This is a genomic window from Kocuria kalidii (assembly GCF_044462225.1).
GTDB classification, from domain to species: Bacteria; Actinomycetota; Actinomycetes; order Actinomycetales; family Micrococcaceae; genus Kocuria; species Kocuria kalidii.
Genome location: NZ_JBISWJ010000025.1, coordinates 1 through 56,278, shown reverse-complemented (window position 1 = coordinate 56,278; position 56,278 = coordinate 1). Strand labels below are relative to the sequence as shown.

Genomic DNA, 56,278 nt, shown 5'->3' with positions numbered 1-56,278 from the left:
GACCGAGGGCGCCACCGAGGACGAGGTGGAGCTGGTCCGGTACCTGGAGCGCGCCCGCGCGGCAGGGACCCTGGACGTGGACCCGCACTACCTGGCGTCGGTGGCCTGGAACGTGGCCGCGTCCACCGCCGCGGGGGAGGGGCCGGCGGCCGCGTTCGAGCGGATGCGGCCCCTGCTGGACCTCGCGCCACTGATCATCTCGGGGGTGGACGAGGACGCGGTCGAGGACCTGTTCGCCGCCGTCCCGGAGCTGCGGGAGGCCGCCGCCACGGCCCGGATCATCGTGATCCTGGGGCGCCCGCGAGCGGCCGGGGCCTGACGCCCGAGTGGTAGGGTGACTGCCTGTGCACTGCGTGCACCACTGCCGTTCCACGGCGGTGCTCCGCCTTGGTGTAATCGGCAGCACCCCGGCCTTTGGAGCCGTGGAGTCTAGGTTCGAGTCCTAGAGGCGGAACGTCCGCATCCCGCCAGGGCGCTGGAAAGCCACAGGGCTGAAGGACCCGGGAGCGGGTGAGCCGGAACAGAGCCGGAGCCGGTGAACCCATCTGCTCCTCTCGCAGATCGACGACCGAGGAGCTGCATCCCGCCGTGAGCACCCCCCAGACCCCTGTCACTCGTCCGGGGGCGCCCGCCGGGCCCGCCGCCGTCATCGTCCTGGCCGCCGGCAAGGGCACGCGCATGAAGTCCAAGACCCCCAAGATCCTGCACGGGATCGGGGGTCGTTCCATGGTGGGGCACTGCCTCGTGGCCGCCCGGAGCCTGCACCCGCGGCGGCTGGCCGCCGTGGTGCGCTTCGAGCGGGACCTGGTGGCCCCGCACGTCCTCGAGCAGGACCCGGAGACCCTGATCGTGGACCAGGACGAGGTCCCCGGCACGGGCCGCGCGGTCCAGTCGGCGGTCGAGGCCCTCGACGCCGAGGAGCGGCTGGCCGGCACCGTGGTGGTCACCTACGGCGACGTCCCCCTGCTGACCCCCGAGGTCCTGGCCAGGCTCGTCCGCCACCACGAGGAGCGCGGCAACGCGGTGACGGTGCTGACCGCCGAGCACGAGCAGCCGGGCGGCTACGGCCGCATCCTGCGGGACGCCGACGGCTCGTTCCGCGAGATCAAGGAGGCCAAGGACGCCACCGAGGCCGAGCTCGCGGTCGCCGAGATCAACTCCGGCATCTTCGCCTTCGACGCCGACGTCCTGCGGGACAGCCTCGCGAAGGTCACCTCGGACAACGCGCAGGGCGAGATGTACCTGACCGACGTCCCGCTGCTGGCCCGGGAGGCCGGCCACGCCGTGGACGCACTGAAGATCGAGGACCGCTGGGAGGTCGAGGGCGCCAACGACCGCGTCCAGCTCGCCCAGCTCGGCGCCCACCTCAACCGCCGGATCCTCGAGGCGCACATGCGCAACGGCGTGACGATCGTGGACCCCGCCAGCACCTGGATCGACGTGCAGGTGCGCATCGCCGCGGACGCCACCGTCCTGCCGGGCACGCAGCTGCACGGGGGCACCCGGGTGGGCGAGGACGCCGTCGTCGGCCCGGACACCACCCTCACGGACGTGGAGGTCGGCCCCGGCGCCCACGTGGTGCGCACGCACGGCACCGGCTCCGTGATCGGCCCGCGCGCGAGCGTGGGACCCTTCGCCTACCTGCGGCCCGGCACGGTGCTCGGGGACGACGGCAAGATCGGCACCTTCGTGGAGACCAAGAACTCCCGGATCGGCACCGGCTCGAAGGTCCCGCACCTGTCCTACGTGGGGGACGCGACCATCGGCGAGCAGTCCAACATCGGGGCGGCCTCCGTGTTCGTCAACTACGACGGCGTGCGCAAGCACCGCACCGTGATCGGCGACCACGTCCGGATGGGCTCCGACAACATGTACGTGGCGCCCGTGCGCGTCGGCGACGGCGCCTACTCGGGGGCGGGCACCACGATCCGCAAGGACGTGCCGCCGGGGGCCCTGGCCCTGACCGAGGGTGCGCAGCGGGTCGTCGAGAACTGGGTCGTGGAGCACCGTCCCGGCACCGCGGCGGCCGAGGCCGCCGCGCGCGCCCTGGGCAACGGCGCCGCGACGGACGCGTCCCGGACCCGCGAGCACTCCGGCGCAGGCACCGGCACGGACACCGCGGCGCACGCCACCGGGCACACCACTGGGGACACCACTGAGGAAAGCGAGTAAGAATGACCGCCATCACCAACGCAGGTGCCAAGCAGCTGGTCCTGGTCTCGGGACGGGCCCACCCGGAGCTCGCCCAGCGCATCGCCTCGGAGCTCGGCACGGAGCTGATCCCCACGGACGCGTACGACTTCGCCAACGGTGAGACCTACGTGCGGTTCGGGGAGTCGGTGCGCGGCACGGACGCCTTCCTCATCCAGTCCCACCCGGCCCCGATCAACCAGTGGATCATGGAGCAGCTGCTGATGATCGACTCCCTCAAGCGGGCCTCCGCGAAGTCGATCACGGTGGTCTCCCCGTTCTACCCCTACGCCCGGCAGGACAAGAAGCACCGCGGCCGCGAGCCCATCTCGGCCCGCCTCATCGCGGACCTCTACAAGACCGCCGGCGCGGACCGGCTCATGTCCGTGGACCTGCACACAGCGCAGATCCAGGGCTTCTTCGACGGCCCGGTGGACCACCTGATGGCCATCCCGCTGCTGGCCAACCACGTGCGCTCCGTCGTCGACGTCGAGAACGTGACCGTGGTCTCCCCGGACACCGGGCGCGTGCGCGTGGCGGAGCAGTGGACCGAGCTGCTGGGCGGCTGCCCGCTCGCGTTCGTGCACAAGACCCGGGACATCACCCGGCCCAACCAGGCCACCTCCAAGGAGGTCGTGGGACAGATCGAGGGCCGCACCTGCGTGCTGATCGACGACATGATCGACACGGGCGGGACGATCTCCGGCGCCGTGCAGGTGCTGCGGGAGAAGGGCGCCAAGGACGTCATCATCGCCGCCACCCACGCGGTGTTCTCCGACCCCGCGGTGCACCGGCTGTCCACGTGCGGCGCCCTCGAGGTGGTCGTCACGGACACCCTGCCCGTGCCCCCGGAGCACCAGTTCGAGAACCTCACGGTCCTCTCGATCGCCCCGCTCATCGCCCGCGCCATCCAGGAGGTCTTCGAGGACGGCTCCGTGACCAGCCTGTTCGACGGCAGGTCCTGACACCCCGCCCGCACCGGCCCGGGCAACGACGGACCCCCTCACCGTGCGGTGAGGGGGTCCGTCGTCCATGGCGGGCTGCCGGTCAGAACTTCTGGTCGAAGCGCTGCAGGAACGCGGCCATGACGTCGCGGCTGACCGCGGCGCCGGGCCGGTAGGTGCCGTCGTCCCAGCCCTTGGAGATGCCGGTCCCGTGCATCCAGGCCATCTCCTTGTAGAAGCCCTGGCGGGTGGAGACGTCGGCGAACGGCGAGGTGCTCGGAGCGCTGTAGGCGGGCTTGCCGGCCATGCGGTAGAGGAACGCCGCCATCTGGTCACGGCTGATGGCCTGTCCCGGCTTGTACAGGCGGGTCCGGCCGTCGACCCAGCCGGTGGAGATGCCCTTGGCGTGCATCCAGGCCATCTCCTTGTAGAAGCCCTGCCCGGTGGCGACGTCGGCGAAGGGGGAGACCTTCGGCGGGGTGTAGGCGGGGGAGCCGGCCATGCGGTAGAGGAACGCCGCCATCTGGTCCCGGGTGATCGACTGCACGGGCTTGTAGACCCGGGTGTTGCCGCTGGCCCAGCCCTTGGAGATGCCGGAGCTGTGCATCCAGGCGATCTCGTTGTAGAACGTGCGGCCCCAGTAGACGTCCTTGAACGCCGAGGTGATGTAGAGGGCGTCGTGGGTGTTGAGGGTCTTGCCGGAGGCGAAGGGGTCGCCGGACGTGAGCAGGAGGTCCTTGAGCTGGTTCGAGCTGAACGACGGGTTCTTCTGCTTCATCAGCGCCAGGGTGCCGGCCACGTGGGGGGAGGCCATCGAGGTGCCGTAGTCGTAGCGGCTGTTGGGGGCCACGGGCCCCTTGGTCCCGGTGTTGCCGGCGGAGAGGATGTGGTGGCCCGGGGCGTAGATGTCCACGGCCGCGCCGTGGTTGGAGTAGCTGGCCCGGGTGCGGTCCGAGGTCACGGCGCCCACGGTGACCACGTTGTAGCAGTTGCCGGGCGCGTAGTTGATGGCCGGCTGACCGTTGTTGCCGGCGGCCACGGCCACCGGGATGCCGCGGTTCCAGGCCGTGTTGATCGCGTTCTGCAGCGTGACGGGGCAGGAGCCGTACATGCTCAGGGACATGTTGATCACGTCCGCGCGCTTGCGGGCCGCCGGTACTCCGGCCACGGGGGCCCCGGCGAGCCAGGTCACCGAGTCGGCCATGTCGGAGACGTAGCCGGTGCCGCAGGCGCCCAGGGCACGGGCGTTGAGCAGGGTCGCGTCGGGGGCGATGCCGACCACGCCGTAGGCGTCCCGGCGCGCGGCGGCGGTGCCGGCCACGTGGGTGCCGTGCCAGATGGACTTCGAGGCGGGGGAGCCGGCCCAGCACTGCCCGTACACGGAGTGGGTGCCCGGGTCCCGGGCGTCGGAGTCGCGGCCGTTGCCGTCGTTGGAGAGGCTGGGGGAGGAGACGAAGTCCCAGCCGCCGATGACGTTGAGGTCCAGGTCGGGGTGGTTGGCGAAGCCGGTGTCGACCACGCCGATGGTCATGCCCCGGCCGGTCGCGGTGTCCCACGCCCGGGGGGCGCCGAGGCTGTTGAGCGCCCACATGTAGGGGGCGTCGGCGTCGTAGGCGGCCGCGGCGGCGGAGCCCAGCTGCTCCTGCGCCTGGTCGTCCATCCCGGGGATCTGGGCCGTGAACACGAGCTGGTCCGGCTCGGCGTAGGCCACCGCCGGGTCCTGCTCGAGCTCCTGGGCCAGGTCCGCCGCGTCGTCGGGGGAGACCGCGTCGGTCAGCTCGACGACGTCCGCGCCGTCGGCGGTGGTCTTGAGCTCGGTGGTGTCCTCGGCCTCCGGCACGTCGGCCTGCTCCGCCGCGGTGCCGAGGATCTCCTGCTTCTGGGCGTCGCCGAGCGGAGCGGCGTACTTGACGATCATCCGGTCGGTGGGGAGGTTCTCGGGCGCGGTCTGGACCGCGTCGGGAGGAGCGGGGGCCTCCTCGGCGAACGCGCCGTTGGTCGGCAGGGCGACGAGCAGTGCGGCGCCCACGATTGCGAACGGGGGGATGCGGTGCTTCTTCATGGTGTCCTCGGGCGAGTAGGGAAGGGGGGGATCAGGAGGTGTGGGCGAAGCGGTGGAGGAACGCCGCCATGACGTCGCGGTCGGTGGCGGCATAGGGCCGGTAGGTGCCGTCGTCCCAGCCGTTGGAGATGCCCCGGGCCTTCAGCCAGGCCATCTCCTTGTAGAAGCCCTGGCGGGTGGAGACGTCGTTGAAGGGGGAGTACGGCGGCGGGGTGAAGGCGGGCTTGCCGGCCAGCCGGTAGAGGAACGCGGCCATCTGGTCGCGGGTGATGGCCTGTCCGGGCTTGTACAGGCGGGTCCGGCCGTCGACCCACCCGGTGGAGATGCCCTTCGAGTGCAGCCAGGCCATCTCCTTGTAGAAGCCCTGCCCGGTGGAGACGTCGGCGAACGGGGAGACCCGCGGCGGGGTGAAGTCCGGGGAGCCGGCCATGCGGTAGAGGAACGCCGCCATCTGGTCGCGGGTGACCGCCTGCGCGGGCTTGTACACCCGCGTGTTGCCGCTGGCCCAGCCCGTGGAGATGTTCCGCTCGTGCATCCAGGCGATCTCGGCGGCGAACGGGTGGCTCGCGGGCACGTCCTGGAAGGGCCCGGCGGCGACCTGGACGTCGGGGGCGCCCAGGGGAACGGTGGTGCGGGTGTCCGAGGGGGCCCGGCCGTCCGGGTAGCCGTAGGAGGTGACGGTCCCGACCAGCCGCCACCCCTGCTTGTTGCCCGCCAGGGAGCCGTCCACGTAGGTCAGGCCGATGCCGATGACCTCCATCCGGGGGTCCGTGAGCACCTTGTTGTGGGCGCTGGAGCCCTTCCACCAGTCCACGAGGTCGTTGACCGAGTGGCGCCAGGAGATCGCGTGGATCTCCCCGGCCGCGTCCCAGGACCCGGCGCGCTTGTCGTTCAGGAAGTTGTTCGTGTGGTTGATGACCTCCTGCCGGACGAGGCGGTCGGACTCGCCCTGGGCGACCTGGGCCACGGTGGCCGAGTACCGCACGGGCTTGAGGCCCTTCGACTTCCGGTGCGCGTTGATCAGGTCGAGCATCTTCTGCGCGTCCGAGGTCCACGTCCGGGCGTCCATCGAGACGATGTCCTGCGGCGCCGCGGTGGCGGGTGCGGCGAGGGAGAGGGAGAGGGAGGAGACGGTCAGGGCGGCCGTGGCCGCGACGACGACGAGGTGCTTCTTCATGGGGATGTCACCCGCATTTCTGTTCGGAAGGCATGGTGGTGCCGTGGCGGTGGGGATCACGAGGGGGTGCTGCGTCAGGAGCGGGTGGCGTACCGGTACAGGAACGCGGCCATCACGTCCCGGCTGGTGCCGGCGGCGGGACGGTAGGTGCCGTCGTCCCAGCCGTTGGAGATGCCCTCGGCCTGCAGCCAGGCCATCTCCTTGTAGAAGCCCTGCCGGGTCGAGACGTCCGTGAAGGGGGACGAGGCCGGGGCGGTGTAGGCGGGTCTGCCGGACAGGCGGTAGAAGAACGCGGCCATCTGGTCCCGGCTGACCTTCTGGGCCGGCTTGTAGGATCGCTCCCCGGTGGCGGAGACCCAGCCGGTGGAGATGCCCCGGGCGTGCAGCCAGGCCATCTCCTTGTAGAAGACGTGGCTGGTGGGGACGTCCGTGAACGGGGAGACCCGCGGCGGGGTGAAGCCGGGGGAGCCGGACAGGCGGTACAGGGCGGCCGCCACCTGCGAGCGGGTCATCTCCTGGGCGGGCCGGTAGGTGCCGTCCGACCAGCCGCGCAGCACGCCCTGGTTCTTCACCCAGGCGATCTGGGGTGCGAAGGGGTGGGTCGCGGCGACGTCCTTGAACGGACCGGGCACCGCGGGGACGGCGGGGACCGTGGTGGTCGGACGGGCCGGGGCCCGGCCGCCGATCGGCTGGTAGTAGGCGTTGCGCACGAGGTCCTGGAGCTGGGCCGCGCTGCCGCGGTAGACGTTGGCGTCGATCCGCTCGGTGAAGCCGGCGTCCGTGTACTGCCAGAAGTCGTAGGTGGTCCAGCCGGCCGGGTACAGCCGCGGGGAGCTCACGCCGTAGGAGGCGATGTGCAGGGGGTGGTCGTTGAACGCGGTGGAGCTGCCGGTGCAGTCGTTCCACCAGTAGGCGTTGGTGTAGATGGCCGGCAGGCGCCCGGTGCGGGCCTTGTACCGGTTCGAGAAGTCCCGGATCCAGCTGACCATCTCCGCCTGGCTGAAGTTGTAGCACTGGTTGCCGTACAGGGACGGGTACGGGTTGTTCTCCATGTCCAGCAGGCCGGGCAGGGTCTTGCCGTCCGCGGACCAGCCGCCGCCGTTGTTGATGAAGTAGTCCGCCTGCTTGGCGCCCGAGGAGCCGCGGGTGGGGATGGCGAAGTGGTAGGCGCCGCGGTACATGCCCACGGTCCCGGCGCCGGTGTACTGCTGGCCGAAGAGCTGGTTGCGGATGCTGTCGCCCTCGGAGGCCTTGACGTAGGCGAAGCGCGAGCCCTGGTTCCACAGGCTCGACCAGTTCAGGGACGGCTGCCAGTTGGAGACGTCCGTGCCCTTGATGCCGTTGGGGGCCCAGGCGGCGGCGGCACCCAGGGGGTCGGCCGACGCAGCCCCTGCGGCGGCCCCCTCCTCGGTGCCGGTGCCGTCGGGGTCCGTGCCGTCCAGCTCCGCGGCGGTGCGGGCGGAGGTCGCGGCCAGCTGCTCGAAGTGGTTCTCGGACTTGGCCCACTGGCCCAGCACGGCGCCGCCGTGCGGACCGCCGCCGGTGGGCTGCGTGCCGGCGCGGGACGGGTCCGGCAGGACGGCCTCGCCGGTGGTCCCGTCCACCAGGGTGGAGACGATCTCGCCGTCGGACTCCACGACCCGGGAGACCAGGTCGCCCTGCCGCTCCTCGGAGAGGACGGTGGACCGGGTGCTTCCGGCCTCCTCCAGGGCCGCGACCGGGGTCAGGGTGGTGATGGCCAGCACCGCCGCCGTCAGGGCGGCGGGCAGCGTCAGTCGGGGGGGTGCTTTCACGCTGGAACGCCTATCTCGCATGGATCGTCGGGGGGAACGACTCGTGCAAGGCCATCGGGATGGGGGGAAGATCCTCTGGAGCCACGTCGAGTATAAAGGCGCGTTTGCATAAATAATCAATAACGATGCGCTGTGTTACGTATGCAAACATCTTCGTGCGCAGTGGTTCTCCGGAGGGTTGACGACGACGGGGTCGCCGCCTCGCTGCTGCCGGCGGCACGCCGCCCCCGGGCGGCCCAAGGCCCGGTGCGGGGCCCGGCGCCGGATACGATGATCCGGACCCCACTCCCGGAGGAGAACCATGGCACCCACGCGCATCCTGACGGTCTGCACGGGCAACGTGTGCCGCTCTCCGATGGCCGCGGTCGAGCTCGACCACGGCCTCGACGAGATCTCTCCCGGCGGCTTCGAGGTGACGAGCGCCGGGATGCACGCGCTGGTGGACGAGGGCTTCGAGCAGCGGGTGGGCCGGCTGGCCCAGGACCGCGGCCTGGCGGCCGCCGCCGCGCACCGGGCCCGGCAGGTCACCCCGGAGGTGCTGCGGGACGTCGACCTGGTGCTCGTGATGGCCCGGGAGCACACCCAGCCGGTGCTCCAGCAGGCGCCGCGCCTGCTCAAGAAGGTCTTCACCCTCCGGGAGTTCGCCCGGATCCTGCAGTACCTCTCCACGGACCCGGAGCTGGACCGGGCGGTGCCGGCCGACCGAACCGAGCGCTGGGCCTGGCTCGTCCAGCAGGCGCCGCGGCTGCGCCAGCGGGTGCCCGTGCGCCACCCCGAGCGCAACGACGTGATCGACCCCTACCGCCAGGAGGACGCGGTGCTCCGGCAGATGGCGGACGAGCTGTTCGAGGCCACGGACGCGATCCTCGCCTGGGAGCGCCGCTACGCGCAGCGGGAGCCGGCGGTCTAGCCGAGGTCCCTCCCGGGGTGCCGCGGCCGGACGAGCGCTCCGCTCAGGCGCCCACGTAGGCCGCGAGGTGCTCGCCGGTGAGGGTCGAGCGGGCGGCGACGAGCTCGGCGGGGGTGCCCTCGAAGACGATCCGGCCGCCGTCGTGGCCGGCGCCGGGCCCGAGGTCGATGATCCGGTCGGCGTGGGCCATGACCGCCTGGTGGTGCTCGATCACGATCACCGACTTGCCGGAGTCGACCAGCCGGTCGAGCAGCCCGAGCAGCTGCTGGACGTCGGCGAGGTGCAGGCCCGTGGTCGGCTCGTCGAGGACGTAGACGCCGCCCTTCCGGCCCAGGTGCGTGGCCAGCTTGAGCCGCTGCCGCTCGCCGCCGGAGAGCGTGGTGAGCGGCTGGCCGAGGCTCAGGTAGCCCAGCCCCACGTCGGCGAGCCGGTCCAGCACGGCGTGCGCGGCCGGTGTGCGGGCCTCGCCGGTGCCGAAGAACGGCTCGGCCTCCTCGACCGGCATGGCCAGCACCTCGGCGATGTTGCGGCCACCCAGGGTGTACTCGAGCACCGAGGCCTGGAACCGCCGGCCGCCGCACTCCTCGCACGTGGTGGCCACGCCGGCCATCATGGCCAGGTCGGTGTAGACGACCCCGGCGCCGTTGCACGCCGGGCAGGCGCCCTCGGAGTTGGCGCTGAACAGCGCCGGCTTCACGCCGTTGGCCTTGGCGAAGGCCTTGCGGATCGGGTCCAGCAGCCCCGTGTACGTCGCCGGGTTGCTGCGGCGGGAGCCGCGGATCGCGCCCTGGTCGATCGAGACCACGTCCTCCCGGCCCACCACCGAGCCGGAGACCAGCGAGCTCTTGCCCGAGCCGGCCACCCCGGTCAGCACCGTCAGCACCCCGAGCGGGATGTCGACGTCCACGGAGCGCAGGTTGTGGGTGTCGGCGCCGCGCACCTCGAGCACCCCGGACGGCGTGCGCACCGAGGGCTTGAGGGTCGCCCGGTCGTCCAGGTGCCGCCCGGTGAGGGTGCCGGCGGTGCGCAGGCCTTCGACGGTGCCCTCGTAGCAGACGGTGCCGCCGGCCGCACCGGCACCGGGGCCGAGGTCGACCACGTGGTCGGCGATCGCGATCGTCTCGGGCTTGTGCTCCACGACCAGCACCGTGTTGCCCTTGTCCCGCAGCCGCAGGAGCAGGGTGTTCATCCGCTGGATGTCGTGCGGGTGCAGCCCGATCGTGGGCTCGTCGAAGACGTAGGTGACGTCGGTGAGGGAGGACCCGAGGTGGCGGATCATCTTGGTGCGCTGGGCCTCGCCGCCCGAGAGCGTGCCCGAGGGCCGGTTCAGCGAGAGGTAGCCCAGCCCGATCTCCACAAACGAGTCGAGGGTCTCGCCCAGCGCCGTGAGCAGCGGCGCCACGGACGGCTCGTCCAGCTCGCGCACCCACGCGGCGAGGTCGCTGATCTGCATCGCGCCGGCCTCGGCGATGTTGATCCCGCCGATCCTCGAGGAGCGGGCCGCCTCGCTGAGCCGGGTGCCGCCGCACTCGGGGCAGGCGGTGAAGGTCACCGCGCGCTCCACGAAGGCCCGGATGTGCGGCTGCAGCGCGTTCACGTCCTTGGACAGGAAGGACTTCTGCAGCCGGGGGATCAGCCCCTCGTAGGTCAGGTTGACGTTGTCGACCTTGATCTTGGTCGGCTCCTTGTGGAGCAGGTCGTGCAGCTCTCGCTCGGTGAAGTCACGGATGGGCTTGTCCGGGTCGAAGAAGCCGGAGCCGCCGAAGATGCGGCCGTACCAGCCGTCCACGCTGTAGCCGGGGATCGTCAGCGCGCCCTCGTTGAGGGACTTGGCGGAGTCGTAGAGCTGGCTGAGGTCGACGTCGTTGACCGTGCCCATGCCCTCGCAGCGCGGGCACATGCCGCCGGTGACCGTGAAGCTGCGCCGCTCCTTGACGGTCCTCCCGCCGCGCTCCATGGTGACCGCCCCCGCGCCGCTGATGGAGGCCACGTTGAAGGAGAACGCCTTGGGCGAGCCGATGTGCGGCTGCCCGAGCCGGCTGAAGAGGATCCGCAGCATCGCGTCCGCGTCGGTGGCGGTGCCGACCGTGGAGCGGGCGTTGGCGCCCATCCGCTCCTGGTCCACGATGATCGCGGTGGTCAGGCCGTCCAGCACGTCCACCTCGGGGCGGGCCAGCGTGGGCATGAAGCCTTGCAGGAACGCGCTGTAGGTCTCGTTGATCAGCCGCTGCGACTCCGCGGCGATGGTGCCGAACACCAGGGAGCTCTTGCCCGAGCCGGACACGCCGGTGAACACCGTCAGCCGGCGCTTCGGGAGCTCGACGCTGATGTCCCGCAGGTTGTTCTCCCGCGCGCCCTGGACGCGGATCAGGCCGTGGCCGTCGGCCACGTGGGGCGCGGCGGACGGCGCGGGGGTCTGGGCGTTCTGGCTCGGGGCGGCGCTCATCGTGTCTCCATCCTGGGACGACGACGCCGTGCCGGATCCCGGCGGCGTCGTCCGGCTCGATCCGATCGGTTCCGAGCATACGTGCGGACCGCCCGCCGGAGGAGTCCCCGGCGCCGCTGCGAGCAGAACAGCTCAGGGCAGAGCCGCCCACAGCAGAGACGGGTTCCGCACGGGACCGCCGGGGTCCACGCTCGGTCCATGAGCACCACCACCGCACCACCCAGAACCCTCATCGACGACGAGCTCGCGTCCCGGCTGCTGGAGCAGCGCATCATCGTGCTGGGCGCCGAGCTGGACCAGGCCACCGGCAACCGGCTGTGCACGCAGCTGCTGCTGCTCTCTGCACAGGACCCGCGGCGGGACATCGGCCTGTGGATCAACTCTCCGGGCGGCTCCGTCCCGGCCATGCTCGCGATCATGGACGTCATGCGGATCATCCCCAACGACGTCAGCACCCTCGCCATGGGACTGGCCTGCAGCGCCGGTCAGTTCCTGCTCTCGGCCGGCACCCCGGGCAAGCGCAGCGCCCTGCCGCACGCCCGGATCCTGCTGCACCAGGGCTCCGCCGGCATCGGCGGCTCCGCCGTGGACATCGCCATCCAGGCGGATGACCTGCGCCACACCCGGGACACCGTGCTCGGGCTCATCGCCGAGCACACCGGCCGGCCGCTCGAGCAGATCGTGGCCGACTCCCAGCGGGACCGCTGGTTCACCGCGGACGAGGCCCTCGCCTACGGGTTCGTGGACCGGGTCGTCACCGGGCTCGACGACGTGCGGCCCCGCTCCGCCGCCGCGGCTGCTGCGGGGGCAGGGTCGTGAGCGGCTGCCCAGTGCCCTACGTCGTCGAACGCACGCCGAACGGCGAGCGAAGCATGGACGTGTTCAGCCGGCTGCTGGTGGAGCGCATCGTGTACCTCGGCACCGAGATCGATGACGGGGTCGCGAACGTCCTGATCGCCCAGTTGCTCTACCTGGACTCGTACGGCTCCGACCAGCCGATCAGCTTCTACATCAACTCCCCCGGCGGCTCCACCACGGCGATGCTCGCCGTGTACGACGCCATCCAGTACGTGGGCGCTCCCGTGGGGACCACCTGCGTGGGCCAAGCGGCCTCGTCCGCCGCGGTGCTGCTGGCCGCCGGCGCCCCGGGGCGCCGATCGGTGCTTCCCCACGCCCGGGTGGTCCTGCACCAGCCGGTCGCGCAGGGCCAGGGCAAGATCCCGGACCTCATCCTCGAGGCCCAGGAGATCGCTCGCACCCGGGAGCAGCTGGAGCAGGTGCTCGCCCGGCACACCGGGCGCAGCCCGCACCAGGTGCGGGAGGACACCGACCGGGACCTCGTGCTCACGGCCGAGCAGGCGGTGCGCTATGGGGTGGCCGACCGGGTCGTGGCGCCGCGGGATGTCCGGGCCCGGTGAGACGAGCAGGCCGGGGCGGGGCGTCAGACCGCCAGCGCCACGGGACCGGACAGGCAGACCGGCCCGCCCGGGACGGTTCGGGAGGCCGGGGCGCTGTCGAGCAGCACCCCGGTGGTCCCCTCGGTGAGGTCGACCAGGCCCAGCCCCAGGGCGCCGACCACCGCCGCGATGATCTCCGAGGAGGGGTCCTTCACCCCGCGCTCGATCTCCGAGAGGTACTGGGTGGAGACCCCGGCGATCCCGGCGACCTGCGCCAGCGTCAGCCCCTGCGCCAGACGGCGGCGGCGCAGGAACAACCCCAGCACCGACCGCCACAGCGGGTCCACGGGCGCTCGCGGGACTGCGCGCTCCCTCGGCGGAGAGATCGGCGCGGACGCCGGAGTGGGGGTCGACGTGTGGCGGATCACGCTGCTCATGGGTCCATGCTAGGTCCGTCCCCGTGGCAGCGGGGGACTCCTCTGCTGTGAGCGGACCACCGTCGCCTGTCCACGCGGTGGGCGCGGTGGGATACTGCTCGCATGGATTCGCCGCAGGTGGGCGACCAGATCCACGAGGGCACGGAGGCGCTCGAGCGGGCCGACTGGGCCGGCGCGCGCCTGGCCTTCGAACGCGTCCTGGACGCCGGCGCATCGGCCGGGGACGCGGTGGCCGCCGAAGGACTGGGCCTCGCCCTGTGGTTCGAGGGCGAGATCGCCCGGGGGATCGAGTGGCGGGAGCGGGCGTTCACCGGATATGTCACCCAGCACCGGTTCTCGGACGCCGCCCGGGTGGCGGTCTGGGTGTCGGAGCAGCACCTGATCGCCGGCCGGCCCTCCGCGGCGCGGGGCTGGCTCGCCCGGGCCGCGCGGACCGTCGACGGCACCCCCGTGAGCGAGGGGCACGGCTGGGTGGCGGTCGGGCGGGCCCTGCAGGCGACGTCCGTCGAGGAACAGGCGTCCCAGGCCGCACGGGCCCACGGCATCGGCCGGGAGACCGGCGCGGAGGACCTCGAGGTCCTCGCGCTGAGCCTGCTCGGCCAGGCGGAGCTGACCGCCGGTCATCGGGAGCCGGGCCTGCGTCTGCTCGAGGAGGCCATGGTCGCGGCCACGGCGGGCAGGGTCCGCAACATCCACACCGTGGGATCGGCCTACTGCCATCTGGTCATGGCCTGCGCCGAGGCGGAGGAGTGGGATCGGGCCAGGGAGTGGTGCGAGCGCGTCGAGAACTTCGCGCGCACCCACCGTGCGGCGCCGCTCCTGGGGGTCTGCCGGACCGTGCACGCCGACGTGCTGGTCGCCACGGGTCACTGGTCGGAGGCCGAGGACGCGCTGGAGTCCGCCCTCGCCTCCCACGCCCGGGCCATTCCGGAGCTGAGCGCCCCCGCCCTCGCCACTCTGGCCGAGCTGCGGATCCACCAGGGCCGCCTGCGCGAGGCGGAACAGCTGCTGTCCGGGCGCGAGGAACACCCGTCGTCGTTGCGCGCCCTGGCCCTCCTCCACGTTGCCGTGGGGCGACCTCACGTGGCGGTCTCCCTGCTCGAGCGCGGCCTGTCCGAGACGAACGGACACGCGGTGCGCACCACGCAGCTGCTGGCCGCCCTCGTCGACGCCTCCCTGGCGGCGGGGGACCTCGGCGCGGCGGAGGCCGCCACCGCGAGCCTCGACCGGATCGCGAAGGAGTCCGGGATGCGGCTCGGCTCGGCCCGTGCCGACCTGGCGGCGGCACGGATCGCCCTGGCCACCGGTGATCAGGCCTCGGCTGCCGAGAGCGCCCGGCGGGCGCTGCACGCCTTCGGCGCGCTGGCGATGCCGCTGGACGCCGGCCTGGCCCGGCTCGAACTGGCCCGGTCGGTCATGGACGGATCGCGTGAGCTGGCGCGGGAGGAGGCGCTGGCCGCCAGGACCGTCTTCCGGGAACTGGGGGCGTCCCGGGAGCTGGACTCCGCGGCACAGCTCCTGCGCGACCTGGGGGGTGGCACGGGCCCCCGGCCCAGGAGCACGGGGGAGCTGACGTCCCGGGAGCACGAGGTGCTCGACCTGATCGCGCTCGGCATGTCCAACGCGCGGATCGCGAGAGCCCTGGGGATCAGCGAGAAGACCGCCGGGCACCACGTGAGCCGGATCCTGATGAAGCTCGGTGTGCACAACCGGGCGGAGGCGGTCGCGCACGCGGGGAGCAGGGGCGGGAGCCGGGGGAGCGGACACGGGGGAGAGGTAGGGAACGAATAGGGCGTTCTCCCGATGTTGCGTCCTGTCGATCAGCGGATCCTGGGACGCGTGGCACAGCTCGCCGCATGCCGGCAGCAGGCCTCGACCCGAGGCGCTCAGCACATCGACCAGGAGATCCCGTCATGAGCCAGACCATCAGCACCCCTTCGGCAGACCAGCAGCTCAAGGCCAAGCACCGCGCCATCTGGGCCTCGGGCGACTACCCGATCATGGTGGAGACGTTCCTGCTCCCGCTGGGTCCGCGCATCGTCGAGGCGAGCGGTATCGCCGCCGGACAGCGCGTTCTCGACGTCGGCGCCGGCAACGGCAACGCCTCCCTTCCCGCGGCCGCCACGGGAGCCCGCGTCACCGCCGGCGACCTGACGCCCGAACTGCTCGCTGACGGCCGGCGGCGCGCCGCGGTCGCCGGGCTCGACCTCGAGTGGGTCGAGGCCGATGCCGAGCACCTCCCGTTCGAGGACGCCTCCTACGACGTGGTGATGTCGCTGATCGGCGCCATGTTCGCGCCCCACCACCAGGTGACGGCCGACGAACTGGTGCGCGTGACCCGCCCCGGCGGCACCATTGCGCTGCTGAGCTGGACCCCCGGAGGGCTGGTGGGCGAACTCTTCCGCATGATGAAGCCCTTCGCCCCCACCCCGCCGCCGGGCGTGCAGCCCCCGCCGCTGTGGGGGAGCGAGGAACACCTGCGCGGCCTCTTCGGCGGGCGGGTGGACTTCTCCACGGTCCGCCGCGATGTTCTCGAGGTCACGGCGTTCGCGCGTCCCCGTGACTTCGGCGAGCACTTCAAGGCGAACTACGGGCCCACCATCGCCGTCCGGGCGAACGCGGAACGCGAGGGTCGTGCCGCGGAGTTCGACGCGGCGATCGACGACTTCTGCGACCGGTGGAACCGGGGCACGGCCGACCGGGCACGGTTCGAGATGGAGTACCTGTTGACGATCGGCACGCGGACCTGACCTTGATGGGTGACCACGGCCTGGCCATGACCCGCCAGGCCGTCACCGAGCACCTGGCCGTGCTGCGCGAGGCCGGCCTGGTGGCCGACGGCATCCCGTTCCACAGCTTCGGGGTCGAGGACGTGCAGACCGAGTACGAGCGGCTCACCGCCCTGGGCGTGCGGACCGTGCTCTCGGCGCAGTGGTGGGATCGTGCGGGGTGGGGAAGACTGGGGTGATGGACGCGTCGGCGGAAGAACCGCAGCACGGTCCTGTCGCAGCGGTCCCGGGGGCGGGAAACGCAGGGGGTCTGGCTGATCAGCTCGGCAACTTCTCCCGCGAGCTGCAGCAGGAGAACGATTTCGAGGAGACCTTGGCGCTGATCGTGGCTGCGGCCCTGGAGCTGATCCCGGGGACGGTGGGGGCCTCGATCTCCGTGGTGGAGCTCCACGGCAGGATCCGTTCCCACGCCCACTCCGGGGACCTGGCCGCACTCGTGGACTTCCTGCAGGAGAGGACGGGAGAGGGGCCGTGTCTGGATGCCATCTGGCAGCAGCGCACCGTGGAGGTGCCGGACTTCCGGCACGAGCAGCGGTGGCCGGCCTTCGCCCCGGCCGCGGTGGCGGCCGGGGCGGTGTCGATGCTGTCCTTCCAGCTCTACGTGGAGGCCGACACCCTCGGGGCGCTGAACCTCTACGGGGCCGCCCCGCACGCCTTCGACGCCGAGTCCCGCGAGATCGGGGTCCTGGTCGCCTCGCACGCGGCGGTGGCGTTCGCCGATGCCAGGCGGATCAGCAATCTCGAGGACGCCCTGGCCACCCGTGACGTGATCGGCCAGGCCAAGGGCATCCTGATGGAGCGCTACAAGGTCACCGACCAGCAGGCGTTCCTCACCCTGGTCACGGCCAGTTCCCGCACCCACGAGAAGTTGCGCCGGGTCGCCGAGCAGCTGGTGGTCACCGGTGACCTGCCCGGCGCCGGCCCCGGCTCCACGCCCGCCCCGGACGCACCCGGCACCGGAACCTGACCCGGGCCGGGGCGCGTGCCCGCGACGGACGGGCCGGGTTCCTGGACCGGTGTCACCGGTGGGCCGGCACCCGCCCGGGTCGTGCCGCCGGGGCCCTACGGGTCACGGGTCCAGCTGTAGGGGGCGCGTGCGGGATCGGGGAGGTCCTCGGTGAGCTCGTTGTGCGCGTGGGCGAGGACATCGCGCTCCAGGAGGGGCAGGGGCACCACGGCGTGGAGGTAGCCCTCGACCTCGAACCGGGAGAGGTTCCCGCCGAGGCCGAAGGACGAGGCCCACAGCTGATCGAGCGTCACCCCGGTGGACTGCATGGCGTCGCTCAGCCCCCGAGCCTGCACGTGTGCGTCCATCGGCAGGCGGCGCATCAGCTCGTCCACCGCCGGCAGCTGCCGGGAGTGGGCGGTGGTCCCGGGGGTGCCGGTGCTGGGCGGGCGTCCCCGGATGCGGCTCAGGAAGGCGGCCAGACGGGCCAGGACGGTGGTGCGTGACACGGTGGGGGCTCGCTCCTCGTGGAGTCCGCCGGTCCTGGGAGCATGCGCCCGGGCCCGGGGAGAGAAGGCCCGCTGGCTGAACCTGTTGGGGCGTGTTCCAGGCACGCCCCCCGTGCCCACCGATCCACCGGCCCCGCCACCTCCGTGGCACTGTGCGGGGAAACCGGGTCATGACAGGGGCACATGATCCACGGTACGCCCTTCGGCCGCGCAGCACCCGGATGACGTCCGGAGACGGAGCCGCTCCCGCGCCGGGGGAGGGCCCGGGCGGCGGGAACGGCGGCCCCGACCGCATCCGGGGGTCAGTTGCTGATCGCCGGGGCGGCGCAGACGTAGCGGCTGTGCCGCAGCTGGGTGGTGAGGAACCGGGCGGCGTCGGCGCGGGTGAGCGAGGAGCCCACGCGGTGGCGGTGGGTCATGGCGACGTGCCGGATGCCGCGTGCCGGGCCGTCGATCAGCCCCGGACAGCGCAGGATCGTCCAGCTCAGCGGGGACCGGGCCACTGCGGTGAAGGCCTGCGCGGTCTCCTCCCGGGTCCGCAGCCCGCAGCGCAGCTGCCACAGCCGCAGCGCGCCGCCCCAGGAGAGGCGTTTCCCGGCCGGTGCCAGCAGCACGTCCGGTCGCAGACCGATGTAGCGGTAGCAGCCCAGCCGCACCATGCTGTCCGTGATCGCGGTGGCCGCGGCCGCGGCCTGGGACAGGGCGCGGCGCCCGCGGCAGTCGCCCAGGGCGTCGATGACGACCTCGGTGCCAGCGATGACGTCGTCGAGCGCCCCGGCCTCCAGGGCGTCCCCGGGGTGCAGCACCACCCGCCCCCTCCACTGGCCCGGCACCTGGGCGTGTGCGGGAAGCACCGCGGTGACGGTGTGCCCGCCGTGGACGAGCTCGGTGACGATCTCGCGTCCCAGGCCGGTGTCCGCCCCGAACACCACGATCCTCATCGCGGCCACCGCGCACGGAGAGGGACCACCAGCACAGGGGTGGTCAGCACAGGGACGGTCAGCGCAGGGGTGGCGGACGGGTGCGGGAGATCGGCGTCGCGCACGACAGGGCCCATGACGAGAAACCTCCGAGAGGAAGGAGTCATGGCCGTCTTTTCAGCCGCCCCCAGTGTAGCGGCCCGTCGTGGACGTGGGCAGGCGGCCGGCCTCCCCGCGGATCCCGGGGCCGGTCCTCGCCCGTCCGGGCCGAGCAGGGCCGGGGCACTGCCGATCGGGCACGGTGCCGCCGGGAGCACCTCGTGACGGCCGGACCCCGGAGCCGCCCCGAGGCGGTGACCGTTGACCAGCAACCAGAAGGTTGCCTATCCTGGAGGCGTGGACATCGCGTTCCAGGCGCTGGCGCACCCCGCCCGGCGGATCCTGCTCGAGGAGCTGGCCGCGCGCAACGACCAGAGCCTCTTCGAGCTCACCGTGCGCCTGAACGGCGACCACGGCCTGGCCATGACCCGCCAGGCCGTCACCAAGCACCTGGCCGTGCTGCGCGAGGCCGGCCTGGTGACCGCCACCGTCCGGGGCCGCACCACGGTGCACCACCTGGACACCCTCCCGCTCACCGACGTGCGGCAGTGGCTGGACGCCCTGCCGCCACCACCGAAGGACACGCCATGATCATCACCACCGCCAGCGTCTTCGTGGACGACCAGCAGAAGGCCCTGGACTTCTACACCGACAAGCTCGGCTTCCGGCTCAAGACCGACGTGCCGGCCGGGCCCTTCCGCTGGCTGACCGTCGTCTCACCCCAGGCCCCGGACGGGGTGCAGCTGCTGCTGGAGCCGTCCGAGCACCCGGCCGTGCACCCGTTCAAGGAGGCCCTGGTGGCCGACGGCATCCCGTTCAACAGCTTCGGGGTCGAGGACGTGCAGGCGGAGTACGAGCGGCTCACCGCCCTGGGCGTGCGGTTCGTGCAGGGGCCGACACCCATGGGCCCGGTCATCGCCGCGGTGCTCGACGACACCTGCGGCAACCTGATCATGATCGCCGAGATGACCGACCCGGAGCAGGCCGCGCCCCAGGACTGACGTGGTCCCCGGTCACTCCCCGGCGCAGTCACGCAGCGCGGACGCCGGGAAGTCGGGGATCGGCCGGGCTGCTGCCTCCTCGGCCGTCAGGACCTGTCCGTTGCGCTCGATGTCCTCGATGAGCCATTCCATCTCGTCGATCTCCCGCCGCTGCGCCTCGCTGATCTCCACCGCGAGCTGGCACACCCGGACGTCGTCGAGCTCGGCGCGCTCGGACCGGGTGATGGCCAGCGAGTGGTGCGGGATCATCGAACTCATGTACGCGGTGTCCTGCACCAAGGTCTGACTGCGGTCCAGGAAGGCGCCGCCACCGAGGAGCAGCAGGCTGATCGCGACCACGGCCACGTTCGCCTTCGTGTTCCGGTACATCTTCAGCATCCACGCGAGCATGACGATGCCCATGATCCCGCCCATGGTGAGCGTCATGAACAGGCGGTTCTCGCTCCAGCGCACATGGCTCCACTCCCAGGAGCCGATGAACATGGCGGCGTACATGCACACCATCGACGTCAGGATCATCGCCCCGAAGCGCACGTACATCTTCAGGTCACCGTGGGACTGGTGCTCGTCGTGCTGGTCCCCGCCCTGCTGGTGCTCGCCGGTCTTGCCGTTTTCCGTGCTCGACACAGAACTCCTCCGATCTCCATGGCCTGATCCGGTCCGACAGCGTGCAGCTGCCGACCATGACGTACAACCGACAGTAACCTGCCGGTCCGTCCCGCTGAGCCGGGGACCATGAAGATTCGGCGAAGAACCGGCGCGACCGGTCGCGGTCACGCCGGTGGCTCGTACCGGTACCCGAGGTCGTCGATGGTGGCGGGGTCCAGGACCTGCCGGACGGAGACGGCGGGTTCGTCGGAGAAGTCCGGGAGGAGTGCCGTCACGGCGGGGGAGACGTCCGCGCCGTAACCGGGCGCGCCGCCCACCCACGGCCACATCTCGTCGTCGATGCGGTGTCCGATCGGCGCGGGTTCGCCGTCGAAGGGGGAGTCCTGGTCCGGGGGTGGGTAGTGGTCCTCCGGCTGGGACCCGGGGACCGCCGCGAGCCGGTTGGCCTGCCAGTTGGCCCAGAGCCTGTCGACGTTGGCGTGGTGCAGCCAGAAGACCGGGTCGTTGGGCGAGAAGGCCCCGGACATGTGGCCGCCGATGAAGTTGTGGCCGCTGTTGTGCGTGCGACTGGTCACCTGCGGGTGGCCCTCTTCGAGGACCAGCCAGAAGTACCACAGCGGGTGGGCGCCGGGCCGGTCGATCACCAGCTGCTCGAGCTGGTCCACCCCGGCCTGCGTCGGCGGCCAGCTGACGCCGACGCTCCCGCGGGACAGCTGGGCACCGAGCCCCTCCCTCAGTACCGGGTGGATCGGGAAGCCGTCGGCCCCGTCCGGCCACCAGGCGGGCCGGTCGGCCGGGGGCACCGGGTTGCGCAGCACGCCGTCGGGAACGGGTCCGGGTGGGCCCTCGCGCAGCGATCCGAGGAAGTCCGGGCTGAAGAGCCTGGTCACCGCGTCCACGTGGTCGGTCCAGTCCCAGTACGGGATGGTGACGCCGGGCACCTGCGCCTGCAGCTGCAGCTCGAAGGAGCGCAGATACTGGCGGTGCCAGGCGAGGAACCCGATGTTCCAGTGCCCGAAGTTCACCGTCTCACCGGGTGGCAGCCCCGGTGTGATCACGGCCATCACCGCGCCGTGCACGGCGACGTACTGGTCGTACACGCTGACGCCCTCGGGGCCTCCGGGGGCAGGCTGGTGCTTGAGCCTGATGACGGCCTCGAGGAACCGGTCCCGCTCGGCCTCGGGCAGGCTGGTGGCGCTGCTACGGACGTCCATCGTGGTGCTCCCCATCGTGCTCGTGCCCGTCACCGTGCTCATGCCCGCCGTCGTGCTCGTCACCGCCGCCGATCCCACCGTCCGGGTCGGGGCCGATGTGGTGCTCGTGGTGACCGGTGGCGGTCACCGGGTGAAGGCCGGCCAGAAACGGCACGGACGAACCGCCGGCGAGCAGGCGGACCAGCAGATCGCGGAACGTCTCCCCGGTCCGCGTGCGCAGCACGAGCTCGCTCTGGTACAGGCTCGGTGGTCCCAGCGAGATCTCGAGATGACCGCCGGAACGGACCGACTGCACCGTGATCTCCGCTCGCTGCATGCCGACCAGACCGCAGTGGATGGTGCCCTCGAGGGAGTCGGCCAGGTCCCGCATCCGTCCCACCGTGCCGCCGTCGAAGGCCGACAGCGTCGTCACCAGGGTGAGCTTCTCGAACAGCATGCGAGGCCCGGTCACGACGATCCTCAGCTCGTTGACGTCGATCAGGAGATCGAGCAGGGTCGGGCCGCCCTTGAACAGTGACGCCGACGCCGTCGTCGATGAAGGAGTCATCGATCCGCCTTCCGGTCGAGACGCAGAAACCGGTCACGAGGTCGTTCCCGGGTCTTCCGCGAGGAGCTGGCCTTGGTGCCGGCACCATTGTCCCCACCACGCGTCATCCATGCGTTACGACCAGCGGGAATGCCCGTCATGAAACAGACGAACAGCTGCCGCCTCTTGCAGGCCACAGGCAACCCGCATGCCCTGTCGGCCACAGCCGGACACACGCACGGGGCGCCTTCCCGCAGGAAGGCGCCCCGTGGAGGGTCGAGCCGGATGGCGGCCGGAGTCAGAAGCCCGTGGTCGAGGTGGACCCGGTGGACGAGCCGGACCGGTTCCACGCCTCGAGCCCGAAGCTCTCCTGCTGAGCCGAGGCCTCACCGTTCGACCGCTGCGCCCGAGGAGCAGGAGCAGCGTCCTCGGCCGACGGCGCCGTGGGCTCCTGCTGAGGCCGCGGCGCGGTGCCCCACGGCTGCTTGGCGGCCGGTGCAGCCGGTGCCGCCACGACCGGCTGCGCCCCGGTCTTGGGCGCTGGCTGCTCGTCCGAGCTCGCGTAGTAGGACTTGCCGTAGTACCCGTAGTAGCCGGCGTCCGCACCGGTGGTGGGGACGCGGTTGAGCACCACGCCGAGCACGTGCCCGTGCACCTGGTGCAGGTTCTCCAGCGCCTTGGACAGCTCGTCCGTGGTGGTCCGCTGCGCGGTCGCCACGATGATCGCACCGTCGGCCGAGGCCGTGAGCAGCGCGGCATCGGTGACCGGCAGCAGCGGGGGAGCGTCCACCAGGACCAGGGCGTCCTCGGCGAGGGTCTCGAGCATGGCGTGCATGGCCTTCGAGGACAGCAGCTCGGTGGGGTTCGGCGCGGTGCGCCCCGCCCCGAGCACCTGCAGGTTCGGGAACTTGTCGTAGGTCTGCAGGACCTCGTCCACCTGCACCTGCCCGGTCAGCACGTCCGTGACGCCCACACCGGGGACGAGCCCGAACAGGTCGGTCATCACCGGGCGGCGGAGGTCCCCGTCCACGACGACGACGTTGCGCCCGGTCGAGGCGATGGCCACCGCCAGGTTCGCGGTGATCGAGGACTTGCCCTCACCCGGCAGCGAGGAAGTGACCACCATGATCTTCGGCGGGCTGTCCACAGAAACGAAGCTGAGGTTGGTGCGCAGCTCGCGCAGGGCCTCGGAGAACTCGTGGTGCCCGCGGCCGGCGGAGTAGCCGGTCTCGATGATCTCGCGGTGCTCGGCCAGCCGGTCGTCGGTGGGAATGACACCGAGGACGGCGACGCCGAAGCCGTCGCGGATCTCCTCGACCGACTTGATGCGGCGGTCCATCTTGTACCGGGCAAAGGCGTACAGCAGGCCCAGCCCGAGACCGCCCACGAAGCCGAGAGCCAGATTCAGCTCGAGGTTGGGCGAGGACGGCGCGAGCGGCAGCGAGGCGTTGCTCAGCGGCTGGACGGCCACGCGGTTGATCGCGTCCTCGTCGCCCTGGCTCTCGAGCTCCTGGACCTGCTCCGCCAGCGCCACGACCCAGGCGTTGGCCAGGTCGGCCGACTCCGTGGGGTCCTCGGCGTCGGCCGTGATGCGGAGCTCCGGAGTGTCCACGGGAACATCCGTGCTGATCCGCGGCAGCAGCTGCTCCGGCGTGGTGTCGAGGCCGAGATCGTCGATCACGGAGACGGCCACCGGACGCGCCGTCGCCAGCGACTCGTAGGAGACGGCCTTGGACTGCGCGAGGTTGTTGCCGGCCAGCGCACTCGCCAGGTCCTGCTCACCGGTCGCGACGACCAGCCCGGACGCGGTGGCCGAGTAGATCTTCGGCTGCAGCAGCGTCCAGCCCAGCGCCAGGAGCGTGCACAGCAGCGTGATCAGCGTGATGGCCCGCCAGTGGGTGCGCACCAGCCGGAGGAGGTCCCGGGCGTCGAGCGCGGGGGCTTCCCGCTCTGCGTCTAGGTGCTCCATGGTTCTCCTCGGGATCGGCTCGGGCGTGGGGGGATGTGTCGAGGTCACTCGCGGATGCCGTCCTGGTGCTCGCGGTACCAGTCGACGGTGGACCGGAGGCCCTCCCGCAGGGGGATGCGGGCGGTCCAGCCGGCGGCGGCGAGCTTGGAGACGTCCATGAGCTTGCGGGGGGTGCCGTCGGGCTTGGTGGTGTCCCACTCGATGGTGCCCTCGTAGCCGACGGCCTGGGCGACGAGGCCGGCGAGGTCCTTGATGGTGACGTCGGTGCCGGTGCCCACGTTGACGTGCTCGTCCCCGTCGTACTGCTCGAGCAGGTGCAGGCAGGCGGCGGCCATGTCGTCCACGTGCAGGAACTCCCGCAGCGGGGAGCCGGTGCCCCAGTTGGTGACCGACTCGGCACCGGCCAGGCGGGCTTCCTCGTACCGGCGGATCATCGCCGGGAGCACGTGGGAGCCGGTGGGGGAGAAGTTGTCCCCGGGGCCGTAGAGGTTGGTGGGCATCGCGGAGATCCAGGGCAGCCCGTACTGGCGGCGGACGGCCTGTATGTGCAGGATGCCGGCGATCTTGGCGATCGCGTAGGCGTCGTTGGTCGGCTCCAGGTGCCCGGTCAGGAGGTACTCCTCCTTCAGCGGTTGCGGCGCCAGCTTCGGGTAGATGCACGAGGATCCGAGGAACAGCACCCGCTCCACCCCGTGCTCCAGGGCGGCGTCGAGGACGTTGACCTGGATCCGCAGGTTCTCGGAGAGGAAGTCCACGGGGTAGGTGTTGTTGGCCAGGATCCCGCCGACCTTCGCCGCTGCCAGCACCACGTAGCGCGGCCGAGCGTGCGCGAAGAACGCGAACACCGCTTCCCGGTCCTTGAGGTCCAGCTCGGCGGAGGTGCGGCCGATCAGGTCGGTGAACCCCTCGGCCTGGAGCGTGCGCCAGATGGCGGAGCCGACCAGGCCGCGGTGACCGGCCACGTAGAACGGGGCCGTGCGGTCCAGCGGTCCCGGTGTGAAGGTGCTCGCGGTGCTGTCGGTCATCTCGGTGGTACCTGCTGTCATCGTGGCGTCTCCGGTCACTTGGCCCAGGAGGCCAGCTCGACGGTGTCGACCCAGCCCTCGGTGTGCTCGAGCATGGCGATGTCGGCGTCGACCATCAGCCGGGCCAGCTCGGGGGCCTTGACGGTGGCCTCCCAGCCCAGCTTGTCCTTGGCCTTGGCGGGATCACCGATCAGGGCGTCGACCTCGGTGGGACGCAGGTAGCGCTCGTCGAACTCGACGTGCTCGCGCCAGTCCAGCCCGGCGTGGTCGAAGGAGATCTCCAGGAACTCCCGCACCGTGCACGGGGTGCCGGTGGCCAGGACGAAGTCCTCGGGCTCATCCGCCTGCAGCATCCGCCACATGCCCTCGACGTACTCGGCGGCGTAGCCCCAGTCGCGGATGGCCTGCAGGTTGCCCATGTAGAGCTTGTCCTGCTTGCCGGCCTGGATCGCGGCCACGGCCCGGGTGATCTTGCGGGTCACGAAGGTCTCGCCGCGGCGGGGGGACTCGTGGTTGAAGAGGATCCCATTGACCGCGAACATGTCGTAGGCCTCGCGGTAGTTCTTGGTGATCCAGTAAGAGTAGATTTTCGCCGCCCCATAGGGAGAGCGGGGGTAGAACGGGGTGTCCTCGTGCTGCGGCGGCGGGGTCGCCCCGTAGAGCTCGGAGGTCGAGGCCTGGTAGTAGCGAGCGTCCACGCTGGCCAGGCGCATGGCCTCGAGCAGCCGGACGGTGCCGAGCCCGGTGGTGTCCCCGGTGTGCTCGGGCTCCTCGAAGGAGACCTTCACGTGGGACTGGGCCGCGAGGTTGTAGACCTCGTCCGGGCGGATCTGCGCCATCAGCGTCACCAGCCGGGACCCGTCGGATAGATCCCCGTAGTGCAGGAACAGCTTGGCGTCGGCCTCGTGCGGGTCCGAGTAGAGGTGGTCGATCCGGTGGGTGTTGAACGTGGAGGCACGGCGGATCAGGCCGTGGACCTCGTACCCCTTGGCGAGCAGCAGCTCCGCCAGATAGGAACCGTCCTGACCGGTGATCCCGGTGATGAAAGCCTTCTTCGGCGTGGCGTGCATGATCGTCCTTCGGGGGGATGAGGCGTAGGCCATTGAGGGGACAGCTTTATGCTAGTGAATCAACCGGCAAAGCCGGTGATCACCGTCGGACATGTTGCGTCAAAGATCGAAGCACATCGTCCCACCGTCGCATGGCGGCGTCTGCCGCGAGGTGCTCGGCGACATAGGCGGGACCGCGGCCGCCGATGTCCGACGCTGCGGCCCTATCGGCCCCCAGTTCCTCGGCTGCCTGCAGCAGTCCTGCGGGATCGCCCGAGGGAATGACTTTCCCGGCCCCGGAGGACTCGATCTCGCCGGCGGACGAACTCTCGTCGTCCACCGCAGCCAGGACAGGGCGTCCGGTGGCGAAGTAGGACGTCAGCTTGCTCGGCACGCACATCTCCCGCAGCTCGGGCTTCTCATTCACCAGCAGGACGTCCGCGGCAGCCAGGGCTGCCGTGTACTCCTCGTCGGGCAGAGGCTCGACGAACTCCAGGCTCTCGATGCCGGTGGCCAGCTCCTTGAGCCGCTGCAACTGATTGCCCGCGCCGAGCAGGACGAACCGCACGCGCGAGTCCCGCTCGTCGGCGAGCCGGGCGGCGTCCACGACGTTCTCGAGGTACTGCTTCACGCCCATGTTGCCGGCGTGGAGGACGACGACCTCGTTTTCGGACCAACCCCGACCAGCGCGGACCGCCGCGGTGTCGATCTCGTGCTGCGGGGTGATGTGGGACCAGTTCCGGTGGATGAGGGCCCGCTCCGGAGCGACGCCGAGCTCGTTGACCGCGTGGCGGCGGAAGCGGTCGTGGATGACGATTACGCGATCCATGGCGCGGAGCACCAGGCCCTCGATCTGCCTCATGACCGGTGCAAGTGCGGCAGCGGAAGTGTGCACCTCCTCCAGTCCACGGGAGTACAGGTCCTGGATCCAGATCGCCGTCCCGGGACGGCGGCGGCCGAGCTTGGCACGGATTGCCGCGACGCCCGAAGAGAACAGGCCGGGATTGACGAACAAGACCACGTCCGGGCGGCCCCAGTTCGCCACGGCCGCCAGAATGCCGAAATGGACTTCCATCAGCAGACGGTTGAGCAGCTTCGGCTCCGCCGGTACGTAGTGACGCAGCCGAAGGACGTCGATGCCGTCGTGCTTCTCCTCCAGCGTCCGCCCGTCGTAGCCGTCATAGACCTGCCACTGCGGGTAGTGCGGGAAGCCGGTGATGACCCGGACGTCCCAGCCGAGGGCGGTCATTCCCTCCGCAAGGGACGTGGTGTACGGGGCATTGCCGCTGGACTCGGGAGCGTAGTTGATGCCGATGATCGTCAGACGTGGGGGCATGAAGATGCTTTCGTCACACTGGGAGCAACGCCGAGGGGGATCAGCGGCGCACCGGAGGGAATGGGGTATAAATCGAACGATACATGTGAGCGCATTCAGCGCGGGTGCGACGCCCCCAGTCATCCCGTGGTTCAGCTCACACAAGTCCCCCGACCCCCACAGCAGAGGTACCCATGGCCGCCGCCGAGCACCGCCCTGCCGATTCTGTCGTCCCCGTCATCGACCTCTCCAAGGCGCCCGGCGAGGGCGAGGCCTGGAACCGGCCGAAGTGGATGATCTACCTGTGGTCGGCCACGGAGCTCATCCTCGTCACCAACCCCTGGCAGATCAGCTCCGGCCTGCGCACAAAGGCGCTCCGCGCCTTCGGCGCCAAGATCGGCGACGGCGTCATCATCCGACCGCGTACGCGCATCAAGTTCCCCTGGAATCTGGAGATCGGAGACCGCTCCTGGATCGGCGAGGGAGTGTGGATTCACAACCAGGACCAGGTCACCATCGGCCATGACGCAGTTGTGTCGCAGGAGACCTTCATCACCACCGGCAGCCACGCCCACCGCACGGACATGGGTCTCATCACCCGCTCAGTGACCATCGACGACGGCGCCTGGGTCACCTCGCGCTGTGTGGTCACCGGAGGAGTCACCGTCGGACGCTCGGCGCTGGTCCAGCCGCTGACATTAGTGAACCGGGACGTCGACCCAAACGTGGTTCTCGGACCTCCCAATGCCGAGACCAAGGGGCGGCGATTTGCGGCCTCAGCGACGGTGGAACAGCCGTGAAAATACTGCAGGTCGTCACCTACATCAGCCCGGAGGGCGCCTACGGCGGACCCGTGCGCGTGGCCATCAACCAGGCGAAGGCGCTGACCGAGATTGGCCACGAGGTAGTGGTCGCGGCCGCGGCGGGCGGTTTTAACGGGCCGTTGCCGGCGGAGTACGACGGATTCCCGGTGCGACTTTTCCCGGCTCGCCGGGCCGTGCCGAAGTCCGGCTTCGCCGGGCTGACCTCGCCCGGACTCTTCGCCTGGCTCGCCACGGCGGTCAAAGGGGTCGACGTGGTGCACATTCACTTGGCGCGGGACCTTGTCACGCTTCCCGCAGCTGCTCTAGCTCTCCGGGCGAAGGCGCCCGTCGTGGTGCAGACCCATGGCATGATCGACCGCACCGACAAGAAGCTGGCTGGACCTCTCGACCGCTTATTAACCAAACCCGTACTGCGTAAGGCAAGTGCGGTGTTCTACTTGACCAATCGTGAACGCGGTGATCTCGTCGAGATCGCGGGAACAAACCTTCATCTCGTTCATCTCCCTAACGGCATTGCCGTGCCGGAGACGCGGGCTACTGAGCAGATCGACGGCCCGCAAGAAAACTTAGAAGTCCTGTTCTTGGCGCGGTTACACCCCCGGAAAAGACCGTTGCTGTTCGCGCGGGCCGCCGTGACAATCGGGCGGCGCTTCCCGCTGGTGCGTTTCTCCCTGGTGGGTCCCGACGAGGGAGAAGGCGCGGGTGTCCGCGCAACCATTGCCGCTTCAAACCGTACCGGGCAGATCCATTGGTCCGGATCTCTAACCCCCGATCAAACACTGGCCAGAATGGGCCGCGCCAGCGTCTATGTGCTCCCGTCCACAGATGAGCCGTTCCCTATGGCGGTCCTCGAGGCAATGTCGATCGGCCTTCCGGTTGTCATCACGGAGTCATGCGGCTTGGCATCTCTCGTCCGCGATCACCAGGCCGGGGTGGTCTGCGATCACTCACAAGAGGATTTCGAGAAGGCACTGGAGCGTTTACTGGAGAATGCAAACCTACGGATCTCCATGGGTGCGCGAGCCCGCGCAGTAATTGAAGAGACGCATTCCATGTCTTCGATCGTGGGGAAACTGGCCGACATCTACCGAACGGTTAGCAGTTCACAGAAGGGCGTCGCATGACAATGAGGGTGGTTATTGCTCAGCCATATGTACCTAGTTATCGCGTAGCTTTCTTCGAGGCCTTGCAGGATCGTCTCGGCGAAGCCGGAGTGGAATGCATCGTCGCGGCAGGCGTCCCGCGCGGAGACCAAGCGGCCAGAGGTGACTCTGTACGACCCGACTGGCTGGTTCCCGTAAAGCACAAAAAAGTGTCCATTGGGGGACGTTCGATCGATGTCAGCATCGATCCCGTGCCGTGGAAGCATACCGACGCCGTGATCTTAGGACTGGAGGGCTCGTCGCTTCCCGTCTACCAAGCCTTGCTTGCAGCTCGTCGCGCAAGCGTCCGAGTCGGGCTCTGGGGCCATGTCCGTCCATACGTGGCTCCTGGAAATTCATTAGATCTCTGGCTCGAGCGTCTCCAGATGCACGTTGCCGACCACGTCTTCGCCTACACGACCGGCGGCCGCAACTATGCTCTCGACGCCGGGATAGACCCGGGCAAAGTGACTACAGTGATGAACTCTTTGGATACTTCGGCGCTCGAGCGCTCCAGACGGAACCTGACTTTGGAGGACGTGCGGACCTTTGCCGCACGGTTTGACATTGACCCGGCCAGAACACTGAGTTTCATAGGAGGGCTTGACGAGAGTAAGCGAGTCCGTTTCCTCGTTGAGGTTTTGGACGACCTATGGAGTCGAGATAAATCCGTCCGCTTTTTGGTCGGCGGTGCAGGACCGCAGAAGTCGTTGCTGAAGTCGGCATTCGATAGGGGACAGGCAGTGGACACTGGTTACCTGGACACGGATGGTAAGGCCCTCGTCATGAGCGCGTCCCGCGCAGTGGTGATGCCAGGACGGATTGGCTTGGTCGCTGTGGACGCTCTAGTAATGCATCGACCCGTGATTACCACCGACTGGTCATACCACGCACCTGAATCTGAGTACCTGTCTGAGGAAAGCAGCCGGTTCACGTCAGCGGACGATCCCTTGTCCTTCGCGAACAAAATTCTACGGGTACTCGAAATGAAACCCAATTCTGATGAAGAGGCCAATTGGGCTTTTCCGACTCTTGCACAGATGGTCGAGAATTTTGCCGAGGGCGTGCACGTACTTCTAGGTGCATCTTATGAAGGCCGTTGCGGCAAACACGTGCGTGCAAGTCACAAAGACACGTTAGAGCCACCAATTGGCGAAAAGGAATCGTGCTGATCCGGTTTTTCGGCATAGCCTCAATATTTTTCGATCCGTTCCCAGCGACGCAAAGCGAGACATCGAAGTGTCCACATCTGATTCTGTGACGGTCCGGTCCCATGAAGCGGACCGTAAGAATATCGCAACTACGGAAAGCAGTTGGCCGACGGCAAAAGCACTACAAGCGGAACTTACACCGTGGAAGAACAAAGCAGCTTACGTGGTGCCGATTGCAGACGAGTCCGGAAAGCCCCTCGGAAACAACGGCGACGAATTGTTGATGAGAATATTTTGGCGTATTTTGGATCAAGCAGGCATACGAACCGTGGACGACATCCGCAAGGCCGAGGTGCTACTTGTTCCACCAAGCGGTTCATTGCTGCAGATGTATGCCTTCCCCGACTTAATGCAAAAATCCACGTCGGAGAATATGGAGGCCCCGATGGTGATATTCCCGTCGTCGGCTAACTTTCCCACCCGAGACCCTGAATTTCTTTTTCGCGGGCGCACGTCGAAGACGACCTGGATTCTGCGCGAGAAGTACTCGTACGACCATCTGCGGAAAGCGTGGGGTGACAGCCTCGCGTCGGTGGGTTGTGAACTCATCCTCGACCACGATGTGGTGGCATCCCACAGCGAAGTGGTACGGGACATCTTTAAATCTGTGAAGAGTGGTTGCCCTCTGGTAGGGGCACGCAAAGACGTTGAACAAAATTCTGTTTCGAATAAGTTGAACCAGCCTTTGGCGTCAGGGGCCTTCGGGATTGCGCGCTCGGCTGCTTTCCGGCAGATTTCGACCCGCGTTCCCTATGGTCCCGTATACACACGGCTCGCACGGGCTGTCCGGGCGAAGAAGCAGAAGGAAGCGGGGGCTGCTCTGATCTCTCAGATGCCGGAGATGTCCCGTGAGCCGTTCTTGGGCCGGGGCGTCCTCCACCGGGACATCAGCTCCAAGCACCAGGCCACCTTCGACGAGTATCTAGAGGTCATCGCCGGCGCTGGCCCTGTGCTGACCGATCGCCTGCACATCGCCCTTCCCGCGGCGATTCTGGGTAAGGATGTCTGGCTCGTCGAAGGTGGGTACCACAAAGCCCGAGGTGTCGTGGAACAATCCTTGCAGTTTGTCGACAATCTTCGCCTCCTGTCCAGTCCGGTCGGAAGGGAATGAGCAGCACTTTTTCCATGCGAGGTGTATTTTCGCTGTCGCTGGGTACAGTGGTCACTCGCGCCTTCGCTCTGGCCACCCAGTTGGTTCTGGTCTTCTGGCTGAGCCCGGAAGAGTTCGGCTACTGGGCGGCGGCCGCGTCCGCCATGGCACTCTTGACAGGGCTCATCAACTTCGGTGAGGTCAACGGCTACCTCGCGAATCAGGGCATAACGCTTCATCGGACCCGCCGGTCGATACTCCGACTGAATTCACTTCTAGTCGTTATCGGTCTTATGGTGGCGGGGGCCTATTTGTACGCAGGCGAGCCCAGAGTGGCCGCTCTAAGCCTTCTAATCGTCGTGTCGATACCTGTTCAAGGGGACGCGGACCTTTTGTATGCTGCAGGCGTCCGCTCGCGACAGTACTCCCTACTCATCTGGGCGCAGGCAATGGCCGCCGTCCTCAAGCTCCTCGTGGCGGTGGCGATCGCAGTATGGAGCGAGTCGGCGATTGCGTTGGCGATTTCGGCCTTGGCCTACTACGTGGTGCTCGACATGGTCATCCACTCCCGACTGCGACGTGATGGTGCCGACCGGGCGGAACCGGCGCCCACGCCACATGTGCGACAAAGATTTAGCTGGGCAGTGAACTCCCTCATGATGACCATTCCCTTGCAGGTTGCATACTTGGTTTCGCAGTTCTTGGCTTCACCGGAAGTTCTCGGCATTCTGTACCTGGCATTTCAAATTACACTGGGCATCAGCGGTCTGATCAGTCAGCCCCTCGCCCGAGTGTCTCTGTCTGTTTTCGCCGCTCTGCAGGGCGGCGATCGTACAAAAGCTGCCATGACCTTCATGCACGTGTTTTCTGCGGGAATGGCGATAATCGTTGCTTTCGGTGTCCTCATACTGCCCTGGTCTGAGCCATGGATCGGTCAGGAGTGGGCCCTCGCTGTCCCTGCGACGATGGCACTGCTGATCAGTTTGACGGCGCGGATCGTCGCGCCAGTGATAGATGGCTTCCAGCAGTCATCAGGACGGTGGTGGCAGGCAACGTTATTCAATACCGTGGACGCCATTGGTACAGGCCTTGCGGCTTGTACCGCAGTCTTCAATGACGTCGTCCTACTGGCACTCGCTGTTTCCGCATGGAAGGTGATGTTCGGTCTAGGGCGATTCTGCATCGTGATGAACGACGCCAGCGTAGGAACGCGGTTGGTATTCGGCTTTTTGACCTTTGTGATGTCCGCGGGTGGCTTCGTTGCTGTCCTGAGCCCCGACGATGTGCGCGTCAGCTTGGCCAGCGTCCTCCTTTTGGGCAGCATGGCGTGGTTTCTCGCGAGCCTTCGCAAGCAACGCCAGCAAGTAATTTCAATGGGGAGAATGTGACGTGATCCTTCGAAGCCGCGGGCGTCGAACCGACTCGGCATCCGGCCAGATTCAACTGCTCGTTCTCGCGCCCTGGGGCGTGGCTGGCGGATACAGCGGTCCCATCGTTTTGCAGGACCGCCTTCTGAGGACTCTGATCAAAAAGGCAAACTTTTCGGCCACAGTCCTTTATCGCGACCGTGGATTAGCCGAACTGCCTGCATGGGTCGCACGTCCTGTCCCGGTGGTGGCGTCGCCAGCCGAGTCCTTCCCGAAAGCAGCGCAAGTCAAGTGGTTACTGAAAACTTCTTTTTATATCTTTTGGAACAGGCGGCGGTTCGATGCCGTGTTTCTGCAGGGAACATATATGTTGAACTGCCTTCCAGCCCTCTTCCTATCCCAGCGCACGCGTATCATTGCTTTGCCTGTAGTCGACGGGGGGGACCTGACCGGCAAGCCTAAAAATATCAAGGGGCTCGTAAAAAAGTCTTTACAATCAAAGCTGTTCAATCGCACCGTCCTTGGAATCTGCTTGTCCACTGGAATCAAGAATGATTTCGTGGAGATAGGTCTTCCCGGGGAATCCATACGCCTAGCGTACAACCTGGTCGACACTCGGATATATTGCCCTGGCGCCAAACCCACAAGTCTGGATGACAGGGAATTCAAACTTCTGTTCGTCGGGGCGCTCGGTCGACGAAAACAGCCGCATCTGGTGATCGAGGCATGCGCCGAACTCCGCAGCTCGGGCATCGATGCGAGTTTATCTCTTGTCGGCCCGTTCGAGGACGCTGAATACGAGAGTCACCTTCGTCAGCTCATAGAACGTCTTGGTCTGGAAAAATTTGTAAACATTGTTGGCATGACAAATCACCCTCTTCCGTACTACCAGGAGGCCTCAGTCTTTCTCCTCCCTTCCCGGAGTGAAGGAATGCCGGGAGCGCTCTCAGAAGCAATGGCTTGTGGCGTCCCCGTGGTTGTCTCGCCAATCGGAGCCATGCCGGAAGTCGTGGAGTCGGCGCAATGCGGTTTTGTTGTGAAGGAATTTGATAGTGAGTTATGGGCACGCGTTCTGGAGGAAATGTATCGAAAACCTGGTCTGATGCAGAAAATGTCGGCAGGCGGTCGAAGGTTTGCTGAGTATCACATGACTCCGGACGCCCTGGCAATCGATATCCGCCGCTTTGTTAGTGCCGAACGGCCGCAACCACATTAACGGACGGACGGCCTCAAAGAAGCATCTGCAACGGACGGCGCTGTAAGAGGGCATGACGTTATTGGCTCGGGCCGGGACGCGTGAGGCCGGGGGCTGATCACCACAGGCGGTATGCGGCCGATGGTAATTGAAGTGGTTCACCCACACCCCGATCGCGTCCCGGCGAGCCCGCTCACTGGCGTAGGGGCGGACGTAGAGGACCTCGTCTGCCAGCAGGCGGTTGTACCGCTCCACCTTCCCGTTGTGGCGCGGCGTGTAGGGCTTGATGCGCTGGTGCCGGCCGGCCAGGCCTTCCACGCAGCGGGTGAAGTCCTTGGCCCGGTAGTTGGCGCCGTTGTCGGTGACCACCCGATGCAACCTGGTGATGCCGTGGGCGGCGAAGAAGGCCCTCGCCCGGCAGAAGAACCCGATCGTCGTCGCCGCCCGCTCGTCCTCGAGGGCCTCGGTGTAGGCCAGGCGCGAGAAACCGTCCACGGCCGAGTGCAGGTAGGTGTAGCCGACCTTCGCCCCGGGCCCGCGCCTGGCCGCTTTCGCGGCGTCGGATCCGCGGCCGTGGGCGCGCCATCCCCCGCCGTCGGGGATCTTGCCGACCTTCTTCACGTCGAGGTGGACCATGTGCCCGGGCCAGACGGCGCGGATCCGGCCCGGGGTCCTGCGCGAGCTCCCGCCCTCAGGGGTCAGATCCCGAAAGCGGGAAATCCCCAGCCGGTGCAGCCAGCGGCCCACGGTGCGCAGACTGATGGCCACGGTGCGGTCGACCAAGTGGCGGTGGATGCGCCTCGCCGACCACTTGTGCTTGCGCCGTAGGACCTCGATGAGCTCCACGACCGCCGCCGGGGTGCGCGTACGGCTCTCGTGCGGGATTGAACCGTCACGGGTTTGATGCCGCTTCCTTGTGTTGAAGGATGACGACATGCCCAAGAAGTACGATGCCGAGTTCAAGGCTCGGGTGGTGCGGATGGTCCAGGACCATCAGGCCGACTACGGATCGGTGACCGCGGCCAGCGTCGCGGTCGGAGCTCAGCTCGGTGTGGCTCGCGAGACGCTGCGGCGGTGGGTGGCCCAGGCCGAGGTCGATGCCGGTTCCCGCCAAGGAGTCACCTCCGAGGGCGCCGAGGAAATCAAGCGGCTGAAGGCCGAGAACAAGCGGTTGCGCGAGGCCAACGAGATCCTGCGGAAGGCCTCGATTTTCTTCGCGTCAATGTCATCGTAGGAAGTGCCGGCGGGGTTGGCTCGTTTATTCGCTGCCCTCGATCCTGGTGGGCTTGTCCGCGATGTGCCGCCCCGCCGGTCCGGCCGGGCGAGGTCCGGGTGTGGCCTGATAGGGCCTCTGTGTCAAGAGAGGACCGGTTTGCCGGCCGTCAGGTCCTTGAGCATGGTGCGGTAGATGACGTTGCTCAGCCGGCGTTTAAGGGCTCTGCGGGCCTCGCGCGGAGTCTTGCCCTCCTGGATCTTCTTCAGGTAGTACTCCCGGCCGAGGCCTGCGTGGCTGATCTGACACACCGCCATGACGTGCAGCACCGAGTTCAGCTGGCGATTGCCGCCGGGGTTCAGACGCTGCCGCTGGTTGTCCCCGCTGGAGGTGTCCAGGGGTGCGGCACCGGTGTAACTGGCGAAATGCCCGGCCGAGTGGAACTGACGCACGTCGCCGACCTCGCCCAGAATCTTCCCGGCCAGGATCGTGCTGATGCCCGGCAACTTCATCAACGAGGTGCCGGTGGCCTGGAGCTCCTCGGCGATTTTCTGCTCGTAGTCATCCATCAGCTTTTCCAGCCGCGCCACCTCACCGATCAGATCACGTGCCAAATCGCGCCGGCATCGGGCGATGGCCGTGGCCGGGCGCACCGTGCGCAACGCCGCCTTCGCTTTGGTGAGGTTCAGGCCTCGGGGCACGCCACCGGGAATCAGGTCCCGGAGCAGGTCGTGGAGTCGGTTCAGGGCCCGGGTCCGCTCACCCTTGAGCGCGTCACGCTGGTGCGTGAGCAGGCCCAGAAGTTCGGCGTGGTCCTCGACAGCTACGCGCTGCAGGCCCTGGTGGTGCTGGGCGGCCCACCCCACGGCGCGGGCGTCAGCGGCATCGGTCTTCCGCCCGCCGCCGGTGTGCAGCACACGCGCCTTCATCGACAGGGTCGAAGGGACGTCGATGACCTCGTGACCCTGGCTGATGAGGTACTGGGAGATGCCCCGCCCCAGGCCTTTGGCGCCTTCCACGGCGAACAGCGCCTGATTGAACTGGGAGGCCCACGCCACCACGGCCGGTCCGGTGCCCTTGGTCACGGCGAAACGTCGCGTGGCCGTCACGGAGCCATCGGCGGTCAGGGCTACGGCGGTGAGCGAGGATTTGTGCGGATCGATCCCGATGATCGTCATGGCAGGCTGCTTCCACTGGCAGGGATATGAAGCTCCCTCGGTGGGCACTCTGACTTCAATCCAACTGCACGCCTCTGTCGAACCACACCCAGGGCAGGTGGCGGCCGGCCGGGCACCCTATCAATGAGCCAGCCCCCTCCAGGGGCGACAAGAAGCTTGCGGACCAGCGCCGACCGCCACTCTCAACACTACGAAGCTGCAGACTCCCCAGTGCTGGCCACCACCCATTCAAGACAAGTCAGGAGCGTGCGCTGTTCGGCGTCCGATTGAGGCGTGCCCGCCGGGGGCTCGTCCTGCCTTTCGATCAGGCACGAGGAGCACGCGGAGGTAGCCATGGTCACCGTCGTGGGTATCGACACCCACAAGAACACCCACACCCTGGTCGCCGTAGACGGGCTCGGGCGAAAACTCCAGGAGCTCACCGTCGAGGCCCGGCCCAGCGGCCATGAGAAGGTCCTGGCATGGTTGAGTTCCCAGGACGCGGTGAAGGTAGCGGTGGAGGACTGCCGACATCTCTCACGCGCCTTGGAAGTCGACTTGTTGCTGGCCGGCCACCAAGTGGTGCGGGTGCACACCCGGCTGATGGCCGGAATGCGCCGCGGGGCCAGGGAACGCGGCAAGTCCGACCCGATCGACGCTGAGGCCGTCGCCCGCGTCGCATTGCGCGAGGATGAGCTGCCGACCGCGGTGTTGGCCGGCCCGGAACGCGATTTGAAGCTGCTGGCCGACCATCGCCGGTCAATGGTCGCCCGGCGCTCGGCCCTGCAGTCGAAACTGCGGTGGTTCCTGCACGAGATTGACCCGGCCATCGAGGTCCCTTCCCGGGCCTTGCGCCGCTACTGCGTCCTGGACTCCGTGCAAGAGCAACTGGCCGGCAGGGACGGGGTGGTCGTCGAGATCGCCGAGGACATGATCAGCGAAATCATCGGTCTGACCCGGCGGATCAATGAGCTCGAGGCGCGGTTGGGGCGACTGGTGCGCACCGAGTACCCGCACCTGTTGGCCGTGGATGGTCTCGGGGTGCTCGGCGCGGCGACGATCGTCGGGGAGACTGCCGGGGCGGCGCGCTTCCACTCCAAGGACGCCTTCGCCCGGTTCAACGGCACCGCCCCGATCCCCGTATGGTCCGGCAACCACGAGCGATTCCGTCTCAATCGCGGCGGCAATCGTACGATCAACACCGCCCTGCACATGGCCGCCGTGACTCAGCAGAGGCTCGGCTACGAAGGAGCCGACTACGTGGCCAAGCAATTGGCCCGCGGCAAGACCCACACCGAAGCGATGCGACTGCTACGACGGAGGATTTCGGACCGAGTCTTCGCCGCTCTGCGCGCCGATGAGAAGGCCAAAGAGTCACCAATCGACCTCAGGCATCGCCCTGGTCCGGAACCAGTTCTCGAGGTTGCGGCTTGACATAGGAGCATCGGGGAGCTCGACCCCCGCAACCGTTGATCGCCGGGTTCATCGACCAGATGAGGGCCCAGGGGTACGCGGTCGAGTCGGTCTGCGCGGTCCTGCGCGAGCAGGGCGTGCCGATCGCCGCGAGAACCTATCGATCCTGGAAGCAGCCCGGTCGGCAACCTGCCGCGCGCACGGTCAGCGATGCGGCGGTCATGGATGCGCTGCTGGCCACCGTGGGCACCCCGGAGGGGCTCTACGGGCGGCGGAAGATGACCGCGTACCTGCGCCGGTCCGGGCTGACGGTGGCCCACTGCGCGGTAGACCGTCTGATGCGCGCGCTCGGGCTGGCCGGGGGTCGTGCGCGGCAAGCGGGTGCGCACCACGGTCCCGTCCGCCGACGGGGCCAGAGCCGGTGACCTGCTCAACCGCGACTTCAGCGCGGACGCGCCCAACACCGTGTGGGTCGCCGACTTCACGTACGTACGCACGTGGGCCGGGTTCGTCTACGTCGCCTTCATCGTGGACGTCTTCGCCCAGCGCATCGTGTCCTGGAACGCGGCCACCACCCGCACCACGGACCTGGTGCTCACCTGCCTGCGGATGGGCCGGTGGGACCGGACCCGCCAGGGGCTGGTGCTGCCGGACGGGCTGATCCATCACCACGACGCCGGGTCGCAATACACGGCGCTGCGCTTCACCGAGCATTTGGCACTGGAAGGCATGGCCCCGTCGATCGGCTCGGTCGGGGACGCCTACGACAACTGCCTCATGGAGTCGATCATCGGCCTGTACAAGACCGAGTGCATCCGCCCGGGCCCGTTCGTGAAGGCACCGCTGAAGACCGTCAGCGACGTCGAGTACGTCACGATGGCCTGGGTGGACTGGTACAACAACCGCCGGCTGCACTCCAGCCTCGGCAACGTCCCACCTGCCGAGTTCGAGGCCGTCCACTACGATCAGATCACTGCGCCCCAGCCGGAGACGCAGCCCGTATGAAGACGGCAGAAAAGCCGTGACGGTTCAGATCGAGGGGCGATCGACCAGCCCGGCTTCGCCGTGCTCGAGGTAGCGGGCCACCCAGGTCGCCACCGTGGACCTGGAGACCCGGAACTCCGCAGCCACGTGGGCCTTCGGGATCCCGTCGTCGAGGTGGCGCAACACCATGCGCAGCCGGCCGGTCGGGGTCAAGGGTGCATTAACGTGGGTCATGAACGGGCTCTCTCGTGCGGATGTTTGTGTAGGAACTTCCATCCTGTGCCGAGGAGCCCGTTCCTCATCTCATCGACGCACCCGCGCCAAGAACCTCATGACCCACAACAGCTAGAGCACTGGGGTGGGGTGGGTGATCTTCGGGGCGCGCATCCCACCCTTCGCCTCGACGATTTTGCGGATAGCCTGACGGGCGGGTTCCTCGACGAGGTAATAGCCAACAGCGCCGGCAATGATCACGGCCACGTAGTAACCGCCCAGAATTCCAACCCGGGCTACCAGAGAACCGTCGACAAATGCTTCCCAAGGCAGGAGCTTCCCGAAGACCATGAGCAACACGAAGTGTGTCATGTACACCGAGTAAGAAATCTTCCCTCCCCACACCATTAGCCGAGATCCCAGAAATCGGCCGACCAGTCCGGTGGCACCGGCGCAGGACAACACAAAGACACCGATGAATGGGACTGCAGCCAATACGAAGGCACTGCCAGCATTCGTCCAGTAGATGACGACTAGAATGGCAAGGAACGAAGCTCCTGCCGCCCAATCCCACCACGGCCCTTGCTTACCTGTCCCGAGGTGGCGCCACCCGGCGTAGATGAGAGTGCCCGCGGTGAATTCGATGGAGATGCGCGCCCAAATTAGTTCGTACCCGGTGGGGGAAGAATTGACATAGGCGGCGATGACCAGCAAGAGCGCAGCCCCCACCACAAGGACGGCGCCCGCTGCGACAAACCCGTGGCGGGCACTGTTGATGCGGGCCACCCATACAGCCACCAAAGGAAAAGCGAGGTAGGCGGCGAACTCGGCGCAGATCGACCAGGCTGGCAGGTTCCACGGTGAGAACGGCGGCACGGATTGCAGCATCAGCACGTTAGCGATGAAATTGCCGGGAGTGTGGCCTTCCGATGAGTTCAGCTCGATGCCGGCAAACGCTGCGGCTACTACCAGTGCCAGGACGGCGAGCAGCGTCACTAGGTGCACGGGGTAGATCCTGGCGAACCGGAGCAACATGAATCTCCGGTATTTACCCCAGGTGAACTTTTCGAACTTGTGCGCATAGGTGTAGGCAATGATGAATCCGGAGAGCACGAAGAAGATCTCGACACCGAGAAACCCGGATTCGATGAATCTCGCGGCGGGGCGGGATCCTGGGAAGAGCCCAAACAGCGCGTACCTGAAGTGCTCAATCACCACCCATGCGGCGGCGAGGGCTCGGATACCGGTGAGCCCGACTATTTGTGGTCGAGCCAGGCTTTGGCCGTTTTGGGGGACACGCAGATCGGGGGTGCTGTGCATGGGTAAATCATAGCGAGCACTGTCCTGCAATCGAGTTAGGTGACGCGCTCGGGCGTGGGTGATGACATCGCCTGGAAATGCGCGGGCGAAGTGCGGCCACGTTCGGTCACGAACCATGACGCCAACAAAATGACCAGCAAGTAAGCCGACACGGTGAGCATGGAGCCACGCAGAAAGACAAGCATGTAGAAGGCCGTTGCACACACCACCACAGGGGGCATGGCATGGAACCTAAGGTGAAAGTCCGTTCGGCTGTCTAAGACATGGAACCAGTACCCCAAGGCCCCCATACCCACGATCGCGCCGAGGAACCCGAAATTTATGGTCATCTCAGCCCAAAATGGAGCGGAAATGTTCGTGAACTGGTACCCCATGTGCTCTGCGAGTACGATCCCCGTGTCTTCCGGCTTACCCGGCCAAATAGACCTGGGCACCCACAACAAAAGCACACCTAGTAACTGCTGCCCCCAAGTGATGCCCTGCGTGGAGACGTAGTCCAGAGAGTTTACGACCTGAGCGAAGGCGTCGAAGTCGCCGGAGGTAAGCGCGGTTACCGGGCTCTCCGCTTTGAACGTAGCATCTGTGCTGTGCCGGAAAAGATCCGCCAACGGGAAGATGGTTAGCATGCCCACCAGCGCCGCAGCGCAGACCACGCGGAAGCGGGTCAGGGTCGCATAGGCGCCAAAGGCCGCAATCATTGACAGAATCAAGTTCCCCACCGCGGATCGAGGCGAGCTGATGGGATTGGAAATGAAGAGCAACAACCCAGCAACAACGACGGCGGGCAGGACGGGAGGATTTATACATGCCATCTTCATCTGGCGACGCACCGTCATCTGCGCTAAGAAAGCGACCAACAAGCCCATGGTCATCGCACCTGTCAGAAGCGCCAAAAGGGTGGGGTTGGGCCATGTCATCTGTTTGACCATCATGAATTCCGTGCGTGACAAGAAATAGGAGGACGGCCCGACTTTCGATGCGTAGTACGCGAACAGGCCTATGGTTATGGCTGTGAGGATGTTCGCCCTCCTCCTATTCACCCGGAATACCGTTTGCGCGCCCGAGCGGCGCCCCCGGGCAAAATACCCGCCCACTAGATAGGCAATGCCAGCGACAATGACTAGTCCAGAAGCGATGGGGAGCAACGACGTGTCTACCTGTGGAGTGGTGCCCGGCATGGTGTCCAGTCGGTACTGGACGTACGGGGCGAGGCCCATAAACAGGTAGGTGAATAGCCACACCACCATGCTGTAAAGCTGACGGCGCTTAGAAGCGATGACGCCGGCGTAGGCAAGGCCCGCGAAGACGATGACCGCAGTGGACCACCACGGGTTCCGGTCGTTGGTCAGCCCACCAGTAGCTTGGTAGAACCACGCGGGCACTGCGAAACAGAAAATCACCGCGGAGATGATCCACAGGACTTGACTGCCGATAGGGGAGTTGGCTTGATGTGTGGGGGTCACCCACCCAGGTTACCGGCCGTCGTCCCCCAACTAGCCCACATGACACGACGCGAGCAGCCCTCCAGGGTGGCTAGGCGCGATGGGCGACCTTACGGGCTGGGATGCCAGCCCACACTTCGTCCTCTCCAGTGGACTGTGTCAGCACCGCGTTCGCCGCGACGACGGTGCCACGACCAACTCGCAAGATGCCGTCCTTGCAGAGAATTTTCGCGCCGGCGCAAAGCACTGCTTCATCCCCTATCTCAATGCCTTCCATCAGGCTGTCCACTTTCGGCTTCCACGCATCGGCCCGACCAAGGGTGACGCCGTGAAAGACGGTCACGTTGTCCCCGATGACGGTATCGGGATGAACGACCGTGCCAAACCCCCGGTGAAGTAACCGGAACCCGTCACCGATCTTCACGTGCGCGGGGATCTCAACGCACTGCAGTGCAAGGAGCTGCTGCGCCCAGCGGTGACGACGCAGGGATACGAGGTGGTTTATGACGTCCATGCCGTCGAATGTACTGCCCTTAAGCCCTGGGCGATTGCCGAATGACACGAGTTGAGTGCCGGGGGATATGCACACGGCTTCCTTCTTAGTACGCACCTTCCTTGGCAACCACTGCCTTAAAGGTTCGGCCAAGGATGAGCATGTCTTGCACCGGCGACCAGTTTTCCACGTAGTAGAGGTCCAGCCGCACCGACTGCTCCCAGTCGAGGTTCGACCGGCCCGAGACCTGCCACAGTCCGGTGATGCCGGGCCGCACGCGCAGCCGGCGGTGGACGTAGTCCTCGTATCGCTCTACCTCTGAGGCAAGCGGGGGGCGGGGGCCCACTAGGGACATCTCGCCCTTGAGGACGTTGAGGAACTGGGGGAGCTCGTCGAGGCTGTAGCGGCGCAGCCACTTGCCCGGGCCGGTGACGCGGGGATCGTCCTTCATCTTGAACAGCAGGCCGGCGCCCTCATTCTGCTCCTTGAGGCGCTGCAGCACCTGCTCGGCGTCGGTGCGCATGCTGCGGAACTTCAGCATCCTGAACCGGCTGCCGTCCAGGCCGATGCGCTCCTGGGCGAAGAAGGCGGGGCCGTGATCGTGCGCCTTGACGATCAGCGTCAGGGCCAGCAAGACGGGGGAGAGGAGCAGCAGGGCCGCTGCGGAGCCCGCGATGTCCATCAGGCGCTTGGTCAGGGCTCGGCTGCGGCTCAGCCGCGGCGTGGCCACATGAATGAGGGGGAGGCCGGCCACCTGCTGCATGTGGATGCGGGGGCCGGCGATGTCGGTGAGGCCGGTGTCCATGACCAGGCGGATGTGGGCGTCGGCGAGTTCCCAGCTGAGGTGGCGGATCTCCGTGGTACTCAGCGGCACGTTGGAGGACAGCACCACGGTCTCGATGCCGTGGTCGCGGCAGGCGGCCATGACCCCTTGCACGGAGGGCGGCTCGCCGGAGGGCAGGGCGTTGAGGGGCAGCTTGACGCGCTGCAGTTCCGCAGGGAGCGGTTTGCGGGTCTCGGGGACGTAGACGGCGGCGGCCTCGAGTCCGGAGGTCGGGTGCTGGCGCAGGGACTTGATGAGGTCGGTAGCACCGCCCAGGCGGCCGACGACCATGGTCCGGGAGAGGGCCTCGCCGCGATAGCGCGCTCTGATCAGGCGGTCCCGCACGAGAAAGCGGCCCAGGATGAGCAGGCCGATGCCCAGGGGCAGGGCGATGAGGACGTAGCTGCGGGCGGTGGGCAGGTCGAAGCCGAAGGAGATGATGGCGATCGCGCTGAAGAGGATGAGGCTGGAGGTGACCACCTGCCGGGTTTCCTCGAGGCCGTGGCCGATGAGCCGCACGTCCCGGGCGCCGCGCAGACCGAGGTGCATCCACCATACGAAGGCGAGCACGATGCCCACGATGGCGTAGGGCACCGAACGGGGTCCGAGGTTCAGTCCGGCGGACTCCAGCTGGAAGCGGAGCAGCTGGGTGCCGAGGAGTGCGACGACGACGGCCAGAGCATCGGCCCAGCGCAACCGGGTGAGATAGGCGGAGCGCCAGCCGGTCTCGGACGCGGGCGTGCGCTCGGCGTCGTCCTGGCGGCGCTGCTCGATGGAATTCTGGGTGTGCTGATCTGCTGGCTCGTGGGCGACGTGGTTGACGCTGAGCATGGTGGTGCTCCCTCCCCGACAAAGCGCGCGGCCACCTGGGGTGTCGGCTCCCGGCCCGGGGAGCGACGGCGGACCGCGCGCTGCATTGCACTTGTCGTCAGTTTAGGGGCGCAAATGGATGAATGCGGCTCTATGACGAAAGGTGTTTGCATCCGCACTACTCGGTCCCGACAAGCCGCGGAACGGCGTCGCTCCTAGTGGTGAGGTGGATCACACGGCCTGCTGGGTGCTGTCTCGTCGTGCTGACTGTGCCGCTCGACGTCCCCCACTCGGGGGACGCTGTCCGTGACAGGTCAACGTCGGGCGGTGCGTGCGCGCGTGGTGGGGCGGGAGGTCGTTCGCCGACGCGCGGGTGGACGGACCATCCGGTCCAAAGGCGTTCGCATAGGTAACGTGGGCATTGGAAAGCAGGCTTTCGGTGCTTTCGTTCTCTCCCCCAGGTGGGTCCCCCGGCCTCCACCGTGCACCAGACAAGGCGAACATGACCATGCAGAAGAAGATCCTGGCCACCGGAACGGCGGCCGCCTTCGCGACCGGCGGTCTCATCCTCAGCTCCTCGCCCGCGGTGGCCGCGGTGGACTCGGAGGACTGCCTCGCCGCGCAGGCCGAGTTCCTCACGGCGCTGGAGCAGTCCGGCGTGGACGCCGCGCTCGTCGCCGAGCTGGAGACGGCCGTCGACGCCGTCCTCGTCGCCCAGGCGGAGCGCATCGCCCTGATCGAGGCCGCTGTGGAGGCCGAGGGCGACCTTGTGACGGCCGTCGAGGACCTGGAAGCGGCGCAGCTGGCCGCCGAGGAGGCCCAGGCCGATCTCGAGGCGGCCCTCGAGGTGCTGGCCACGGCCGACGAGGCCGTCGCCGACGCGCAGGCGACGCTCCAGGTGGAGCTGGACGCCCAGGCCCGGGCCATCGCCGAGGCCCAGACCGCGCTGGACGCCGCGCTGGCCGTGGAGGCCGACGCAGACGCCGACGTCCTCGCCGCCGAGCAGGCCGGAACGGACGCCGAGGCCGGCGTGGAGGCGGCGATCACCGCCGAGACCGAGCTCGAGACCGCGCTCACGGCCCGGGCCGAGGCGGACGCCGTGGTGGTCCCGCTGCAGGCCGACGTGGACGCGGCCGCGGAGGTGCAGGCCGCGGCCGACGCCGACGTGGCGGCCGCCCGGGACGTCGTCGACGCGGCGCAGGCGGACCTGAACGCGGCGATCTCCGCGCAGGCGGACCTGGAGGCCGCGCTCGCGGCCCAGGCCGAGGCGGACACCGCCGCCGTCGCCGCCGAGGCAGCCCTCGCGGAGGCGCTGGAAGCCGAGGCGGCCGCGGATGCCGCGGTCCTGCCGCTGCAGGAGGTCGCCACCGCAGCCGGAGCGGCCCAGGTCGAGGCGGCGGACGCGCTGGCCGACGCCGAGGTCGCCGCGAACGCAGCCCTGGCGCTCCAGGCCACGGCCGACTCCGCCGTGCTCGAGGCGGAGGCCGCCGTGGACGCCGCGGCCGAGACCGAGGACCCCGACGACGACGCGGCCGCCGCCGCCGCTCTGGACGAAGCTCTCCGCCTCCAGGCCGAGGCCGACGCGTCCGTGACCAGCACGCAGGCGGCCCTGGTGTCCGCGCAGGCGCTGCTGGCCGAGGCCGATGCGGCCCTGGCCGCGGCGAGCGCCGACCTGAACGCCGCCCGCACCGTCCAGGCCCAGGCCACGGCCGCCGCGGTCCAGGCCGGGGCGGACTTCACCGCCGCCGTGGCGGTGCAGGACGCCGCGGAGCAGACCCTGCTCTCCGCCCGGAACGCAGCGGCCGCGGCCGGCCCCGTGGAGGACGCCCGTGCGGTCCTGGTCGCCGCGCAGGCGGACCTGGGCGTGGCGCTCGAGGCCCGAGCGGAGGCCATTGCCGTGCTGGCCGCGGAGCAGGCCGAGCTGAACGCCGCCCTCGAGGCCCAGGCCATCGCGGTCCAGGCCGTCGTGGACGCGGAGGCCGCCGTCGAGGCGGCCGGTTCCGTGGCCGACGCCGAGGCCGCCGTCGAGACTGCCGAGACCGAGCTGGCTGCCGCGCTCGTGCTCCAGGAGGGGGCGGCCGCCGCGGTGGTCGAGGCCGAGGCGGAGCTCGCGGCCGCGGAGGAGGACTCCGAGGCCCTGGTCGACGCCCGCGCGGCGCTGGCCGTCGAGGCCGAGGCGCGGGCCGACGCCCGGGCTGTCGTCGCCGAGCTGGAGGCCGTCATCGACGCCGAGGCGGCCGCCGAGGAGGCCGTGGTGACGGCGGAGGCGGGGCTCGAGACCCTGCTCGGCCAGGTCGCCGCCGCGCAGGTGACCCTGGACGCCGCCATTGCGAACCTCGCCGAGGTCCGGGCCGAGCTCGAGACGGCCGGCGTCCTGGAGGAGGACCTCGAGGCGCTCTTCGACCGGGCCGTCGAGGTCTGCGGCCAGGTCGCGGACGGCGACACCGACGCGGACACCGACGCCGACTCCGACGACAGCGACTCGGACGACTCCGGCCCGGACGGCGACACCGACGGAGCCGTCGCGGTGCCGGGTGGCGGGACCGGGGCCGGCGAGGGCGTCGTCGTCGTCGCGCCGGCCGACTCCGGCGGCGGAGCCGACTGGATCGCCGACACCGGATCGGACTGGGCCGCCGACGGTGGCCCGAGCTGGGTCGCCGACGGCGGATCGACCTGGGTCCCCGCCGAGTCCTGGACGGGCTACAACGACGGACTCAACATGCAGACGGGCTCCGACGCGGCCGGCGGGACCGGCGCGGAGGCCAGGGCCGGCTTCGGTGCCCTGGCTCTCACGGGAGCCGGGCTGCTCGCGGCCACCGCGGTGGCCATGCGCCGGCGTTCCACGACCGGGAGCTGACCGCCCGCCGGGCCGTGCGCGCAGCACGGCCCGGTGAACGCAAAGGCCTGGGGCCGGCACCGTGTGGTGCCGGCCCCAGGCCTTTCTCGTGCCACCGGCGCGTGGCCGGCAGCGGTGTGCTCAGGCGGCGCGTGCCGACCAGTGGTGCTCTGAGCGGCTCAGGTGCTCGGCCTTCAGCCGGCGCAGCAGCGGCAACAGGGAGGCCGGGGTGTAGTCGGGCTTGGCGACCACGGGGGTGCCCTCGTGGCCGTGGGCGGCGAGGAGGGCCTCGAAGCCGGCCTCGTGGCGCTCGAGCAGCACGTGGTTGAAGTAGTGCTCGTTGAACACCCGGGACAGTTCCAGGGCGTAGGCCCACGTGGGGGAGCCGGCCTCCGTGCCGGCGTTGGGGCAGTCCCAGTCGGAGGGGGTGCCCACGGCCTCGAGCTGAGAGCGCAGCACGCGCTCCAGGGCCGCCGGCGTGAAGGCGACGGTGAGCTCGGCGACGTCGTCGATAATCTCGAAACGGGTCACGGTGAGGCCGGCGGGGGAGCCGGAGCGCAGGTAGCGCTGGGCGTCGGTGTGCAGGGGGGACGTGGTCATCGGATTCTCGCTTGTCCGTCGAGGGGATACGGATTCTTCGGGGTTGCTCCGAGCGTATCCGGATGACAATGCATGTGGGAGGCACTTTCTGTCCCCACATGGTCTTCTCGGGACAGGACAAAAGTCTATTGTTCCGGCCGTGTCCCTATGCGGGAAGTGGTTCGTTGTGCACCTTCGTCCAGTGCGGCTCCATGGGAGGTGTCGGGAGCTACGCCTTGGTCCCCGGCCACCGACCGCCGGGGGTCCTTGCGCTGCTCACCGGGGTATCGACAGTAGGTGCCATCCGGAGGAAGCTTGGCCTACGCGCGGCGAACTGCCCACCGTCCTGGAGCCGCGCACCGGCTGTATCGCCCAGATCCTGATGTCGTCGGCCCCAGGAGGACCGGCCCAGATGATCCTGGCAGGTTGGGGGGCTTGCGCTGAGAAGCGCGACGGGGGGAAGCCTCTGCACGCACTGCTCGACTGCTGGAAACACTCAACGGAGCTTCATCATGAGAAAAGACATTCTGGCCGGCTTCATCTCGGCAACCATGGGACTGGGCGCAGTCGCTTTGATCGCCCCGGCCAACGCGGCGCCCGAGGTGCCCTACGCAGAGGGACAGATCATGGTCGAGTTCCGTGAACCAGAAGTGGCAGCAGACGTGCTGCGCCGGCACGGCCTGGAGAAAGGACCCCGCATCGGGAGCACGGACGCTCTCCTCATCGGGGTGCCGGAGGGCAAGGAGGCCAAACTCGTCGACGCTCTGAGCCGGAATCCGGCAGTCGAGTACGCCGAGCTGGATCACCTGGTCACTCCTGCGACGGACGACGAGTACTTCGCGCGCCAGTACGCCCTGCAGAACGACGGGCAGTCGTTCACGAACACCAACGGTGACATCTCGGTGGCCGAGGGCACGGCGGACGCTGACGTCGATGCCGTCGAGGCATGGAGCGTCACGACCGGCAGCGGCGTCAAGGTTGCCGTCCTGGACTCCGGTGTGGCCAACGACAACAACGACATCACGCCGAAGGTGGCGGCACGTGCGAACTTCACGAGGGGTGAGTCCGGTGACGACAACTACGGCCACGGAACGCACATGGCCGGTAGTGTCTCCGCGACCGCCGACAACACGGAAGGTGTGGCCGGCGTGTGCCCGGGCTGCCAGATCCTGGACGGGAAGGTCCTCAATGACAGCGGGGTCGGCTCCAGCTCCAGTCTTGCGAACGGCATCAACTGGTCGGTGAACAACGGCGCGAAAGTGATCAACATGAGCCTCGGGGTCCGAGCATCACGGACCCTGGAGAGCGCCGTCAACAACGCCTGGAACAACGGTGTGGTGCTCGTGGCAGCCGCCGGCAACGGAGGCAACCAGACCAAGATCTACCCGGGTGCCTACCCGAACGTCATCGCCGTCGCCGCTACCGACAACAAGGACGCCAAGGCCTCGTTCTCGACCTACGGAGCCGGCTGGGTGGACGTCGCAGCGCCCGGGGTCAACGTCTACTCGACCTTCCCGAACCACACGTTCGTGCTGGGCACGCAGAACAACCGCTCCATGGGGTACGACGTCGGCAACGGCACCTCGGTGTCCTCAGCCATCGTCGCCGCTACTGCTGCCCTCGCATGGAGTTCCGATCCCGGCGCAACTCACACCTCGGTCCGTGCCGAGGTCGAGTCCACCGCCGACAAGATCGCCGGCACCGGCACCTACTGGGCACACGGCCGGGTGAATGCCGGCAGCGTCGTCAAGTAAGCCCAGGACCTCGCGTACTCCGCCGGCATGCCCGGCGGAGTACGCAGGTGAAAGGCCGCATCACAGGCGAATGCTGGGTTGTCCTCCGGGGCGGTGCGGAGGTGACTGCCCGGGGCCACCGTGAGTGCGGCCTCGGGGCGCGGTCCAAGCAGCCAGGACGGCGGGCCGGCTGGTCCCGTAGTCGCGGCGGATGGCCGAGACGTCGTCGCTGGCCTCTTCCAACTAGTGCGCCCCCTCCTTGGCGACCACGGCCTTGACCGTGCGCAGCAGGATCACGAAGTCCTGCACCGGGGACCAGTTCTCCACGTAGTAGAGGTCCAGGCGCACGGCCTGCTCCCAGTCCAGGTCGTCCCGGCCCGAGACCTGCCACAGCCCGGTGATGCCCGGCTTGACCCGCAGCCGGCGGTGCACGTGCTCCTCGTACTGGGCCACCTCGGAGGGCAGCGGCGGGCGTGGGCCCACCAGCGACATCTCGCCCCGCAGCACGTTGAGGAACTGCGGCAGCTCGTCGAGGCTGTACTTGCGCATCCACCGGCCCGGGGTGGTGACCCGGGGGTCGTTCTCCATGAAGAACAGCACCCCGCCCTTCGCGTCGTTGGCGGCCATCAGCTCGGCCTTGCGCTCCTCGGCGTCGAGGTACATCGAGCGGAACTTCAGCATCTTGAACCGGGAGCCGTCCAGGCCGGTCCGCTCCTGGGCGAAGAGCACGGGCCCGCCGTCGTGCGCCTTGACGATCAGGGCGAGCACGGCCATGACGGGGGAGAGGGCCACCAGTGCGGTGACGGATCCCACGATGTCGACGAGGCGCTTGAGCAGCAGCCGCGAGCGGCTCATCCGCGGCGTGGAGACGTGGATCAGCGGCAGCCCGGCCATCTGCTGGGTGTGGATCCGCGGGCCGGCGATGTCCGTGAGACCTGTGTCGAGGACCAGGCGGATGTGCTCGTCGGTGAGGTACCAGGACAGGTGCCTTACCTCCTCCGAGCTCAGCGGCGCGCTCGAGGCCATCACCAGCGTCTCGATCCGGTGCTCACGGCACGCGGCCACGATCCCCTCCACGCTGGGCGCCTCCCCGGTCGGCAGCGTGTTCCGCGGCACCGGAACCCGCGCCAGGTGGTGCGGCAGGGCCCGGGACGACGACGGCGCGTAGACCGCCACCGGGTCGAAGCCCGCGGCCGGGTTCTGCTGCAGGGACCGGAGCATCTCCACGACCCCCGGCACGCGCCCGACCACCAGGGTCCGGGACATCGCCTCGCCGGCCAGCCGGCGGCGGGTCAGCCCCCGCCGAACGAGGCTGCGGCCTGCCAGGAGCAGAAGCGTGCCCAGCGGCAGGGCGATCACCACGTAGCTGCGGGCCATCGGCACGTCCAGCACGTAGGACAGGATCGCCAGGGCGCCGAACAGGACCAGCGTGGCCGAGACCACCTGCCGGTTCTCCTCCACGGCGTAGCCGATCAGGCGCACGTCGCGGGCGCCCCGCAGCTCCAGCCAGGACCACCAGGCCGCGCCGAGCACGGCGCCGACCAGCCAGTACGGCACGCTGAGCCGGCCGAGCTCGAGGCCCTCCTGCTCGAAGCCGAAGCGCATCAGCTGCGTCAGCACGAGCGTGGCGGCCAGTGCCACCGCGTCCACGCGGCGCAGGCTGCGGATGTGGGTCTCCCGCCAGGCGGCGGGTCGTACGGTCATGTTTCTCTTGAGCACGTTGGTCACTCCCCCCGAGTGTGCGGGGGCCGGAACACTCCCCTACGCCCCCCGGCGTGGTTCCGGCCCCCATCGATGACTTTACAAGTGCACATCGATGAAAACACGGGGTGCACGACGGGTGACGACGGGGTGGCCGGCGGCGCGGACCGGGTTGCCCGCCGGGTGGGGGACAGGTACCCGGAGACGGAACGTCGGGATCCGCCCCCGGGGGCACCGGCGTCATCTCCCTGCTCGTGAGACGTCGTTCCTGGTCCGGGCGGGCGGCGCCGAAGGCGAGCCGGTCGCGCGACCGGTCGTGCTAGCCTTGACCGGTTGCCAAGGCGAGGGGATCCTGACGGATCCCGTGATCGACGACGGCTGGTTGAACGTTCCCGTCCCCACTTGTGCGGCGGCGCCCCGAGGGCGCGTCGCACGGCGTCCGAGACGCGGGGGAGGGTCTGCGGCCGGTATCGCCTGGCCATTCCGACGACAGACCCGACTTCGAGGAGTTCCCATGGTTGACACCATCCGCATCCCCGCCAGCACGCGCAGCGACTTCGGCAAGGGCTATGCCCGCCGCATCCGCAACAACAACCAGATCCCCGCCGTGGTCTACGGCCACGGCGCCGAGCCGCAGCACGTGGTCATCCCCGGCCACGAGACGATGCTCGCCGTGCGCCACGCCAACGCCGTGCTCGAGCTCGACGTCGAGGGCAGCACCCAGCTGGTCATGGTCAAGGACATCCAGCGCCACGCCACCCGCCCGGAGATCCTGCACATCGACCTCCTGGCCGTGCGCCGCGGCGAGCGCGTCGAGGTCGAGATCCCCGTGCACGTCATCGGTGAGGTCGACCAGACCGCCGTGCACAACGTCGAGGAGAACACCCTCACGGTCGAGGCCGACGCCCTGAACGTCCCCGACGACGTCGTGATCAACCTCGACGGCCACGGCGTGGGCGACCACGTCTACGCTGCCGACGTCCGCCTGCCCGAGGGCGTGACCATGGTCTCCGACCCCGAGCTGCTGGTCATCAACGTCTCGGAGCCCCAGGCCCAGGACCTCGGCGAGGAGCCCGCGGCCGAGGAGAGCGTCGAGGCCCCCGAGGGCGACGTCGTCCCCGAGAACGAGGCCTGAGCTCCATCGTCCGATTGAACCTGCGGAGTGCGGGGTGGCTGCGGCTGCCCCGCACTTCCCATGAGCGAGCCGACCCCGAGATTCCCCAGGAGGCACCGATGTCCGACGCATGGCTGGTCGTGGGACTGGGCAACCCCGGTCCCGAGTACGCCAGGACCCGGCACAACGTGGGGCAGATGGTGCTCGACGAGCTGGCCTCCCGGCTCGGCGGGTCCTTCAAGGTGCACAAGTCCCGCGCCCAGGTCCTGGAGTCCCGGCTGCGCCCGGGCGGACCGCGGGTGGTGCTGGCCAAGCCGATGACCTACATGAACACCTCGGGCGGGCCGGTGGCGGGTCTCGCCAAGTTCTACGACATCGCCCCCGAGAAGATCGTGGCCGTGCACGACGAGATCGACATCCCGTTCGCCGCGCTCAAGCTCAAGACCGGCGGGGGAGAGGGCGGGCACAACGGCCTGCGGGACATGTCCAAGGCCCTGTCCACCAAGGACTACCACCGGGTGCGCGTGGGCGTGGGCCGGCCCCCGGGGAGGATGGACGCGGCCTCCTACGTCCTCAAGCCCTTCTCCACCACCGAGGTCAAGGAGCTGCCCTTCCTCCTCGACGACGCGGCCGATGCGGTCGAAACCCTGGTCGAGCACGGACTGCTCGAGGCGCAGCAGAAGTTTCACGCCCGATGAACGCCGCCCGCGCGCCGTGGACGCGGGCTCCTGCTGAATCCTGGCCCGTCCGGATCGCGGCCGTGGTCATGGTGGTCGACGCGCTGCTGCTGATCGCCCACGTCCTGCATCGCAGCGGCGCCGTGCTGGACCGGGACGGCAGCCGATTGTTGCCCTTCCGCCGCGCCGCGCTGTGGAACGGCGGCATGGACGGCTCGCTCCTGGAGCTGTTCGGGCTGCTGCAGCTCGGGGCCGCGGCCGCCCTGCTCCTCTGGACGGGTCTGCGCGACCGGACCCACCACGTGCTGGCCGGGTGGGGCGGCGTGCTCCTCCTCGTGGCCGCCGACGACCTTTTCCGGATCCACGAACGGGTGGGCGCCCGCTTCGCCCTGGACCGGCTGGTGCCTTCGCTGGGCGCGACCACGGCCCAAGAGATCGGCGGCCTGGCCTTCTGGGCTGTGTCCGGGCTCGTGCTGGTGGGCGGACTGGTCCACCTGCACCGCGGAAGCGATGCATTCTCGCGATCTGCGTCGTGGACGTTGCTGGCCACCGTGACGCCGTTCGTGCTCGTCGCGGTGGGCTACGTTCTGGCTGGTGCCGTTCTCCCCGGGCGGCTCTCCGGTTCCGGGGGCGAGGTCGCGGCCCAGCTACGGGTCACGGTGAAGCTCCTGACCATGACGATGCTCCTGATCCAGGGGATGTGGTCGTGCACGGCAATCCCAGGAAGTCGTACGAGCCGGAGTGGACCGACGCCACCGGATTCGACGTCGCCGCGGACAGCTCCGTTGCGTTGCTGAACGGAAACGTTCCTGGCCGCCGTGCAGGGTTTCAGCCCGCCGAAGCTCCCGACGGCGCTCCCGACCTCGGTTTAAGCGCGATGCCTCGATAGGAGACCGCCAGAGCGCGGTGGTCGGACTCGCCGATATCCAGGTACTGGATGCCGACGGGCTCCCAGCGCTGTGCGTCGGCGATCTGATGATCGATGCTGGCCCCAAGTGGTGCGGGAAGCGATCTGGGCCACGTGCCGACAGCGCCCCTGCCTAGATGCTCTCCTGCGTCGACACACCCTTCATCCATGAGGTGGCCGATATGGGTCGTGGAGGCGTTGAAGTCTCCGCCGACGATCGTTGATTCTCCTGGCCGGCATGTCTCTACCGAGAGACGGAGCTGCCGCCACCACGCGTTGGGTGAGTATCGGCCTGGCAAGGGCGGTGGCGGGTGCACCGCGCTTAGTCTCGGCGGAGTGAACGACGAGGTCCCGATGAGGGCCCTGGAAGCGTCAACAGGAGCAACGGAGACGGAGCCGAAGGCGAGTTCGGGGCCCGCAACTTGACGGTAACGCCCCACCCGGTCAGCGGTGACTATGGCGGTCGCATCGGGATCGACGGCCTTGTCGCTGTCGGTGAACAGCTGGTTGGGCAGTCCTCGCCGGTGCAGTGATTCAGCAATCTGTGCGGCGATTTCAGCGTCCACTTCGACCAGCAGAAGGACGTCGGCCTGGACTGCCACAGCGGCTTCGACGATCTCGTCGGCCTCTGATTGCCGCGCGTTGAAGGACAGCACCGTGAGGTCCCGCCCCGGGGCATGCACCGCCGCCTGGCGGGCGGGCAAGAAGCCGCCGGCTCGTGCGAACAATATGGACTCGGTCAGTACGGCACCGATCAGCAGGAGGACCATCACCTGCAGCACCCGTTTTCGGACGCCTCTGCCGTGGTCGCTGTGCCTTGCCAGGACGGCGGCCATGCCGATGAGGAGGAGCAGCGCCATGATCCAGCCGAGTCGTAGGGATTCCAACTGAACGATGGGATACGTGCCCCCCAGCCCCAGGTTGTGCGGCGTCACGAGGACAATGGACAGACCCAGCCCTGTCCCGATGATCACCCAGAGCGCGGCACGTCCAGCGGCTCCGAACGGGTTCCGGCGGCGCCGCTCCAGCATGCAGGGCACCCTCTCTGTCGATGATCGACGAGGTCGTACGTGGACAGCGTGTCCACGACTGTCTTCCCAAGCATGTCGAGCTCTGTGCCGGGCGACAGTTGGATGGCCGGTGCGCGGAGTGACGAGCTGTTCACGCACTGCACCGGTTCGGGCGGTGTGCAGGTTACCTGAACGTGGAATTGAGACGGGGTCGCATTCTGCGATCCCGTGGCCCGTGAGCCCGGCCGATTCAGAGGGTTCCGCGGCACGCGATGAACGGGATGTCCTTAACTCGGGTTGCACCTGCCGACACCGGTCATCATAGCCAGGGTCGGCAACCAACTCCGTCGGTCTGTCCCGGAGGCCCGGCCTTGCAACTGCAGTGGAACGTCCGGTCGAGGTCTTCGGGCTCGCGGTGCCGTATCAGGTGATGCTCGGTGCTCGGACCCGACCCGAACCGGCGCTCGGGGCGCCAGCGGTGGGAATCTGTCTGTCTCGTAGTGTTCCGTAGCAGGAACGCGGTGCGTGCATCCAAGCCGTATCGTGTGGGTTCGTGACCTCCCCTCTCGCCCACTTCCACCCCTTCATCCCTGCCGGAGGGGTCGGCTCCCGGCTCTGGCCCCTGTCCCGGGCCGACGCGCCGAAGTTCCTGCTGGACCTCACCGGCTCCGGCTCGTCGCTCCTGCGCGCCACCTACGACCGGCTCGCCGGGCTCGGCGGCGGCAGCGTCATGGTCGTGACCGGCCGCACGCACGCCGCGGCGGTGTGCCGGCAGCTCCCGGAGCTCTCGGCGGAGGACCTCGTGCTCGAGCCCTCCCCGAAGGACTCGGCGGCGGCCATCGGGCTGGCCTGCATGCTCGTCCAGCGCCGGGACCCCGAGGCGATCGTCGGCTCCTTCGCCGCCGACCACGTGATCGAGCCCGCCGGGGCCTTCCAGGACGCCGTGCGGGAGGCGGTGACCGCCGCGGCCACGGGACGGATCGTGACGATCGGGATCCCGCCGAGCTCCCCGGCCACCGGGTTCGGCTACATCCGGGCCGGGGCCCCGCTGGGGATCCCGGGGGCGCCGAACGCGCTGGGCGTCGAGGAGTTCGTCGAGAAGCCCGACGAGGACACCGCCCGGCAGTACGTGGCCGGGGGCAACCACACCTGGAACGCCGGGATGTTCGTGGCCCCGGCGTCGTTGATGCTGCGCCATCTCGCGGCGAGCGAGCCGGCGCTGCACGCCGGGCTGAGCGAGATCGCCGAGGCCTGGGGCACCCCGGCCCAGGACGAGGTCGTGGACCGGGTGTGGCCCGGGCTGCCGAAGATCGCGATCGACTACGCCGTGGCCGAGCCCGCGGCCGCGGCCGGGGACGTGGCCATGGTCCCGGCGAGCTTCACCTGGGACGACGTCGGGGACTTCGCCGCGATCCGGCGGCTCAACCACGTCGATCCCGAGACGGATCCCGACGTGACGGTCCTGGGCGACAACAGCCGGGTGCTCTCGGACAGCTCCAGCGGCATCGTCGTCTCGGACACGGGCCGGCTGATCGCCCTGATCGGGGTCGAGGACATCGTCGTGGTGGACACCCCGGACGCGCTGCTGGTGACCACCCGGGAGCACGCCCAGCGGGTCAAGGACGCCGTGGCCTCCCTGAAGCAGCGCGGCAACACGGACGTGCTCTGAAAACGGCCGGGGCCGTGCGCACCCGGGA

Annotated in this window: 48 protein-coding genes, 1 tRNA gene and 3 pseudogenes (1 of these 52 cut by a window edge); 28 read left to right on the top strand and 24 right to left on the bottom strand. The window is 68.5% G+C overall.

Annotated elements, in window-relative coordinates; all coding sequences use genetic code 11:
* The 4 genes from ACH9D3_RS04140 to ACH9D3_RS04125 form a co-directional block, all read left to right on the top strand.
* A protein-coding gene (locus ACH9D3_RS04140; RefSeq protein ID WP_396399167.1) for a hypothetical protein crosses the window boundary here: on the top strand, positions 1-319 show its final stretch. 449 nt of this gene lie to the left of the window's left edge; 319 of the gene's 768 nt are visible here — the last part of the coding sequence; its start codon lies beyond the left edge, outside the window; it ends in the stop codon at positions 317-319.
* Positions 320-381: 62 nt separating this feature from the next.
* Positions 382-454, top strand: a tRNA-Gln gene (locus ACH9D3_RS04135).
* 134 nt (positions 455-588) lie between these two features.
* Positions 589-2,172 (top strand): bifunctional UDP-N-acetylglucosamine diphosphorylase/glucosamine-1-phosphate N-acetyltransferase GlmU, encoded by a 1,584-nt coding sequence (gene glmU / locus ACH9D3_RS04130; RefSeq protein ID WP_396409968.1) that lies wholly within the window; start codon positions 589-591, stop codon positions 2,170-2,172.
* A 2-nt stretch (positions 2,173-2,174) separates the two neighbouring features.
* The gene (locus tag ACH9D3_RS04125) at positions 2,175-3,155 is read left to right on the top strand and encodes a ribose-phosphate diphosphokinase (protein ID WP_396399166.1); all 981 of its coding nucleotides are present in this window, start codon (positions 2,175-2,177) and stop codon (positions 3,153-3,155) included.
* 82 nt (positions 3,156-3,237) lie between these two features.
* Here the strand turns inward: ACH9D3_RS04125 and ACH9D3_RS04120 are convergent, their stop codons facing one another.
* The 3 genes from ACH9D3_RS04120 to ACH9D3_RS04110 all read right to left on the bottom strand — a co-directional run bounded on the left by ACH9D3_RS04120 (position 3,238) and on the right by ACH9D3_RS04110 (position 8,166).
* Positions 3,238-5,196 (bottom strand): S8 family serine peptidase, encoded by a 1,959-nt coding sequence (locus tag ACH9D3_RS04120; protein WP_396409967.1) that lies wholly within the window; start codon positions 5,194-5,196, stop codon positions 3,238-3,240.
* A 31-nt stretch (positions 5,197-5,227) separates the two neighbouring features.
* Complete coding sequence (locus ACH9D3_RS04115; protein ID WP_396409966.1) at positions 5,228-6,373, bottom strand: CAP and S-layer homology domain-containing protein; 1,146 nt, start codon at positions 6,371-6,373, stop codon at positions 5,228-5,230.
* A gap of 74 nt (positions 6,374-6,447) precedes the next feature.
* A complete protein-coding gene (locus ACH9D3_RS04110; RefSeq protein WP_396409965.1) occupies positions 6,448-8,166 on the bottom strand; it encodes a GH25 family lysozyme in 1,719 nt (572 codons plus the stop codon).
* Positions 8,167-8,467: 301 nt separating this feature from the next.
* On the opposite strand from ACH9D3_RS04110, the gene ACH9D3_RS04105 reads away from it, so the two are divergent.
* Positions 8,468-9,076, top strand: a complete 609-nt coding sequence (locus ACH9D3_RS04105; RefSeq protein ID WP_396409964.1) for an arsenate reductase/protein-tyrosine-phosphatase family protein — start codon at positions 8,468-8,470, stop codon at positions 9,074-9,076.
* A gap of 43 nt (positions 9,077-9,119) precedes the next feature.
* Here ACH9D3_RS04105 and ACH9D3_RS04100 read toward each other — a convergent pair whose 3' ends face one another.
* Entirely contained in the window at positions 9,120-11,522 is a 2,403-nt protein-coding gene (locus ACH9D3_RS04100) for an ATP-binding cassette domain-containing protein (RefSeq protein ID WP_396409963.1), read from the bottom strand.
* 198 nt (positions 11,523-11,720) lie between these two features.
* Here ACH9D3_RS04100 and ACH9D3_RS04095 point away from each other — a divergent pair, with 198 nt between their 5' ends.
* Entirely contained in the window at positions 11,721-12,341 is a 621-nt protein-coding gene (locus ACH9D3_RS04095; RefSeq protein WP_396409962.1) for an ATP-dependent Clp protease proteolytic subunit, read from the top strand.
* Entirely contained in the window at positions 12,338-12,940 is a 603-nt protein-coding gene (locus tag ACH9D3_RS04090; RefSeq protein ID WP_396409961.1) for an ATP-dependent Clp protease proteolytic subunit, read from the top strand. The genes ACH9D3_RS04095 and ACH9D3_RS04090 overlap by 4 nt, the downstream gene beginning before the upstream one ends.
* Before the next feature lie 23 nt (positions 12,941-12,963).
* Here ACH9D3_RS04090 and ACH9D3_RS04085 read toward each other — a convergent pair whose 3' ends face one another.
* Positions 12,964-13,356, bottom strand: a complete 393-nt coding sequence (locus tag ACH9D3_RS04085; protein ID WP_396409960.1) for a helix-turn-helix domain-containing protein — start codon at positions 13,354-13,356, stop codon at positions 12,964-12,966.
* A gap of 102 nt (positions 13,357-13,458) precedes the next feature.
* Between ACH9D3_RS04085 and ACH9D3_RS04080 the strand changes: the two genes are divergently transcribed.
* The 4 genes from ACH9D3_RS04080 (at position 13,459) to ACH9D3_RS04065 (ending at position 17,112) form a co-directional block, all read left to right on the top strand.
* Positions 13,459-15,147, top strand: coding sequence for a LuxR C-terminal-related transcriptional regulator (locus tag ACH9D3_RS04080; protein ID WP_396409959.1), 1,689 nt, complete (start codon positions 13,459-13,461; stop codon positions 15,145-15,147).
* Between the two features lie 122 nt (positions 15,148-15,269).
* Positions 15,270-16,106, top strand: coding sequence for a methyltransferase domain-containing protein (locus ACH9D3_RS04075; RefSeq protein WP_396409958.1), 837 nt, complete (start codon positions 15,270-15,272; stop codon positions 16,104-16,106).
* Between the two features lie 2 nt (positions 16,107-16,108).
* On the top strand, positions 16,109-16,324 hold the full coding sequence (locus ACH9D3_RS04070) for a hypothetical protein (protein ID WP_396409957.1): 216 nt from the start codon (positions 16,109-16,111) through the stop codon (positions 16,322-16,324).
* Complete coding sequence (locus ACH9D3_RS04065; protein ID WP_396409956.1) at positions 16,324-17,112, top strand: ANTAR domain-containing protein; 789 nt, start codon at positions 16,324-16,326, stop codon at positions 17,110-17,112. Before ACH9D3_RS04070 ends, ACH9D3_RS04065 begins: the two co-directional genes overlap by 1 nt.
* Before the next feature lie 95 nt (positions 17,113-17,207).
* On the opposite strand, the gene ACH9D3_RS04060 is transcribed toward ACH9D3_RS04065, so the two are convergent.
* Together ACH9D3_RS04060 and ACH9D3_RS04055 are read right to left on the bottom strand one after the other, a co-directional pair.
* Positions 17,208-17,600: a hypothetical protein gene (locus tag ACH9D3_RS04060; protein WP_396409955.1), complete on the bottom strand. Its 393-nt coding sequence runs from the start codon at positions 17,598-17,600 to the stop codon at positions 17,208-17,210.
* 302 nt (positions 17,601-17,902) lie between these two features.
* The gene (locus tag ACH9D3_RS04055) at positions 17,903-18,541 is read right to left on the bottom strand and encodes an NAD(P)H-binding protein (protein WP_396409954.1); all 639 of its coding nucleotides are present in this window, start codon (positions 18,539-18,541) and stop codon (positions 17,903-17,905) included.
* A 375-nt stretch (positions 18,542-18,916) separates the two neighbouring features.
* On the opposite strand from ACH9D3_RS04055, the gene ACH9D3_RS04050 reads away from it, so the two are divergent.
* Both ACH9D3_RS04050 and ACH9D3_RS04045 read left to right on the top strand, forming a co-directional pair.
* The gene (locus ACH9D3_RS04050) at positions 18,917-19,210 is read left to right on the top strand and encodes an ArsR/SmtB family transcription factor (RefSeq protein WP_396399150.1); all 294 of its coding nucleotides are present in this window, start codon (positions 18,917-18,919) and stop codon (positions 19,208-19,210) included.
* Positions 19,207-19,620: a VOC family protein gene (locus tag ACH9D3_RS04045; RefSeq protein WP_396409953.1), complete on the top strand. Its 414-nt coding sequence runs from the start codon at positions 19,207-19,209 to the stop codon at positions 19,618-19,620. The genes ACH9D3_RS04050 and ACH9D3_RS04045 overlap by 4 nt, the downstream gene beginning before the upstream one ends.
* Before the next feature lie 12 nt (positions 19,621-19,632).
* On the opposite strand, the gene ACH9D3_RS04040 is transcribed toward ACH9D3_RS04045, so the two are convergent.
* The 7 genes from ACH9D3_RS04040 to ACH9D3_RS04010 all read right to left on the bottom strand — a co-directional run bounded on the left by ACH9D3_RS04040 (position 19,633) and on the right by ACH9D3_RS04010 (position 27,348).
* Positions 19,633-20,247, bottom strand: coding sequence for a DUF305 domain-containing protein (locus tag ACH9D3_RS04040; RefSeq protein WP_396409952.1), 615 nt, complete (start codon positions 20,245-20,247; stop codon positions 19,633-19,635).
* 146 nt (positions 20,248-20,393) lie between these two features.
* Positions 20,394-21,485, bottom strand: coding sequence for a tyrosinase family protein (locus ACH9D3_RS04035; protein WP_396409951.1), 1,092 nt, complete (start codon positions 21,483-21,485; stop codon positions 20,394-20,396).
* Positions 21,430-21,990 carry a hypothetical protein gene (locus tag ACH9D3_RS04030; protein ID WP_396409950.1) on the bottom strand — a complete coding sequence of 187 codons (561 nt, stop codon included), beginning with the start codon at positions 21,988-21,990 and terminating at the stop codon, positions 21,430-21,432. The genes ACH9D3_RS04035 and ACH9D3_RS04030 overlap by 56 nt, the downstream gene beginning before the upstream one ends.
* Positions 21,991-22,267: 277 nt before the next feature.
* Positions 22,268-23,938, bottom strand: a complete 1,671-nt coding sequence (locus tag ACH9D3_RS04025; protein ID WP_396409949.1) for a polysaccharide biosynthesis tyrosine autokinase — start codon at positions 23,936-23,938, stop codon at positions 22,268-22,270.
* A 44-nt stretch (positions 23,939-23,982) separates the two neighbouring features.
* Positions 23,983-24,963, bottom strand: coding sequence for an NAD-dependent epimerase/dehydratase family protein (locus tag ACH9D3_RS04020; protein WP_396409948.1), 981 nt, complete (start codon positions 24,961-24,963; stop codon positions 23,983-23,985).
* Positions 24,964-24,998: 35 nt separating this feature from the next.
* A complete protein-coding gene (gmd, locus tag ACH9D3_RS04015; RefSeq protein ID WP_396409947.1) occupies positions 24,999-26,033 on the bottom strand; it encodes a GDP-mannose 4,6-dehydratase in 1,035 nt (344 codons plus the stop codon).
* Between the two features lie 79 nt (positions 26,034-26,112).
* The gene (locus ACH9D3_RS04010; RefSeq protein WP_396409946.1) at positions 26,113-27,348 is read right to left on the bottom strand and encodes a glycosyltransferase; all 1,236 of its coding nucleotides are present in this window, start codon (positions 27,346-27,348) and stop codon (positions 26,113-26,115) included.
* A gap of 173 nt (positions 27,349-27,521) precedes the next feature.
* On the opposite strand from ACH9D3_RS04010, the gene ACH9D3_RS04005 reads away from it, so the two are divergent.
* From ACH9D3_RS04005 to ACH9D3_RS03980, 6 genes are read left to right on the top strand one after another with little or no spacing between them, the layout of a single operon-like run.
* The gene (locus ACH9D3_RS04005; protein WP_396409945.1) at positions 27,522-28,127 is read left to right on the top strand and encodes an acetyltransferase; all 606 of its coding nucleotides are present in this window, start codon (positions 27,522-27,524) and stop codon (positions 28,125-28,127) included.
* Positions 28,124-29,275, top strand: a complete 1,152-nt coding sequence (locus tag ACH9D3_RS04000; RefSeq protein ID WP_396409944.1) for a glycosyltransferase — start codon at positions 28,124-28,126, stop codon at positions 29,273-29,275. Before ACH9D3_RS04005 ends, ACH9D3_RS04000 begins: the two co-directional genes overlap by 4 nt.
* Positions 29,272-30,465, top strand: coding sequence for a glycosyltransferase (locus ACH9D3_RS03995; protein ID WP_396409943.1), 1,194 nt, complete (start codon positions 29,272-29,274; stop codon positions 30,463-30,465). The genes ACH9D3_RS04000 and ACH9D3_RS03995 overlap by 4 nt, the downstream gene beginning before the upstream one ends.
* Positions 30,443-31,615 carry a hypothetical protein gene (locus ACH9D3_RS03990; RefSeq protein ID WP_396409942.1) on the top strand — a complete coding sequence of 391 codons (1,173 nt, stop codon included), beginning with the start codon at positions 30,443-30,445 and terminating at the stop codon, positions 31,613-31,615. Before ACH9D3_RS03995 ends, ACH9D3_RS03990 begins: the two co-directional genes overlap by 23 nt.
* Positions 31,612-32,982 (top strand): oligosaccharide flippase family protein, encoded by a 1,371-nt coding sequence (locus ACH9D3_RS03985; protein ID WP_396409941.1) that lies wholly within the window; start codon positions 31,612-31,614, stop codon positions 32,980-32,982. The genes ACH9D3_RS03990 and ACH9D3_RS03985 overlap by 4 nt, the downstream gene beginning before the upstream one ends.
* A 1-nt stretch (position 32,983) precedes the next feature.
* On the top strand, positions 32,984-34,177 hold the full coding sequence (locus ACH9D3_RS03980; RefSeq protein ID WP_396409940.1) for a glycosyltransferase: 1,194 nt from the start codon (positions 32,984-32,986) through the stop codon (positions 34,175-34,177).
* 39 nt (positions 34,178-34,216) lie between these two features.
* Here the strand turns inward: ACH9D3_RS03980 and ACH9D3_RS03975 are convergent.
* Positions 34,217-35,074, bottom strand: a pseudogene (locus ACH9D3_RS03975) (IS481 family transposase); the annotation flags it as partial.
* A gap of 16 nt (positions 35,075-35,090) precedes the next feature.
* On the opposite strand from ACH9D3_RS03975, the gene ACH9D3_RS03970 reads away from it, so the two are divergent.
* The gene (locus ACH9D3_RS03970; RefSeq protein ID WP_396409939.1) at positions 35,091-35,390 is read left to right on the top strand and encodes a transposase; all 300 of its coding nucleotides are present in this window, start codon (positions 35,091-35,093) and stop codon (positions 35,388-35,390) included.
* A 122-nt stretch (positions 35,391-35,512) separates the two neighbouring features.
* Here the strand turns inward: ACH9D3_RS03970 and ACH9D3_RS03965 are convergent, their stop codons facing one another.
* Positions 35,513-36,547, bottom strand: coding sequence for an IS110 family RNA-guided transposase (locus ACH9D3_RS03965; RefSeq protein ID WP_396409938.1), 1,035 nt, complete (start codon positions 36,545-36,547; stop codon positions 35,513-35,515).
* A gap of 333 nt (positions 36,548-36,880) precedes the next feature.
* On the opposite strand from ACH9D3_RS03965, the gene ACH9D3_RS03960 reads away from it, so the two are divergent.
* Complete coding sequence (locus ACH9D3_RS03960) at positions 36,881-37,960, top strand: IS110 family RNA-guided transposase (RefSeq protein WP_396409937.1); 1,080 nt, start codon at positions 36,881-36,883, stop codon at positions 37,958-37,960.
* A gap of 14 nt (positions 37,961-37,974) precedes the next feature.
* Positions 37,975-38,944 (top strand): annotated as a pseudogene (locus ACH9D3_RS03955) (IS3 family transposase); the annotation flags it as partial.
* Positions 38,945-38,974: 30 nt separating this feature from the next.
* Here the strand turns inward: ACH9D3_RS03955 and ACH9D3_RS03950 are convergent.
* The 5 genes and pseudogenes from ACH9D3_RS03950 to ACH9D3_RS03930 all read right to left on the bottom strand — a co-directional run.
* Positions 38,975-39,157, bottom strand: a pseudogene (locus tag ACH9D3_RS03950) (helix-turn-helix domain-containing protein); the annotation flags it as partial.
* 111 nt (positions 39,158-39,268) lie between these two features.
* A complete protein-coding gene (locus ACH9D3_RS03945; protein ID WP_396409936.1) occupies positions 39,269-40,456 on the bottom strand; it encodes an acyltransferase family protein in 1,188 nt (395 codons plus the stop codon).
* Positions 40,457-40,491: 35 nt separating this feature from the next.
* Positions 40,492-41,919 (bottom strand): hypothetical protein, encoded by a 1,428-nt coding sequence (locus ACH9D3_RS03940; RefSeq protein ID WP_396409935.1) that lies wholly within the window; start codon positions 41,917-41,919, stop codon positions 40,492-40,494.
* Positions 41,920-41,989: 70 nt separating this feature from the next.
* Positions 41,990-42,412, bottom strand: a complete 423-nt coding sequence (locus ACH9D3_RS03935) for a hypothetical protein (RefSeq protein WP_396409934.1) — start codon at positions 42,410-42,412, stop codon at positions 41,990-41,992.
* A gap of 85 nt (positions 42,413-42,497) precedes the next feature.
* A complete protein-coding gene (locus ACH9D3_RS03930) occupies positions 42,498-44,045 on the bottom strand; it encodes an exopolysaccharide biosynthesis polyprenyl glycosylphosphotransferase (RefSeq protein ID WP_396409933.1) in 1,548 nt (515 codons plus the stop codon).
* A 481-nt stretch (positions 44,046-44,526) separates the two neighbouring features.
* On the opposite strand from ACH9D3_RS03930, the gene ACH9D3_RS03925 reads away from it, so the two are divergent.
* On the top strand, positions 44,527-46,881 hold the full coding sequence (locus tag ACH9D3_RS03925) for a hypothetical protein (RefSeq protein ID WP_396409932.1): 2,355 nt from the start codon (positions 44,527-44,529) through the stop codon (positions 46,879-46,881).
* Positions 46,882-47,001: 120 nt separating this feature from the next.
* Here ACH9D3_RS03925 and ACH9D3_RS03920 read toward each other — a convergent pair whose 3' ends face one another.
* Positions 47,002-47,460 (bottom strand): hypothetical protein, encoded by a 459-nt coding sequence (locus ACH9D3_RS03920; protein ID WP_396409931.1) that lies wholly within the window; start codon positions 47,458-47,460, stop codon positions 47,002-47,004.
* 491 nt (positions 47,461-47,951) lie between these two features.
* Here ACH9D3_RS03920 and ACH9D3_RS03915 point away from each other — a divergent pair, with 491 nt between their 5' ends.
* Positions 47,952-49,193, top strand: a complete 1,242-nt coding sequence (locus ACH9D3_RS03915) for a S8 family serine peptidase (protein WP_396409930.1) — start codon at positions 47,952-47,954, stop codon at positions 49,191-49,193.
* A 222-nt stretch (positions 49,194-49,415) separates the two neighbouring features.
* Here ACH9D3_RS03915 and ACH9D3_RS03910 read toward each other — a convergent pair whose 3' ends face one another.
* Positions 49,416-50,876 carry an exopolysaccharide biosynthesis polyprenyl glycosylphosphotransferase gene (locus tag ACH9D3_RS03910; RefSeq protein ID WP_396409929.1) on the bottom strand — a complete coding sequence of 487 codons (1,461 nt, stop codon included), beginning with the start codon at positions 50,874-50,876 and terminating at the stop codon, positions 49,416-49,418.
* 511 nt (positions 50,877-51,387) lie between these two features.
* Here ACH9D3_RS03910 and ACH9D3_RS03905 point away from each other — a divergent pair.
* From ACH9D3_RS03905 to ACH9D3_RS03895, 3 genes are all read left to right on the top strand, one after another.
* Complete coding sequence (locus ACH9D3_RS03905; RefSeq protein ID WP_396409928.1) at positions 51,388-52,008, top strand: 50S ribosomal protein L25/general stress protein Ctc; 621 nt, start codon at positions 51,388-51,390, stop codon at positions 52,006-52,008.
* A gap of 98 nt (positions 52,009-52,106) precedes the next feature.
* Positions 52,107-52,685 carry an aminoacyl-tRNA hydrolase gene (gene pth, locus ACH9D3_RS03900; protein WP_396409927.1) on the top strand — a complete coding sequence of 193 codons (579 nt, stop codon included), beginning with the start codon at positions 52,107-52,109 and terminating at the stop codon, positions 52,683-52,685.
* Positions 52,682-53,461 carry a hypothetical protein gene (locus ACH9D3_RS03895; RefSeq protein WP_396409926.1) on the top strand — a complete coding sequence of 260 codons (780 nt, stop codon included), beginning with the start codon at positions 52,682-52,684 and terminating at the stop codon, positions 53,459-53,461. Before pth ends, ACH9D3_RS03895 begins: the two co-directional genes overlap by 4 nt.
* A 31-nt stretch (positions 53,462-53,492) precedes the next feature.
* Here ACH9D3_RS03895 and ACH9D3_RS03890 read toward each other — a convergent pair whose 3' ends face one another.
* On the bottom strand, positions 53,493-54,602 hold the full coding sequence (locus ACH9D3_RS03890; protein WP_396409925.1) for an endonuclease/exonuclease/phosphatase family protein: 1,110 nt from the start codon (positions 54,600-54,602) through the stop codon (positions 53,493-53,495).
* Between the two features lie 532 nt (positions 54,603-55,134).
* On the opposite strand from ACH9D3_RS03890, the gene ACH9D3_RS03885 reads away from it, so the two are divergent.
* Positions 55,135-56,250, top strand: a complete 1,116-nt coding sequence (locus tag ACH9D3_RS03885; RefSeq protein WP_396400348.1) for a mannose-1-phosphate guanylyltransferase — start codon at positions 55,135-55,137, stop codon at positions 56,248-56,250.
* Positions 56,251-56,278 lie beyond the last annotated feature (28 nt).

What these genes read in the sequence shown, in the direction of transcription:
- ACH9D3_RS04025 (WP_396409949.1), bottom strand. Translation starts at nt 23,938, where the DNA reads ATGGAGCACCTAGACGCAGAGCGGGAAGCCCCCGCGCTCGACGCCCGG.
- ACH9D3_RS04005 (WP_396409945.1), top strand. Translation starts at nt 27,522, where the DNA reads ATGGCCGCCGCCGAGCACCGCCCTGCCGATTCTGTCGTCCCCGTCATC.
- ACH9D3_RS04125 (WP_396399166.1), top strand. Translation starts at nt 2,175, where the DNA reads ATGACCGCCATCACCAACGCAGGTGCCAAGCAGCTGGTCCTGGTCTCG.
- ACH9D3_RS04115 (WP_396409966.1), bottom strand. Translation starts at nt 6,373, where the DNA reads ATGAAGAAGCACCTCGTCGTCGTCGCGGCCACGGCCGCCCTGACCGTC.
- ACH9D3_RS03935 (WP_396409934.1), bottom strand. Translation starts at nt 42,412, where the DNA reads ATGGACGTCATAAACCACCTCGTATCCCTGCGTCGTCACCGCTGGGCG.
- ACH9D3_RS04055 (WP_396409954.1), bottom strand. Translation starts at nt 18,541, where the DNA reads ATGAGGATCGTGGTGTTCGGGGCGGACACCGGCCTGGGACGCGAGATC.
- gmd (WP_396409947.1), bottom strand. Translation starts at nt 26,033, where the DNA reads ATGCACGCCACGCCGAAGAAGGCTTTCATCACCGGGATCACCGGTCAG.
- ACH9D3_RS03945 (WP_396409936.1), bottom strand. Translation starts at nt 40,456, where the DNA reads ATGCACAGCACCCCCGATCTGCGTGTCCCCCAAAACGGCCAAAGCCTG.
- ACH9D3_RS04020 (WP_396409948.1), bottom strand. Translation starts at nt 24,963, where the DNA reads ATGACCGACAGCACCGCGAGCACCTTCACACCGGGACCGCTGGACCGC.
- ACH9D3_RS03930 (WP_396409933.1), bottom strand. Translation starts at nt 44,045, where the DNA reads ATGCTCAGCGTCAACCACGTCGCCCACGAGCCAGCAGATCAGCACACC.
- ACH9D3_RS04075 (WP_396409958.1), top strand. Translation starts at nt 15,270, where the DNA reads ATGAGCCAGACCATCAGCACCCCTTCGGCAGACCAGCAGCTCAAGGCC.
- ACH9D3_RS03965 (WP_396409938.1), bottom strand. Translation starts at nt 36,547, where the DNA reads ATGACGATCATCGGGATCGATCCGCACAAATCCTCGCTCACCGCCGTA.
- ACH9D3_RS04035 (WP_396409951.1), bottom strand. Translation starts at nt 21,485, where the DNA reads ATGAGCACGGTGACGGGCACGAGCACGATGGGGAGCACCACGATGGAC.
- ACH9D3_RS03915 (WP_396409930.1), top strand. Translation starts at nt 47,952, where the DNA reads ATGAGAAAAGACATTCTGGCCGGCTTCATCTCGGCAACCATGGGACTG.
- ACH9D3_RS04100 (WP_396409963.1), bottom strand. Translation starts at nt 11,522, where the DNA reads ATGAGCGCCGCCCCGAGCCAGAACGCCCAGACCCCCGCGCCGTCCGCC.
- ACH9D3_RS03895 (WP_396409926.1), top strand. Translation starts at nt 52,682, where the DNA reads ATGAACGCCGCCCGCGCGCCGTGGACGCGGGCTCCTGCTGAATCCTGG.
- ACH9D3_RS03985 (WP_396409941.1), top strand. Translation starts at nt 31,612, where the DNA reads ATGAGCAGCACTTTTTCCATGCGAGGTGTATTTTCGCTGTCGCTGGGT.
- ACH9D3_RS03995 (WP_396409943.1), top strand. Translation starts at nt 29,272, where the DNA reads ATGACAATGAGGGTGGTTATTGCTCAGCCATATGTACCTAGTTATCGC.
- ACH9D3_RS03910 (WP_396409929.1), bottom strand. Translation starts at nt 50,876, where the DNA reads ATGACCGTACGACCCGCCGCCTGGCGGGAGACCCACATCCGCAGCCTG.
- ACH9D3_RS04045 (WP_396409953.1), top strand. Translation starts at nt 19,207, where the DNA reads ATGATCATCACCACCGCCAGCGTCTTCGTGGACGACCAGCAGAAGGCC.
- ACH9D3_RS04065 (WP_396409956.1), top strand. Translation starts at nt 16,324, where the DNA reads ATGGACGCGTCGGCGGAAGAACCGCAGCACGGTCCTGTCGCAGCGGTC.
- ACH9D3_RS04030 (WP_396409950.1), bottom strand. Translation starts at nt 21,990, where the DNA reads ATGACTCCTTCATCGACGACGGCGTCGGCGTCACTGTTCAAGGGCGGC.
- ACH9D3_RS04010 (WP_396409946.1), bottom strand. Translation starts at nt 27,348, where the DNA reads ATGCCCCCACGTCTGACGATCATCGGCATCAACTACGCTCCCGAGTCC.
- ACH9D3_RS04080 (WP_396409959.1), top strand. Translation starts at nt 13,459, where the DNA reads ATGGATTCGCCGCAGGTGGGCGACCAGATCCACGAGGGCACGGAGGCG.
- ACH9D3_RS04105 (WP_396409964.1), top strand. Translation starts at nt 8,468, where the DNA reads ATGGCACCCACGCGCATCCTGACGGTCTGCACGGGCAACGTGTGCCGC.
- ACH9D3_RS03920 (WP_396409931.1), bottom strand. Translation starts at nt 47,460, where the DNA reads ATGACCACGTCCCCCCTGCACACCGACGCCCAGCGCTACCTGCGCTCC.
- ACH9D3_RS04085 (WP_396409960.1), bottom strand. Translation starts at nt 13,356, where the DNA reads ATGAGCAGCGTGATCCGCCACACGTCGACCCCCACTCCGGCGTCCGCG.
- ACH9D3_RS03905 (WP_396409928.1), top strand. Translation starts at nt 51,388, where the DNA reads ATGGTTGACACCATCCGCATCCCCGCCAGCACGCGCAGCGACTTCGGC.
- pth (WP_396409927.1), top strand. Translation starts at nt 52,107, where the DNA reads ATGTCCGACGCATGGCTGGTCGTGGGACTGGGCAACCCCGGTCCCGAG.
- ACH9D3_RS04120 (WP_396409967.1), bottom strand. Translation starts at nt 5,196, where the DNA reads ATGAAGAAGCACCGCATCCCCCCGTTCGCAATCGTGGGCGCCGCACTG.
- ACH9D3_RS04095 (WP_396409962.1), top strand. Translation starts at nt 11,721, where the DNA reads ATGAGCACCACCACCGCACCACCCAGAACCCTCATCGACGACGAGCTC.
- ACH9D3_RS03960 (WP_396409937.1), top strand. Translation starts at nt 36,881, where the DNA reads ATGGTCACCGTCGTGGGTATCGACACCCACAAGAACACCCACACCCTG.
- ACH9D3_RS03970 (WP_396409939.1), top strand. Translation starts at nt 35,091, where the DNA reads ATGCCCAAGAAGTACGATGCCGAGTTCAAGGCTCGGGTGGTGCGGATG.
- ACH9D3_RS03925 (WP_396409932.1), top strand. Translation starts at nt 44,527, where the DNA reads ATGACCATGCAGAAGAAGATCCTGGCCACCGGAACGGCGGCCGCCTTC.
- ACH9D3_RS03890 (WP_396409925.1), bottom strand. Translation starts at nt 54,602, where the DNA reads ATGCTGGAGCGGCGCCGCCGGAACCCGTTCGGAGCCGCTGGACGTGCC.